The organism is Collinsella sp. AF19-1LB (assembly GCF_003459655.1).
In the GTDB taxonomy this organism is placed as follows: Bacteria; Actinomycetota; Coriobacteriia; order Coriobacteriales; family Coriobacteriaceae; genus Collinsella.
In genome coordinates, this window is the sequence record NZ_QRWO01000002.1 from 1 (window position 1) to 57,671 (window position 57,671).

The 57,671-nt window shown below is 60.2% G+C and carries 41 protein-coding genes and 1 pseudogene (1 of these 42 running past the window's edge); 7 read left to right on the forward strand and 35 right to left on the reverse strand.

Annotated elements, in window-relative coordinates; all coding sequences use genetic code 11:
• The 15 genes and pseudogenes from DWX39_RS00965 to DWX39_RS01045 form a co-directional block, all read right to left on the reverse strand.
• A pseudogene (locus tag DWX39_RS00965) lies at nt 1–205 on the reverse strand (Asp-tRNA(Asn)/Glu-tRNA(Gln) amidotransferase GatCAB subunit A); the annotation flags it as partial.
• Entirely contained in the window at nt 205–516 is a 312-nt protein-coding gene (gatC, locus tag DWX39_RS00970) for an Asp-tRNA(Asn)/Glu-tRNA(Gln) amidotransferase subunit GatC (RefSeq protein ID WP_055250987.1), read from the reverse strand. The pseudogene DWX39_RS00965 and the gene gatC, both read right to left, overlap by 1 nt.
• A 326-nt stretch (nt 517–842) precedes the next feature.
• Entirely contained in the window at nt 843–1,760 is a 918-nt protein-coding gene (locus DWX39_RS00975; RefSeq protein WP_158561596.1) for a class C sortase, read from the reverse strand.
• Nucleotides 1,761–1,892: 132 nt separating this feature from the next.
• A complete protein-coding gene (locus DWX39_RS00980) occupies nt 1,893–2,666 on the reverse strand; it encodes a hypothetical protein (protein ID WP_117758187.1) in 774 nt (257 codons plus the stop codon).
• The gene (locus tag DWX39_RS10885) at nt 2,648–3,616 is read right to left on the reverse strand and encodes a MarR family transcriptional regulator (RefSeq protein WP_147336361.1); all 969 of its coding nucleotides are present in this window, start codon (nt 3,614–3,616) and stop codon (nt 2,648–2,650) included. Before DWX39_RS10885 ends, DWX39_RS00980 begins: the two co-directional genes overlap by 19 nt.
• Before the next feature lie 512 nt (nt 3,617–4,128).
• Nucleotides 4,129–5,940: an isopeptide-forming domain-containing fimbrial protein gene (locus DWX39_RS01000; RefSeq protein WP_117758190.1), complete on the reverse strand. Its 1,812-nt coding sequence runs from the start codon at nt 5,938–5,940 to the stop codon at nt 4,129–4,131.
• Nucleotides 5,941–6,061: 121 nt separating this feature from the next.
• The gene (locus DWX39_RS01005) at nt 6,062–7,720 is read right to left on the reverse strand and encodes an isopeptide-forming domain-containing fimbrial protein (protein WP_117758191.1); all 1,659 of its coding nucleotides are present in this window, start codon (nt 7,718–7,720) and stop codon (nt 6,062–6,064) included.
• The gene (locus tag DWX39_RS01010; RefSeq protein ID WP_117758192.1) at nt 7,713–11,204 is read right to left on the reverse strand and encodes a Spy0128 family protein; all 3,492 of its coding nucleotides are present in this window, start codon (nt 11,202–11,204) and stop codon (nt 7,713–7,715) included. Before DWX39_RS01010 ends, DWX39_RS01005 begins: the two co-directional genes overlap by 8 nt.
• Before the next feature lie 505 nt (nt 11,205–11,709).
• Nucleotides 11,710–12,531: an HAD family hydrolase gene (locus DWX39_RS01015; protein WP_117758193.1), complete on the reverse strand. Its 822-nt coding sequence runs from the start codon at nt 12,529–12,531 to the stop codon at nt 11,710–11,712.
• A 211-nt stretch (nt 12,532–12,742) separates the two neighbouring features.
• Entirely contained in the window at nt 12,743–14,029 is a 1,287-nt protein-coding gene (locus DWX39_RS01020) for an MFS transporter (protein ID WP_158561597.1), read from the reverse strand.
• 265 nt (nt 14,030–14,294) lie between these two features.
• Nucleotides 14,295–15,599, reverse strand: a complete 1,305-nt coding sequence (gene mobB, locus DWX39_RS11310; RefSeq protein WP_117758195.1) for a molybdopterin-guanine dinucleotide biosynthesis protein B — start codon at nt 15,597–15,599, stop codon at nt 14,295–14,297.
• Between the two features lie 4 nt (nt 15,600–15,603).
• Nucleotides 15,604–16,659, reverse strand: coding sequence for a GTP 3',8-cyclase MoaA (moaA, locus tag DWX39_RS01030; RefSeq protein ID WP_233508830.1), 1,056 nt, complete (start codon nt 16,657–16,659; stop codon nt 15,604–15,606).
• 235 nt (nt 16,660–16,894) lie between these two features.
• Nucleotides 16,895–17,932, reverse strand: a complete 1,038-nt coding sequence (locus DWX39_RS01035) for a hypothetical protein (protein ID WP_117758196.1) — start codon at nt 17,930–17,932, stop codon at nt 16,895–16,897.
• A 216-nt stretch (nt 17,933–18,148) separates the two neighbouring features.
• A complete protein-coding gene (locus DWX39_RS01040; RefSeq protein WP_117758197.1) occupies nt 18,149–20,047 on the reverse strand; it encodes an ABC transporter ATP-binding protein in 1,899 nt (632 codons plus the stop codon).
• Complete coding sequence (locus tag DWX39_RS01045; protein ID WP_117758198.1) at nt 20,040–21,869, reverse strand: ABC transporter ATP-binding protein; 1,830 nt, start codon at nt 21,867–21,869, stop codon at nt 20,040–20,042. The genes DWX39_RS01040 and DWX39_RS01045 overlap by 8 nt, the downstream gene beginning before the upstream one ends.
• A gap of 260 nt (nt 21,870–22,129) precedes the next feature.
• Here DWX39_RS01045 and DWX39_RS01050 point away from each other — a divergent pair, with 260 nt between their 5' ends.
• Together DWX39_RS01050 and DWX39_RS01055 are read left to right on the forward strand one after the other, a co-directional pair.
• Complete coding sequence (locus DWX39_RS01050; RefSeq protein ID WP_117758199.1) at nt 22,130–23,476, forward strand: MATE family efflux transporter; 1,347 nt, start codon at nt 22,130–22,132, stop codon at nt 23,474–23,476.
• A 54-nt stretch (nt 23,477–23,530) separates the two neighbouring features.
• Nucleotides 23,531–24,379, forward strand: a complete 849-nt coding sequence (locus DWX39_RS01055) for a MerR family transcriptional regulator (protein WP_117758200.1) — start codon at nt 23,531–23,533, stop codon at nt 24,377–24,379.
• A gap of 57 nt (nt 24,380–24,436) precedes the next feature.
• Here the strand turns inward: DWX39_RS01055 and ligA are convergent, their stop codons facing one another.
• From ligA to DWX39_RS01080, 5 genes are all read right to left on the reverse strand, one after another.
• The gene (ligA, locus tag DWX39_RS01060) at nt 24,437–26,665 is read right to left on the reverse strand and encodes an NAD-dependent DNA ligase LigA (protein ID WP_117758201.1); all 2,229 of its coding nucleotides are present in this window, start codon (nt 26,663–26,665) and stop codon (nt 24,437–24,439) included.
• A 250-nt stretch (nt 26,666–26,915) separates the two neighbouring features.
• Complete coding sequence (locus tag DWX39_RS01065) at nt 26,916–28,376, reverse strand: S1C family serine protease (RefSeq protein ID WP_117758202.1); 1,461 nt, start codon at nt 28,374–28,376, stop codon at nt 26,916–26,918.
• A 208-nt stretch (nt 28,377–28,584) separates the two neighbouring features.
• Nucleotides 28,585–29,247, reverse strand: coding sequence for a response regulator transcription factor (locus DWX39_RS01070; protein ID WP_006234733.1), 663 nt, complete (start codon nt 29,245–29,247; stop codon nt 28,585–28,587).
• 50 nt (nt 29,248–29,297) lie between these two features.
• Nucleotides 29,298–30,635, reverse strand: a complete 1,338-nt coding sequence (locus DWX39_RS01075) for a glutamine synthetase family protein (protein WP_117758203.1) — start codon at nt 30,633–30,635, stop codon at nt 29,298–29,300.
• A 134-nt stretch (nt 30,636–30,769) separates the two neighbouring features.
• The gene (locus DWX39_RS01080) at nt 30,770–31,792 is read right to left on the reverse strand and encodes a LacI family DNA-binding transcriptional regulator (protein WP_158561598.1); all 1,023 of its coding nucleotides are present in this window, start codon (nt 31,790–31,792) and stop codon (nt 30,770–30,772) included.
• A 235-nt stretch (nt 31,793–32,027) separates the two neighbouring features.
• On the opposite strand from DWX39_RS01080, the gene DWX39_RS01085 reads away from it, so the two are divergent.
• Both DWX39_RS01085 and eda read left to right on the forward strand, forming a co-directional pair.
• Entirely contained in the window at nt 32,028–33,062 is a 1,035-nt protein-coding gene (locus DWX39_RS01085) for a sugar kinase (RefSeq protein WP_117758205.1), read from the forward strand.
• Between the two features lie 255 nt (nt 33,063–33,317).
• Entirely contained in the window at nt 33,318–33,959 is a 642-nt protein-coding gene (eda, locus tag DWX39_RS01090) for a bifunctional 4-hydroxy-2-oxoglutarate aldolase/2-dehydro-3-deoxy-phosphogluconate aldolase (protein ID WP_117758206.1), read from the forward strand.
• Between the two features lie 379 nt (nt 33,960–34,338).
• Here eda and DWX39_RS01095 read toward each other — a convergent pair whose 3' ends face one another.
• A complete protein-coding gene (locus DWX39_RS01095; protein ID WP_117758207.1) occupies nt 34,339–35,031 on the reverse strand; it encodes a GntR family transcriptional regulator in 693 nt (230 codons plus the stop codon).
• 463 nt (nt 35,032–35,494) lie between these two features.
• Here DWX39_RS01095 and DWX39_RS01100 point away from each other — a divergent pair, with 463 nt between their 5' ends.
• On the forward strand, nt 35,495–36,178 hold the full coding sequence (locus DWX39_RS01100) for a YitT family protein (protein ID WP_117758208.1): 684 nt from the start codon (nt 35,495–35,497) through the stop codon (nt 36,176–36,178).
• Nucleotides 36,179–36,401: 223 nt separating this feature from the next.
• Here DWX39_RS01100 and DWX39_RS01105 read toward each other — a convergent pair whose 3' ends face one another.
• Nucleotides 36,402–37,655 (reverse strand): ATP-binding protein, encoded by a 1,254-nt coding sequence (locus DWX39_RS01105; protein ID WP_158548901.1) that lies wholly within the window; start codon nt 37,653–37,655, stop codon nt 36,402–36,404.
• A 447-nt stretch (nt 37,656–38,102) separates the two neighbouring features.
• Here DWX39_RS01105 and DWX39_RS01110 point away from each other — a divergent pair, with 447 nt between their 5' ends.
• Nucleotides 38,103–38,912 (forward strand): gluconate 5-dehydrogenase, encoded by an 810-nt coding sequence (locus tag DWX39_RS01110; protein ID WP_117758209.1) that lies wholly within the window; start codon nt 38,103–38,105, stop codon nt 38,910–38,912.
• Nucleotides 38,913–39,178: 266 nt separating this feature from the next.
• On the forward strand, nt 39,179–39,820 hold the full coding sequence (locus DWX39_RS01115; protein WP_055309683.1) for an RpiB/LacA/LacB family sugar-phosphate isomerase: 642 nt from the start codon (nt 39,179–39,181) through the stop codon (nt 39,818–39,820).
• Nucleotides 39,821–39,957: 137 nt separating this feature from the next.
• On the opposite strand, the gene DWX39_RS01120 is transcribed toward DWX39_RS01115, so the two are convergent.
• The 13 genes from DWX39_RS01120 to DWX39_RS01180 all read right to left on the reverse strand — a co-directional run.
• Nucleotides 39,958–41,907: an NAD(P)/FAD-dependent oxidoreductase gene (locus DWX39_RS01120; protein ID WP_117758210.1), complete on the reverse strand. Its 1,950-nt coding sequence runs from the start codon at nt 41,905–41,907 to the stop codon at nt 39,958–39,960.
• A 198-nt stretch (nt 41,908–42,105) separates the two neighbouring features.
• The gene (locus tag DWX39_RS01125; RefSeq protein WP_117758211.1) at nt 42,106–43,323 is read right to left on the reverse strand and encodes an FAD-dependent oxidoreductase; all 1,218 of its coding nucleotides are present in this window, start codon (nt 43,321–43,323) and stop codon (nt 42,106–42,108) included.
• Nucleotides 43,324–43,426: 103 nt separating this feature from the next.
• Nucleotides 43,427–44,332, reverse strand: coding sequence for a sugar phosphate isomerase/epimerase (locus tag DWX39_RS01130; protein ID WP_117758212.1), 906 nt, complete (start codon nt 44,330–44,332; stop codon nt 43,427–43,429).
• 1 nt (nt 44,333) lies between these two features.
• Nucleotides 44,334–45,572, reverse strand: coding sequence for a glycoside hydrolase family 105 protein (locus tag DWX39_RS01135; RefSeq protein ID WP_117758213.1), 1,239 nt, complete (start codon nt 45,570–45,572; stop codon nt 44,334–44,336).
• Between the two features lie 107 nt (nt 45,573–45,679).
• Nucleotides 45,680–46,348 (reverse strand): SGNH/GDSL hydrolase family protein, encoded by a 669-nt coding sequence (locus tag DWX39_RS01140; protein ID WP_117758214.1) that lies wholly within the window; start codon nt 46,346–46,348, stop codon nt 45,680–45,682.
• A 49-nt stretch (nt 46,349–46,397) separates the two neighbouring features.
• Complete coding sequence (locus DWX39_RS01145) at nt 46,398–48,581, reverse strand: pectinesterase family protein (protein WP_117758215.1); 2,184 nt, start codon at nt 48,579–48,581, stop codon at nt 46,398–46,400.
• A gap of 131 nt (nt 48,582–48,712) precedes the next feature.
• Nucleotides 48,713–50,308 carry a glycoside hydrolase family 28 protein gene (locus DWX39_RS01150; RefSeq protein ID WP_117758216.1) on the reverse strand — a complete coding sequence of 532 codons (1,596 nt, stop codon included), beginning with the start codon at nt 50,306–50,308 and terminating at the stop codon, nt 48,713–48,715.
• Nucleotides 50,309–50,422: 114 nt separating this feature from the next.
• Nucleotides 50,423–51,085 carry an MFS transporter gene (locus DWX39_RS01155; protein ID WP_117758217.1) on the reverse strand — a complete coding sequence of 221 codons (663 nt, stop codon included), beginning with the start codon at nt 51,083–51,085 and terminating at the stop codon, nt 50,423–50,425.
• Complete coding sequence (locus tag DWX39_RS01160; RefSeq protein ID WP_158561599.1) at nt 50,982–51,980, reverse strand: MFS transporter; 999 nt, start codon at nt 51,978–51,980, stop codon at nt 50,982–50,984. Before DWX39_RS01160 ends, DWX39_RS01155 begins: the two co-directional genes overlap by 104 nt.
• A gap of 379 nt (nt 51,981–52,359) precedes the next feature.
• On the reverse strand, nt 52,360–53,844 hold the full coding sequence (locus tag DWX39_RS01165; RefSeq protein ID WP_117758219.1) for a UxaA family hydrolase: 1,485 nt from the start codon (nt 53,842–53,844) through the stop codon (nt 52,360–52,362).
• A 78-nt stretch (nt 53,845–53,922) separates the two neighbouring features.
• Nucleotides 53,923–55,437: a tagaturonate reductase gene (locus DWX39_RS01170; protein ID WP_117758220.1), complete on the reverse strand. Its 1,515-nt coding sequence runs from the start codon at nt 55,435–55,437 to the stop codon at nt 53,923–53,925.
• A gap of 96 nt (nt 55,438–55,533) precedes the next feature.
• On the reverse strand, nt 55,534–56,961 hold the full coding sequence (gene uxaC, locus DWX39_RS01175) for a glucuronate isomerase (protein WP_117758221.1): 1,428 nt from the start codon (nt 56,959–56,961) through the stop codon (nt 55,534–55,536).
• A gap of 461 nt (nt 56,962–57,422) precedes the next feature.
• A protein-coding gene (locus DWX39_RS01180; RefSeq protein WP_117563666.1) for a LacI family DNA-binding transcriptional regulator crosses the window boundary here: on the reverse strand, nt 57,423–57,671 show its end. The gene runs 831 nt beyond the window's last position; the window shows 249 of its 1,080 coding nt (coding positions 832–1,080); the start codon falls outside the window, past its right edge; it ends in the stop codon at nt 57,423–57,425.

Here is a 57,671-nt window from a genome sequence, read left to right on the forward strand (position 1 = left end):
GCTTGCCTGCGGCGCGGTCGGCATCCACGCGCGCGGCGGCCTCGAGCGCAAGCTCGGGCGCCACCTGCAGGAATGCCTGGACCCCGCCCTCGCGCGCCTCGATGGCAGCAAGGGAGGCCTGGGCCACCTCGGTAGCGGTAAAGTCGCCGGCGGCAACGCCCGCGGCGATCTGGGCGGCGGTAAGGGAATCGAAGCTCTGCGCCATTACTCGCTCTCCCCCTCTCCCAAAATGGACGGCACGCGGAAGTAGCGGTCGCGCGCGCTGCCGGCGTTTTCGAGCGCAACGTCGAGCGGCAGGTCGCGCTCGGGCTCGCGCAGGTCATCGCCCATCACGTTGGACAGGCTTCCGATAGGATGGAACGTGGGCTCCACGTCGGGTAAGTCATATTGCAAGACGGGCTCGAGCATCTGGACGGCGTCGTTCATGTAGGACGTCATCTGGGTGAGCTCGTCATCGGTCAGTGCGATCTTTGCGTACTCGGCAATGCCGCGCACGTCTTTCTCGCTGAGTGCCATAGGCGCTCCCTTCCGCATAACAGATAAACCGCTCTAGTATACAGGGCAGCGCCGGCTTGGAGCAGGCGCTTTACCCAAATGCAGCGAAAACGTAACGAGGGCGGCGGGCTGGCAGGCGGCGGGCCAACGGTTCCGCAGCGAAACCGCACCGTCCGTAGCGAAAACTGTCCCTCCCACAATGGAAACCGTCCCGCCCACAACGATAACCATCACAACATTCGACGCTTTTCGTCAAAATCGCGATTTTCATCGAATGTTGTGATGGTTTGGAAGCCCCGACCACCGCAAAGGTGCCTGTCCCCATTGTGGTGGTTCTGAACAATGTCTTATGCCGAGGCCTTGGCCTTGCGGCGCTTGCGGACCGCGTGAATCACGATGTCCAGCAGCAACAGCACAATGGCCACGACCACAATGAGCACGGCGAACTCGCGCTTGCCCCAGTGGCGGCCGGCCAGCGACTTTTGCTTGTCGACGTCCTTCTTGTTGTACTTAGTGCGCACGCAATGCACCAGCAGACGGTGGTCGTTCACGCCGTAGGGCGTGCAGGTGACGAGCGTCACCTTGTCGGCGCCGGACTCGATAGCCAGCGACTCCATCTCCTCGGGCAACACGACCTCGGAGTCCACCATCTTGTAGGCGAGCGTCTTGTTCATAGTGTGCATCAGCACCAGGTCGCCGGGCTCCAGCGAATGGATGTAGTCGAACATGCTCAGGTTGCGCATGCCCGAGTGCGCGGTGAGCACGCAATGCGTCGAGGTGCCGCCCACCGGCAGGCTCGTGCCCTCCAGGTGGCCGACGCCCGCCATAAGGACTTCTTCGCTCGTGCCGTGGTAGATGGGCATACTCACGTCGATGGAGGGGATCTCGACCCAGCTCATCATGGGGTCGCGGTCAAAGATGAGCTGCTGAGCATAGGGCTCGATCTGGTCGGCGGGGAGCTCGGTGGCCTCGCCCGCCAGCTGCTCGTTAAAGGAGCGTGCCTGGAGCAGGATGCGCTCGCGCTCCTCGGCAGACAGCGCGTCCACGGTGCTGGACACGGTGCTGATCTGGTTGAACACGCCCGAGGCCTCGAGCCGGTCCAAGATCCACGGCCAGGTCATAAGGCCCACGCCAATAAGGATGATGACGATGGTGATGAGCCGGTCGGCCCAGCGCGGCAGCCGCTTGCGGCGACGCTTGGGCTTTGGTTGAGGTTTGGGCTGAGGGCTTGAGCCGCCGTTGGCCGCGACGTTATTGCTCTTCATATGTTTGGCGCCCTGCACCATCGCCGGTCACTCCTCTATAGCTCAAGTTGTCTAAACAAATAATAGCCGAATTGCGAGCTTCCGCGCCGGGTAACGCAGTTAGACTGCACCGTCCGGGCCACGTAACCCCACTCAACCAATCAAGCCATATGTTGCTTTCATCGTCTCGAGCAACTGCACCATCGTTGCGCCCACAACCCCGATCTGTTTCAGATTGACGTCGCCCACCTCACAATCTTTAACAAACGCAAGCATATCGTCCTTCAGTTCTCCGCACAGGTCGACACCTTCCGACTCGCCAAGCAGCTGAGCAAGCCTCAGCGCATCGCGTTTATGCTTTTTTACCTTCTTCGAATCAACGTTCTCCCCCGCTTCCCTTCTAGCTTTTAGGTCGAGATACGCCTTCGCTTTGAACGGGACAATGTATTCCGTACCCAGGACCGAAACGCCGCCTACGGTCCGAATTCCCCGAAGGAACAAGCTGTAGTAAGCATCGTCCAACAAAATTGCCGAAAGACTGCTTATGTTTTCATCAACGTGAATTGGTGCCACATCAATCCCCTCACGACCCTTTAGAAAGTCGGGGCACTTCGCAAAGAGCTCGATCATATGGGGGTAACCCGGCCTCTTAGGCTCTGTAAACCGATAAAAACATGAGCCTTTGCCTTCGCCCCAGCCGCAGCGGTAACCGCCATCACGCACCAAAGTCCATATAGCTTCTGCCGTCTGAGGCAACCGGTCATCGGCGACAATTACCACATCAAAATCGTGAGTCATCCTAAACGGAAGTCCCGCCTCCGCGAGCAAAATGTCGCATGCCGTGCCGCCGATAAGGGCATACGATCCTGCAGCTTCTTGCATATGCTGCTGAAATTCTTGGAGACCTTCTACAGCGCTTCTTGCCATGGATATTCCTTTCCAAACATGCGATCGACTTCGAGCTGAATTCGCTCATCGTCGATTGCCGCCAAAGATAGCGCAAGCGAAATGTCATCGACGCGGGAGGAGTCGGCAAACACGGGCGCATAGCGCCACACTTGGATCATCGCCGTGTCGTTATCCGGCAACTCCCCGTCTGCGACTTCGAGGTCGCTCAGTTGACGCCATGCACTCCTTAAGACGGCCTTTTGTTCCATGCCCGGCGCAGCGAGCATCGAACGCGCAGCGAGCGCCGTCTCCCCGGCGTCAACAAGATAGTCGATCTGCGGCGTCTTCCTTGCAAAAAAGACCTTCGAGACAGGCGAGGAGAGCTCTGCCATGTGTTCGCTAAGCAGAAGATCAACGGCAACAGGGAGCACGACGACACGTCGCTCGCAACGCTCGCGCCTCGCGAGTCCCCTGTCGACAAGCTCGGTTATGGCCTCACTCGCACGGCTTGCCGAGATCCCAAGCGCACGACAAAGGTCATAGGGACGATATGGCTCCTGGGCTGCTCCCCAGATTGCGGCAGCCTGTGCGTTGGGTGACATCTTGGACGCGTGATTGCGAGGCCGGGCACCGCCCCTCTCCGTGCAGGCTGTGCCCATAAATGGAAGAAAAGCCTGTCTGCCTGGGCAGACAAAGGGAATCCCTTGTGCGATCAATGCTTTGCGCTGACGTGCATCGGCATCAGGAAACGAAACGACAACAGGAGTCTCCGCGCGCAAGGCTAGCTGACTATAGACTCTCTTAGCCTCGGGAAGCCCGACGCCAGTAGGCAAACTTGCAAGCAAAAACGAAAAACCGTTTGCGTCAACAGCGCGGACCTCAATCGTCCGCAGATGCAGCGGCAAGTGTGCGGATCCAGGCCAAGTTTTGGTCTTGGCGGAAAGGCCTAGTGCTTCTTGTAAGTAGATTAGCGCTTCGTTCATTTCCATTGTTTTCGTTCGATTCCAGTTTGTATTGGAATTATACATAATTTTCGGAATTAATGAGATACCGTTCGTGCATAAGCCAGCATTTGCGTTTTCAAAATGTCCCGAATCGGCGAAGCGATTCGGGATACAATGTCAACAGAAAACGACGCACCCCGCGTAAGTACTTAGGAGCGCGGGCGGCCTAGTTTTCAGCTTTTGTTAAATGCCCGGGATCCGACCCCCGGGCATTCTTATTTGCGCTTGTTGCGGCGCAAATGCCTTCTACCGTCCGCACCGCGCGTGCGCCTACGGACCTTAAACCGAACCTCATACGAGTCAAGAAACGCGATGACGAACGAGCCCGCATCGGACGGTGGAGGCTGGCTGCGTTGTCCCAAAAAACAGGGCAGACTCCAGTGCGGAGTCTGCCCCGAAAAGAGAATGGCAAAGCAAGAACGTGGATGGACGAGAAAAGTGTCCGCAAGTCTCATGGCCATCACATCCCACCTGCCAAAGGGATGGGTGAGCGAGCGTTACTCCTGCTCGGACTCCTCAGCCTGCTTACGGCTGCGGATAAGGTGCGCCACGCCGATGCACAGCACCGCGCCACCAGCGATCCAAGTGAACGTCACGCCGTTGAGACCGGTGAGCGGGAGGCCAACCTGTTTGGTATCGCCAACGGTGATATTGAAGTAGCCATCGGTGACCTTCTCCGAGCCGTCCTGCGCCGTTAGCTTGTTATCACCGGCATTCTTATCGGTAAGGCCAGCGATGACCTTGTCACTCTGGTTCTTGCTATCAAGCGTGCCAGAGAGCGCAGTAAGACCAGTGTCCGGATCATTGGCGCTCATGGTCGGCTTGATCTCGAAGGTGAAGGGTTCGACCTTAGTGTAACCATCGGGAGCAGAAGTTTCCGTGACCGTATAGACGCCAGCATCGAGACCGGTAAGCTTAATGACACCATCGGCGCCCGTCGAAAGTTCGACCATGTCGTCGCTCAGAGCACCGTCTTTCGTGACATATTTAACTTCTGTGCTTTTCTCGTCACCGTTAGTTGTAATGGTGAACTTAGCATCTTTCAATGCCTTCTCGGTACCCAGGTCGACCTTGTTGATCTTGAGGCCGTAGGTGTAGTCCTTGACGGTGTCGGGCGCCGAGGTGCCAGTGCCTGCGACCATGGGGTTGTTAGAATACTCGAGCGTAACAGTATTGGGGTTGCCCTCCAGCTTGTTGTTGTCCCCTGCAATAACCGCCTTTGCGTTGAGCTTTGCCTCGTAGAAGACAACAATCTTGGTGTTGGCATCGATCGTAAGCGGTCCGACATTTTTCGCGGTGGCCGACTTCAGACCCTTTTCGCCCTTACTAAAATCGACTACCAGGTCACGACTGGAATCAGTGGGTTTAGTCACAGCGTAGCTAGCCGGAGCAATCTCGGTATATGCATCACCGTTCAGTGCATAAACGCTAAGCGAGTCATCGACGAAGTCAAGACCCTTCTCCAGCGTATCCTTAAACTTATAGGAATAAGAGTCATAGCTGGCGTAGTTATCTGCAATCGTACCGGTTAGCTTATAGTTCACTTTTTGACCAATCTGGGAGTCGGCAGCGTCCTTCCAATTGGCCTCTGCCACCCCAGTAATGGCACCGCCCGTCACCTTAGAATCATCAAGAATCTTTTTCTCAACCGTGGGGACGCTGGTCTTCTCATAAACGGTCACAACGCTACCACCCACGACCGCAAAGATCGGGGACGTGCCGGTGTTCTTTTTGGTAGCACCCAGGCTATCCCCGTTGGTCACAAACAGGTAGTAGCCGTTGCCATTCGCCGGATCAGGAGTCCAAGAAACACCAGTAGCGATGTTAGTCGAGGCAGGATTCTCACTCTTAACGGCATTCGCAACTGCGTAGAGAACATTGTTGGTAGCGATTCGCGTTCCATCAGTCGATGTTGATCCTGCAGTAGTGGAACCCGCATGTGCCATGAGGAAGTCGGCTACTTCCTGGGCCGTAGGACTGTCAGACAGCTGGTCCTTAGCCTCCAAGCTGTCATAACCCTTCCAGTCTTTCGTAATGGCATCAATCACCTTCTCGCCAACCGTATCGCTTGCCCACGTGATGTTCTGAGCGGTCTTGCCGCCGTTTTCAGCGTCGGTCACCGTAGCCTTAAAGATCTGGTATGCCTTGAACTTGGTGCTCTCGTTACCCTCGACCTGGCTGATTATGATGCTATTGCCGCCCTCCGCAGCAAACGCCATCGTGACCGGGGCCATGACGCCGCCGAAGCTCAGCGCTGCGGTGAGGCCGGCGGTTACTGCCAGGCGTGCGATGTTCTTGGATGTTTTCATGTTGGGACCTCTTTCTTGGAGGTTGCTTTAATTCACGTCATCATCAAAAGCCAGCAGGCGTATTTCCCTGCGCGCCACTCGCTACGGAGGCAGTACGCCATTGAGCAGGGGGGGGGGACAATTATTTATCATGGCGACCTCCTCCCCGCTTGATGACGAGCGCGACGACAATAGCCACTACTCCGATGACGGCCAAAGCCGTTACCAACACCAACGTTCTATCTCCCGTCGAGGGCATAAAGCCTCGACTCACTTCGTTACTTGGGGTGTTAAGCACCGACAACTCGACTAAACCCTTCCCGGCATCGGCGGCATCAACTCGCAGAGGGCTTTCGGCCGATACGGTCACCTTAGGCTTGGCGGCGGCCACCTGGTCGACGTCCAGGCCCTCGGCCTTGACCGTCACGGAGCGCGTGCCCTCAAAGGCGGTGTAGCCCTTGGGCGCCTTGAGCTCGCGGACCTCCAGCTTGCCCGAGTCCACGCCCGAGACGGTCACGCGGCCGTCCTCGCCCGTGGTGACGGTGGCCTTGCCTTGCGCATCCCACGTGCCGTCGGCCGCAAGCGTGCGACCGCGGTCGTCGGCGATGCTCAGGACCGCCCCGGGCAGTGGCTTGTCGCCGTCGCTGCCGCGCTTGGTGAGTGCGAGATCCCAGGTGTAGGCGCACGCGTCGTCGCTCGGCGTGCGAGTGAAGCCGGCGTCGCCGGACTGGTCGGCAAGAGGAGAGCGCGGGTAGCGCAGGTAAACCTCGTTGGGGTTGCCCTTCGCGATGCCGTGGTTGCACGCGCTGTTGAGCGGCGCGTTGTACACGGCGATCACGCGGGCGCCCGCGGTAAAGGCGTCGGCCCCGCCGAGCGCGGCGACCAGGTCGCCGGTGCGCACGGTGAAGGTCTTGCCGTCGGCCGCTACCTTGGTGGCGCACTGGGCCGTGATGTCGGTCCAGCCCTTCGCGGGCTCGGTGCCGACGCGGCCGTCCTTACCGGTCGAGACGGCGTCGAAGCCGCCGTCCGCGCCCGCCGCCACGTATACGCGCATGCTCGCGGCCACCTTGGAGGGGTCGAGCCCCGCGCTCATGGTGTCGACGAACTGCACCGCGTAGGTGTCGTAGGCGGCAAGACCCGCGGGAATCGTGGCCGAGAGGCGCCAGTACAGGTCGTCGCCGACCGTGGCGTCGGCGGCCTTGCCCCAGGCGGCGGTGCTGTCCTCCAGCACATGCTTGGCCACCTTGGGAGTGGCGGCCTTGGGCTTGACGGTGACGGCGCTGCCGCCGACCAGAACCATGACCGGCGCGGTGCCGGCCTCGTTCTGGGAGATGGCGTCGTCGTCGGCGACGATGAGCCAGTAGCCACAGGGCAGCTCGGCCGCCGTGCCCGCGTTGAGGGCCACGGACACGGCGCCAGAGCTCCGGAGGGAACGAGCGAGCTGTGCGCTCAGCGCGCTCGTAAGGTGGGAATCGGTGTTGAGCCGCTCGGCAGCTTCCTGCGCGGTGGTCTGGGAATTGGGCATACCAGCGCTATGCAGCACAGGCAGCACGGCGTCGCGCACGGCGTCGCTTGCCCAGACAAGGTCGGTGGCGATTTTGGCATCGTTGTCGTCATCGATGACGTTGGCGCTAAAGATCTGGTAGGCGTTGTAGCTGCGCGCCACGGTACCGCCCACCGTGATGGATCCGGTCGTACTCGGCGCGGCCTGCGCGGATGCGGGGAACACAACCGCGCAGATGCCGATCAGGAGGGCAAGCAGCGCAAACAAGATCGGGAAGGAGCAAACTTTCTTATTCACGACGCTCACCTCCCTTCGCGCTCGCCTTGCGACGAACGTGCATCCAGGCCGCAGCGACGCAAAGCATCGCCGCGCCGGCAAGGTACGTCAGAGTGACGCCCGACATACCAGAAAGGGGCAAAGAGGTGGAGTAGGTGTTGATGAAGGTGGGGATGGAGGTCGGCTTAGAAGTATCGGATCCGTCGTTGTATTTCACCGGAGTTTGAACGGCTTCGTCGATGGGGTTGCCGTCAGCGTCCTTGGTCTGGGTGTAGGTCACATTCGTGGCAGCGATCGTGCCATCTTTCTGATCCGTCATCGTTACGTCAAGCTTATAGACCGACTGATCGAACTTGTAATGCGAGAAAATCGAACTTTCATTCTTCTCGCACACGTAGTACGTAAAGGTCTTGGAAGCGCCACGGCCCGTAGGATCACCGGCAGTGAAGGGATTCTTCGTGATATCAGAGAGCGAGTACTTAATCCCCTCACCAGACGCATTTAAGAACGAAAGCGTCTGGGACTTGTCGCCATCGACCCAAGTCTTAACCGTCTGAGCGTTGTTGAAGTCCGGGTTATTCGCAAACTCGAGCGTAAACTCCTTCATCTCGCCACCCTTAACGACCTTAGTCGCCTTAGGAGTCCAGGAGCCGCTGGAGGTGTACGGAGTGTACTTGTTGGTGAAGGTCTTTTCCGCGTTGGAGTCGATAATCGAATAATAGCCTTCGCCGTCTCTTTCCATAATGCCCAGCGCTTTTGTTGAACCTCCGGAGCGCCTGGTCGCACTCACGCTTGTAATCGTATAGTTATGGACGTAAAGCGGAACGTTCTGACTTGAATCATCCTTCTTCGGCACATTCATGAGCAAAGTTTCGTTGTCCGTGAGCTGCACCTCGATCTCGTACACAGTGTGGTCGTACTCAATGTCAGAGTCTCCACCGGTCTGTTCGACCAAGTAGTATGTAATCTTGTTAGCCACAACAGTCTTATCTACGAACTGTTCACCAAGGTCAAACGTGATGTTACCTTCAGCGTCATTCTTGGCAGACCCGACTAAGGTGCAGTCACCATCGCTGAAAGAGTCATTTTTCCAAGAAGGCGCCGTCGCAGTATCCGAATCCTTGCGATAAACCGCGAAAGAAAACTGATCTTTTGTGAGCATTTCTTCTTTTTCGGTTTGCTTATTTTTCAGCGCCTTTGACGCCTTTAGCTTAAGGCTTGGGTAGACGTACGTATCCGCAGGCACGCCTAGGTACAGGTCGCCGTTCGACATGATGCCGCCGCCATGGTCCCAGGAATAGTTGCCCGTGATGAAGGTTGTAGCAGCCGCCTGTGCATTATTTGCTTCAGCGTCGCCAACATGAACATCCGAAGTCAATCCGATACTCCGATAAATCTGCACGCCGCCATCGGCAGGAATTTTTATAGCTTCTTTGAGCTCTTTGCTTCCCGAATACTTGGCGTCTCCGCCGCCGAGCATCTTGCCGATTATTGCCGCAAGCGGTTCCTTATGGCCATCCTTTGCCGCAAGGAAGAAATCGGCATGGCCGTTCTCGCGGAACTTCTCCGAGTTGTATGCATCTTGATCTTGATTCTTTTCGCTACCGCCACTTGAAAGATGGGGCTTGCCTTCATTACCACTGTTAGTTGCCGGATCGTAACCGTTGGCATTGTGCTCATCGCCAGCAGCATTGTGCTCAACGCCAGCAGATATATTGCCAAAGATTGCAGTGCCGTCAGTGTTCGTCACCAGCGTCTTGCCCGTCGGGCAGACTGCAACGCCACCACCATAGCCACCGGCGGTATTGCTGCTAATGTACGAGTTGTATACAAATAATCTACCAGCAGTATATTCCTTACCCGCATTCGAGTTTCCCTGGACAAAGATGCCGCCGCCGCCCCAGTCAAAGCGAGACATGCAATGGTTATTCGTAATGTAGACCTTGCTGCTCGTAGTTCCGTTAATCATCGCGTCAACCATCTGGCCCACACGAATGCCGGCACCCTCGGATCGGTTGCTCACATTAGAGGCAATAATTCCTCCCGTGATATTCAGCCACGCCATTCCAGAACGAGAAGACTCCTCATTTCGATCCACATCGGTAACGTAAACGCCGCCACCGGCTTCCTCGGAATAGTTGCCAGTAATCTGGCCGCCGGAAATGGTGACATGGGCGCCGTTATTGGCAGCAAGCCCAGCACCGCCATGGTCACCCCAGCCATCGTGGCCGCAGAACTTAGCCATTCTATTATTCGTGATATAGCCATCAGAAACGGTCACGATGCCGCCCTCGGCCATAATGCCGCCACCGAGTCCCGCGCCGAGTGTGCTATTACCGGAGATTATGCCATTAGTTATGGCAACCTCGGAATAACGGGCATACACACCACCGCCCCTATTAGCGCTGTTGCCGGCAATGACGCCGCCAGTCAGTTTAAGGGTCGAGACGTCGCCTTTCTCGTTGGATACCATAATGCCCGCGCCGTCACCCGAGCCGGAAGCGCCGCAAACGTATCCGCCGCTCATATTGACGGCAGAGCCGTTCTCGGCATAGATGAGGTTGCCGACGTTGCAGTCCTTTTTCTGCGTAATAGCGCCACTTTCGAGGTTAAACGTGCCATGTTGGTAAACGTTAATGAGCCTCATCTTGGAGTTCTTGGTGACTCCAACAATTGCACCCTTAATAGTCGCCTTGTACTCTTTGATCTTCTCAGTGGTACCTACACCACTTGCAGCCGATTCGGTTACGTAATAGGTAAGATCTTCCGGAACTTCATTACCGTCATAAGACATTATTGCCGTCTTGCCATAATTTTCAGGTGTCAGGTGCTCGTCCTTATCTTGCAGCTGCTGGCCGTCGGCAACTTTCTCCGGTACTTTCCCGGAATCCATGACCGTAAGCGTCGCATAATCTGCAACATCGAACAACGGACTGGCACTACTATCGTGCTTAATCTTGAAGCCATTTAAGTCCAAGGTGATCTTGGTGTTTGCCCCTTCAAGCCGAATCTCATCGTCGCACTCAATATCGGCAGTTAGCTTAAAAGTAGCAGCACCGTTTCCATCGCGTAGATCCTTGTTAAGGAGCTTTGACTTCAGATCTGTCCCGCTGCTAATTTCATGAGTCGGTTCATTCTCTGCAGCAAGTGAGATTGCGCCCTCGCCGTTAGCACCGTCATCCGCACCCTTGGCTTCCGCACCATCAGCAGCCGAGTCTGCGTCGACGGTATCCTCGCTCGCGTCATCCTCGGCATCATCACTATTCTGGTTTTCGGCATCCCCGTTAGTAGTGTTTTCTACATCAGTAGACTCACTTGAAGAACCCCCCCCCATCACAGTTTCCTCGGTAGGAGCTGCCTGGGCATCGTTGGCAATGGCCTGCGAGATCGGGGGCATGACGAGCGACAGTACCAGGCTCAAAACGGAGGCTCCGCACAAAACGCCTGCCAGTACACGGCGCGTCGCTTTTTTACTCTGCTTAGATTTGTCTGAATTCGCTTTCATCGATGTCTCCTCCCCAAGAGACCGCGATCTTGCTCTTTCCCTATCAAACGTATCTGCGCAATCTGTAATTGCGCTCGCTAAGTGATGCAATTATAACGATTGTTTAAACATCTGAGCAGCAAAACCGACATTTTTGTGCAAGTTCTTAATTCTCTTGACATTTACTCAGATTTACCTTCGTTTATTCGCTATCTATTTTTTGTTTCTACCGGTAATTAAGTTAGTTATCAGTTTTTTAATAGCATTTTATTTATTTGCACAACCTTTTGCTCAAGAGCAAACATCCTGTGAACGGTCGAAAATCGACCGTGAGCGGTAGGTCATTAACCGGAAGGAATATCCTACCAAACTGATGAGAATATCTTTAACCCACCGATGGTTAGAAGCATGATGTTCAGACAACTATATTTGAATTTTCGTGCAGATTCTAGGTAGCAATTCGCCCAAATCGCCTGAGGCCACCACAAAGATGCCTGCCACCTATTGTGGTGGTTCTTCCCCGGTGCTACAGCAGGTGCTCCTGGATAAAGATCGCGATGCCGTCTTCGTCGTTGCTCGCGGTTACAAAATCGGCGGCGGAGCGAGTGGCATCGCTGCCATTTGCCATGGCCACACCCACGCCGGCGTCAGCCACCATGCAGGTGTCGTTATCGGCATCGCCAAACACGCAGATGTTCTGGAGCTCCATGCCGTTGAGCTCTGCCACGCGCACCAGGCCGCGCGTCTTGGACACGCGCGGATCCATGAACTCGTAGAGCCGCTGCGTGGTCTGCAGAGCCGCCGCCTTAACGGTGTTATCGGCAAACGTCGACGCCCGCTCAATCACCCGCGGCATTACCTCAGGCGCCATGGTAAACATCACCTTGGGCTGTGGCTCGCGCAAAAACTCGGCAAAATCGACCACCTGGTAGGGCACGCCGTCGACGCGCGACAGGTGCTCGACGCACGCGTTGCTCTCGGGCACGTAGAACACGCCGTCTCGGGGGCAGACGGGCGTTGCCGGAAGGTCCGCCATGTGCTTGCAGATGCGCGCGATGGTCTCGCCCGACAGCGGATAGCTCAGCTCGTTGATGTCGTGCGCGCGGTCGATGACCTCGGCACCACCGCAGCCCACGAGCACGTCCACCAAGCCTTCGATGCCCCAGAGCTCGTACATGGCCTCGGTCGCGTGGGCGTCGCGCCCGGTGCACAGGCCAAAGAGCACGCCGCACTCGCGCAGGGCGCGGATCGCCGCCACGGTGCGCGGGGACACCGTGTGCCGGCTCGTGAGCAGCGTACCGTCGATATCGCAGAACACGGCTTTGATGTGGCTGAAGGTGGCGTCCATGGGGGCCTTTCTGAGTTGTGCGGCGGTGTGGGGTGTATTCGCAAACGGCGTACATGGTATACCAAGGCACAGGCGCGGCCCGTCAAAGCAAAAACCACCACAAAGGTGCCTGGCCCCCTTTGTGGGGGAAGTGGCGTTTGTGGGCCAAACCATCACAACATTCGATGTTTTTCGGCAAAATCGCGATTTTCATCGAATGTTGTGATGGTCTTTACTGCCTTGCGGCACGATCAAAATGCCGGCGCCCAAACAGCAGCAACGCCGCGGGGACTGCCGTCACGACCATGCCTGCTCCGATGAGCGTCTGCTGCACGCCAAACGTCGCCGCCAGCCACGGAGCAATCGCCAGCGGGGCCACGCCAGCGAACATATTGCCAAAGCCCATGACCGAATTGACGCGACCAAGCTGCTCGAGCGGCGCCGTCGTTTGCACGATGGTGTTGTGGAACGGGTTGACGACACCCCAAGCTATGCCCAGGGCGACCTGACCGACAAGGGCCACACCCACGTACGGCGTCCCCACATAGAGCAGGCTTCCCAGGCCCACGGACATAAGTGCCACGAGCAGCGTTTTTAGGTTGACCAAGTGCGGCGGCAAGCGGAGCGCGGCCACGGCGCCCAGCACCGCGCCCACACCGCTGGCCGACGAGAGCCAGCCCATCCATTCGACACCGACGTGCAGGACACCGCGGTAGAAGAACGACTCCAGCGGGTCGAAGGCACCGTAGCCAAAGTTTGAAAGGAAAATAATGCAGAACAGCAGGGCAAGGACGCTGTTGGTAAAGACTGTCTTGATGCTGGTCGCGAAGGTGACGCGGGAAGATGTGTTGGGGTCGGGGCTTTGGCTGGCAGTGATTGCCGTTGTACTGCTGTCCGCGGGAGTACTTTCACGCGCGGCGACGCGAACTGCTTGCGGTCTAAAGCCCCAGCCGGCAATAAACGCCAGCACGGTAAAGAGCATCATGAGAACAAACACCGCGCGCGACGACGCAGCAGCCGCGACAAAGCCACCCAGCGTGGGGCCAACGATGATACTCACGTTTGAAAACATGGCGATGGCGGAGTTGATGTCTTTGAGCTCGACAGGATCGTCGGTGAGGTAGGCCGGATAGGACGTGGCGATGGGCTGGGCGAATCCCATCACAAAGCCCAGAAACACCGCGCCGAGCAGGACGACGCCGGTCGCGCTACCAAAGGCGATGATTGCCGTGCCAGTTGCAAGAGCACCGACGATGCTCAGCAAGAAATGGCGGCGCGGACCCCATGCATCGAGCGCAGCACCGCCCGCAAAGGATCCCAGGATCACGAAAACGTTCATGAACAGGACGGCCAGCGATGTCGCGACGACCGAAGCGCCGTCCGCATAGGTGAGCGTTCCGATGACGCCGATAAAGTAGCTGGTCTGAAAACCGGTGTAGATGAGAAAGCGCATCGCCACCAGGCGCTTGGCCTGCGCGGACAGCGATGATTGAGGCTTTGAGAAAAGGGAGGCGAGCATGGAGACTCCTTGTTTCATACGAATGCGGACGGCGGGCATTCGCCACCGTCTGTCAAATCAATCAATCCGCATGAAACATTAAGGACGCATCAAGCCCCTTTTCTCCGTTTTTCGCCCGTCATGAACTACTTGGTAGATTGTAAGGCATGTCCCACACATCTACCAAAGCAAAAACCACCACAAAGGTGCCTGGCCCCTTTGTGGTGGAAGTGACGTCTGCCCAGATAAAACCTGCCAAAACAAACCTGTCCCTTTTTGGCAGGTTTTAGGCCAGATGATCTTGGATGAGGTCGCAGATGGCTCGGGCGTCGTTGATGTTGATGGCTCGGGTCGCAAAGCCGGCGTCGAAGGCCTGACGCGCCAGGGCCTCGTTGCAGGCAAGGGCCAGCGTGTGACCGTCGACCAGATCGAGCGAGCTCTTGCCGCGCAGACGGTCGACACCGGAGCGCGCCACCACGATGTTGTCGAAGCCCTCGGTCTTGTAGCCCTCGATGATCACCACGTCAACATCGTTGTAGCGCGACAGCAGCTCGCGCGCGAGCATCTCGTCCTCCTCGCGCGTATCGGCGTACTCCGCCCAGCGCGTGGCGCAGATGAGTCCCACGTGCTTGGATCCGGCCTGGTGATGGCGCCACGTATCCTTAGCGGGCACATCGATATCAAAGCCATGATGCCCATGATGCTTGAGCGAACCTACGCGCAGGCCGCGGCGTGTGAGCTCGGCGATGACCTTCTCGACGAGTGTGGTCTTGCCCGAGTTTTGGTAGCCGATAAACGCGATCGCGGGAACGGCCGGTGCCGGAGCTGCGGGCGCAACGGCGACGGGTGTGCCCGCGGGTGCATTGCCCGCGGCTCCCACGGCCTCAACAGTAGCGGCCTGGCGTTCGGCACGATCCCACACGCCCGAGCGACCGCCCTCCTTGTGCAGCAGGCGCACGTCGACGATCTCCATGCCGCGATCGACGGCCTTGCACATGTCATAGATGGTCAGACACGCGGCACTCGCGCCGGTCAGGGCCTCCATCTCGATGCCGGTCTTGCCCGTCACACCAGCTGTAACCAGTACGTGAAAGCCAACCTGCCCGTCCACGCGCGCCGGCGCCCAGCCCTCGGGCACGTCCTCGGCCGGCGTCCCCGCCGGAGCGATGGGCGCAATGTCGCACTTGCTCTTGGTAATGAGCAGCGGATGGCACATGGGGATGATGTCGCTCGTGCGCTTGATGGCCATGATGCCCGCCACGCGCGCACAAGCAAGCACATCGCCCTTTTTAGCGCGGTCCTGCAGCACCATGGCCTGCGTCTCGGGGTGCATGAGGATGGTGCCCTCGGCGATGGCAATGCGATGGGTCTCGGCCTTGTCGGACACGTCCACCATACGCACCTCGCCCTTGGCGTCCACGTGCGTGAGCTCGTCGCGACGGGCGTCACGGGCGGGCTCGGTGGCAGCACCGGCAGTCGGCTGCGCGGACGCGTCGGCGTTGCCAGCATTCGCCGCAGCCGTGACTTTGTGGGCAGACATCGCGGCCCTGCGAGCGGCCTTGGTGGCATCGGCGTACCTGCTCTTGGCCATATGATCATCCTCCGATTTGGGACATAAATCGTTGCGTGCCCTCAATTATCGCGTGTTCCTGCGGTTTGTGGGCCACAGCATCGCGCCAAATCGAAAGTACCTGCATATCATCACCACGGCGCAGCGCCTCACGCACCGAATACTCGGCATCGCTGAACAGGCACGGACGCACGTTGCCATCGGCCGTCAGGCGCAGACGGTTGCAGTTCGCACAAAAATGATTGGACATGGCGCTGATGAAGCCGACCGTTCCCGCCGCACCCGGAAAGCGCCAGTAGCGCGCAGGGCCCGCGCCGGCAGGAGCGTCGTTGATGTCGAGCGGCTCGAGGTCGCCCAGTCCCACCGCGGCGGCCCCGGCATTGATGCGCGCCCGCAGCTCGTCGCTCGGCACGGTATCGCTCGCGTCCCACAGCTCGGGATTGAGCGCGGGCGCATGCGGGTCCACAGCGCAATGCGAGCTCGTGCGCTCGTCGCCAATGGGCATGTATTCGATAAAGCGCAGGTGGATGGGGCGGTCGAGCGTGAGCCGCGCAAGGGCCGCCACATCCTGGTTGAGTCGGCGCACCACAACGCAGTTGACCTTAACGGGCTCAAAGCCCCAAGCCAGCGCCGCGTCGATGCCGGCCATGGTCTGCTCGAGCCGACCCAGGCGCGTGATCTTTCCAAACAGCAAGGGGTCGAGCGTGTCGAGCGAGATGTTGACGCGGTTAAGCCCCGCGTCTTTGAGCTGCGGCGCCAGCTTGGGCAGCAAGGCGCCGTTGGTGGTAAGCGAGATGTCCTCGATCTGCGGAATCGCGCGGATGTCGCGAATAAGCGGAATGATACGGCGGCTGACCAGCGGCTCGCCGCCCGTCAGGCGCACGCGGCGAATGCCCTCCCCCGCTACCAAGCGCACAAAGCGGGCGATTTCCTCGGCGCTGAGCAGCTCGTCGTGCGCGCGGGGCGCCACGCCATCGGCCGGCATGCAGTAAATGCAGCGGAAATTGCACTTGTCGGTAACGGCAATACGCAGGTAGTTGATATCGCGGCCAAAGCCGTCATGTTGCACGTGTCCGTCCACGCAGGCCTCCCCTCACGCGGCGTTTTATTCTTCGGAAAACATAATACCCCACGGGAGAATCACGCCGACACCCGTACGACAGGACAGGTCGCTTCGAGCAAAACGAACTTCCCAAGCCCATCCTCAGCACACAAACCATCACAACATTCGATGCTTTTCCCGATTTTGGCAAAAAACGTCGAATGTTGTGATGGTTTGCCTGCCCACGGCACCCCGTAGAAGGACCAAAACGCCCCTAGAGGCCGCCGTCCCAGTGCCGAATCACGAATTCTCGCAGGTCGTTCTGACGTTTCTGGAACGCTTCGCTTCGGTCGCACTTAAGGCCTATCGCAAGCGCGATGGCGTTCATCGCCCGGTGCAATTGCAGCTGATGGGCAAACTGAGTCCCGGTGAGGACGATCATCCTAAAGCCCAGCGCGCTCAGCACGGTCATGCGCTCCGCATCCGACGCGCTGCGCTGTTTATCAAGATGGTCCGAGCCGTTATATTCAATCCCCGTACCGCTCGCAGGTGCATATACGTCGATCTCGAAATACCCGGCCTTTGCGAGATACTTGAACTCGCTGGGAACATCAACCCGATGGTTGAGCTCGATCTTGGCGTATCCCAGCCCTCCCTGGGAACGTTTTGCTACGACCATGATTGCGGTGGCCGTCTCCATGGGCGATCGCGCGCCATCGTGCACGCGCCTGAGCACGGCGGCCGCGCGTATAGCCCCCTGACGAGATCGGTTCTCATTGCAATAGGCAATCAAGTCGGCAACGGTATACCTCTGCCCCATCTCGACATAATCGTCCGTCGACAGATGATTCAAATGGTATCGGGCGCAGATTTCGTAGCCATATTCCAGCTGCTCGGGCTCGCTCATCCACGAACCCGCTTGAACAAAGCACATGGCCTCATCAACCACTAGAAGGCCCTCTGCCACCTCGATAAGATGGCCTGGAGGTACCGGCGCCCCAAACACGTGGCACCTAAATCCAGCCGGCGTCGAGCGCTCAAAATCGAAGTTGACGAGCGTGTCGATATGATCGAGCTCTTCTCGTGGAATACCAAGCGAAACCAGATAGTCGGTAACGATCCCAACTGCCGTTGAAGCCCTCAGTCCCTTGGCATCGAGTCCCAATTTGGGCAGGCTCGCAGTCGGCTCCGCCTCGCTAGCAAGCGAGTCCTCATCGTATAGGCTGCTTGCTCGCGAGAGCGGCTCGGACGGGCGCGCCACGTTGTGGTACAGCCAGGCAGTCTTATGGGACAAGACGATCGGCAGGTCCATGAGCCCTCCAATGGAGTCGGATAACCAACCTTATTCCCCTGCCCACGGGTCCGCACACCTTCGTGCACAAGAAAGCGATTCCACCCGGCCGAGTGGCAGAAAAACCATCACAACATTCGATGCTTTTCTCGATTTTGGCGAAAAACGTCGAATGTTGTGATGGTTTGAGGCTAGGTGAGGGGGCACGGAGGGCTCAAAGCATCGTGCTCGAACGGGTTAATCCAGCTCTTTTAAGCCATGCGCGAGCTGCCAGTATTCGCCGTGCTGAGCGAGCAGCTCTTCGTGCGTGCCGCGCTCGATGATGCGGCCGTGTTCAAGGACCATGATGGCATCGGCGTCGCGGACGGTGGACAGGCGGTGCGCGATCATAAACGTGGTGCGTCCGCGCATGATGCGGTCCATACCGCGCTCGATGAGCTTTTCGGTACGCGTGTCGATGGAGCTCGTGGCCTCGTCCAAGATGAGCACCGGCGGGTCGGCAACGGCCACGCGCGCGATGGCGAGCAGTTGGCGCTGGCCCTGCGACAGGTTGGCGCCGTCGGCCGTGACCGGCGTGTCGTACCCTCTAGGCAGGCGGCGGATAAACGAATCCGCGCAGGCTGCCTCGGCAGCGGCGCGCACTTCCTCGTCGGTCGCGTCGAGCTTGCCAAAGCGGATGTTCTGCGCAATGGTGCCGCTAAACAGGTGCGTGTCCTGCAGCACAATGCCGAGCGACCCACGCAGACTGGCCTTGGCAATGTGCTTGACATCGATGCCGTCGTACGTGATCTCGCCGTCATCGACCTCGTAAAAGCGGTTGATGAGGTTGGTGATGGTCGTCTTTCCGGCGCCCGTCGAGCCCACAAACGCGATTTTTTGCCCCGGCTTGGCAAACAGGTTGAGGTCCGTGAGCACACGGGTGCCCGACACGTAGGAAAAGTCCACGGCATGGAAGCGCACGTCGCCGGCAAGCGGGACCAAGCCGCACGTGAGCTCGGTACCGTCGGCAGCCACCGCACGGCCCGACTCATCAACGGCAGCCACATCATGCAAGTGCCCGTACGCGCCCACGCCCTGGCCCTCGGGAATCTTCCACGCCCACGAGGCGTCGCCCGTCTGCACCAGCTCCACGCAGCCCTCGTCCACCTCAGGCTTAAGGTCCATAGCCGCAAACAGGCGCTCGGCACCGGCCAGCGCATTGAGCAAGAAGTTGCCCAGCTGCGTAAACTGGTTGATGGGCATGGCGGCCTGGCGTACGAAGACCAGATAGCTCGCAAGCGCACCTACGTCGGCGAGTCCCTTGATGCAGAGCATGCCGCCCGCCACGGCGACGACGGCGTAGTTGGCATAGCCGATCACCACGGTCATGGGCACCATCGAGTTGGCGTAGGCTTGCGCGGCGCCACCGGTGCGGCGCAGTTCTTGGTTGCGCACGTCAAAACCAGCCACGTTGGCCTGTTCGTGATTAAAGACCTTGATGACCTTTTGGCCCGAGACCATCTCTTCGATATATCCGTCCAAATCGCCCAGCGACGCCTGCTGAGCGGCAAAAAAGCGCTTGGAACGCATGCCCGAGTAGCGCGCGTACAGCACAATGGCCGCGTCGCACACGAGCGTGATAATCGTGAGCTGCCAGTTGAGGATGATGAGCATAGCCGTGGTGCCGACCATTTGGATGCTCGCCTGAATCACGTTGGCAAAGCTGTTGTTGAGCGCCTCGGAGACGGTGTCGACGTCGTTGGTAAAGAAGCTCATGATGTCGCCCGAGCGCGTGCTGTCAAAATAACTGAGCGGCAGCGTCTGGATGTGCGCGAACAGGTCGCGGCGGATATCGGATACCACGCGCTGGGCCGCACGCACCATAATTTGCGAGTAGCCCAGAGCGGAGAGTACGCCCACGGCGTAGATGATCGCCGTCAGGATGACCTGCTTGGCGAGCAGTTCCTCCCCGCCCGTGGCCAAACCGTTAACGATGGGGCGCACCATGTAGGTGCCGGCGAGGCTCGCGATGGCGGCGACGGAGGCGAGCACGCCCACCGCGAGCAACGAGAACTTGGCATGCCCCATGTAGGAGAGCAAGCGACGCACAGTGCGCTTGAGGTCGGCAGGGCGTGCTTGGGCTGCGGTCTTAGGCATGGCGCTCACCCCCTTCCAAGGGCGATTCGCTGGGGACGGAGGAAAACTGATCGTTCGCGCAGCGATCGTCGCAGCCGTCGCCGGTGTCTGCGTTCCCAGCGAACTCCATCTGCGAGGCATAAATCTCCTGGTAGATGTTGTCGCCCGCCAGCAGCTCCTCATGCGTGCCCACGCCGTGGACACGGCCGTCGTCCAACACAATAATGCGGGCGGCATCCATGACGCTCGCAATGCGCTGCGCAATGACAATCACCGTCGTGTTGGGAATCTGAGCGATATGCTCGCGGATCTTGGCGTCGGTCGCCATATCGACCGCGCTGGTCGAATCGTCAAAGATGAGCACACGCGGATGCTTGAGCAATGTACGCGCGATGCACAGGCGCTGCTTCTGCCCGCCCGAGACACCGGCACCGCCCGGGCCCAGATAGCCGTCAAGGCCGCCGATGCGATCCAGGAACTCGTCCACGCATGCCGCCCGGCAGGCACGCAGGAGCTCCTCGTCGGTGGCATCGGGCGCGCCCCACTGCAGGTTCTCGCGCACGGTACCCGTAAACAGCACGTTCTTTTGCAGCACAATGCCCACCGCGTCGCGCAGGGCAACCAGGTCGTAATCGCGCACATCGCGCCCGCCCACGAGTACGGCGCCTTCGGTGGCGTCGTACAGGCGCGCGATCAGCTGCACAAGCGAACTCTTGCCCGAGCCCGTGCCGCCGAGCACGCCCACCGTGGAGCCTGCCTCAATGCAAAGGTCAATATGCTCGAGCACATCCTCGGCAGCATCCGCGCGGTACTTAAACGACACGTCGCGAAACTCGATGCTTCCGTCGGCCACCCCGTGCACGGCAGCGGCAGCGTCGGGCGCTTGGATAAGCGAACGCTCGTCGAGCACCCGTGAGATGCGCTCCACGCTGGCAAGTGCGCGGGTGAGCAGCAAAAACACGTTGGAAATCATCATGAGCGAGTTCATGATCAGCAGCACATAGCTCATAAAGCCCGTGAGCGAGCCCACGCCGAGCTCGCCGGCAAGAATCATGCGCCCGCCGATCCACAGAATGGAAAGCGCTGCCACGTACATCGACAGCTGAAACACCGGCAGGTTGAGCACGGCGTTGCCAAAGGTCTTCGTCGCGGTGCGCGCAAGCTCGGTATTGACGGCATCGAACTTGGCCTCCTCGTGCTCGGCACGCACGTACGCCTTGACGGCGCGCACGGCGGTGAGGTCCTCCTGCACCACACCGTTGAGATGGTCCATCGAGGTCTGCAGCTGGCGGTAGAGCGGGCTCACGCGCACGGTAATGATACCGAGCACGATGGCGAGCATCGGCAGAATGACGGCAAAGACCGCCGCGAGCTCGCGCGAGAGCGCGAAAGCGTAGACGAGGCCCATGACCAGATTTACCGGCCCGCGCACCATGGGGCGGAAACCGTTACCTACGGCGTTTTGAATCACGGTGATGTCGGTGGTCATGCGAGTGACAAGCGAGCTGGCGTCGTAGTTGTCCAGATTGCCAAAAGCGAGCGTCTGGATCTTGCGATACTCGGCCTCGCGCAGGTTAGCGCCCAGCCCCGAGGCGACGCGAGCAGACGTGCGTGCATAGCCCAAGCCAAGTACCAGCGAACATGCGGCGCATACCAGCATATACGCGCCCTGCAACAGCATGTAGTTGATGTCGCCCGCGGGCACGCCCACGTCGATGATATTTGCCATGATGACCGGGATAAACAGCTCGAGCGCCGTCTCGGCCGTCACAAAGAACACGCCGAGAATGGCATCGCGGCGGTATGCCCCCAGATAGGAAAACAGAATCTTGAGATTGCGCACGCAGGTTCATCCCCCATCAAACGTTGTTCGCAAACCCACGTATTATGGCGCGCCATGCGGCGGTGTCAAGTGTTCCGAAATCGATTTCTGCAAGGCTAGTGCAGGCGCTAAGCTCGCAAGGTGCATCTCTGTATTCAATTGGAAATGAACGCGAGCGCGACTTTTTTCGCCCCGCTGCCAACATAAACCTTGACTCTACAATCGTTGCAGGGTTTTCACTACACTGGTAGCAAAACGAACCCAGCCAGAAAGCCCCGCCCATGGAACACGACCTCACACGCGGCAACGTCCTCAAGACCATCGCGGTCTTTGCCCTGCCTTATATGCTCTCGTACTTTTTGCAGATGCTCTACGGCATGGCCGACCTGTACATGATGGGGCAGTTTAGCGGCGCCGCCGGCATCACCGCCGTGGGCAATGGCGCGCAGACGCTCTATATCATCACTGTGACGCTCGTGGGTCTGGCCATGGGAACGACGGTCATCGTCGGCCACGCCGTGGGCTCGCGCCGCTTCGACCGCGCCGAGGCCGCCATCGGCAACACCATCACGCTCTTTATGGGTGTCTCGGTGGTGCTGGCCGCTGTCTTGCTCGCACTGTGCCCGCAGATCGTGGCGCTCATTGGCACGCCGGCCGAGGCGGTCGAAGGCACCGCCGCCTACCTGCGCATTTGCTTTATCGGCATTCCCTTTATCGCCGCGTACAACATCCTCTCGGCCATCTTTCGCGGGCTGGGCGATTCGCGCTCGCCCATGTACGTGATCGGCGTGGCGTGCATCATCAACATCGCGCTTGATTTTCTGTTTATCGGCCACATGGGGCTCGGCCCCGTGGGCGCCGCACTCGGCACGGTCATCGCACAGACGGCCAGCGTTGCCCTCGCGCTCGTGTGGCTCAAAAGCCGTCGCACGAACATCCACGTTAAGCGCAGCGACCTGCGCCCCCAGCCCGAGGTGCTCGGTAGCATTCTTAAGATCGGCGTGCCCGTGGCCGTGCAGGACGGCTGCATCCAGGTGGCGTTTATGTTCATCACCGTCATCGCCAACCACCGCGGCCTGGTCGACGCCGCCGCCGTGGGCCTAGTCGAGAAGATGATCAGCTTTTTGTTCATTGTGCCGAGTTCCATGGGCGCTACCGTCAGCGCGCTCACGGCGCAAAACGCCGGTGCGGGCAAGGGCGACCGCGCGCGTCAGGTGCTCAAGGATGCCATGACCATCTCGGTGGTGTACGGCTGCCTGGTCACGGTGCTCATGTGGCTGGTGGCACCAGCGTTTATCGGCTTTTTTGCCAAAGACGCCGCGGTGGTCGCCGCCGGTACTGGCTATATGCACAGTTATATTCTCGACGCGATTTTTGCCGGCATCCACATTTGCTTTAGCGGCTTTTTCGCTGCATACGGCAAGAGCTACATCGGCTTTGCGCACAACGTGCTGGCCGTGGCGCTCATTCGCGTGCCCGGTGCATGGCTGCTGTCGAACGCCTATTCCGACACGCTGTTCCCCATGGGTATCGCCTCGCCGTGCGGGTCGATTCTGTCGGCGGCCATCTGCGTGATTGCATTTACCGTGCTCAACCGCCGCGGAACTTTTGACAAGCTGATGGCGTAGCGGGGCAACGCGAGCCTGGCGCCCCTCCCCGGCTCTATTGAAAGGAGCGTTCCTATGGCCGACTCGCCAACTGAACATACCGAGGGCCTGCTCCGCATTGGCGAGGTGGCGCGCCTGCTCAATTTGAGCGTGGGCACACTGCGTCATTACGAGCAGATGGGGCTGTTGGAGCCGGCATATGTCGATCCGGCAAGTGGGTACCGCTACTACGGATCGCGGCAGCTCTCCACCCTCAACACCATCGGCAACCTGCGCGTTCTCGACTTGCCGCTGGCGCAGATTCGCGAGTTTGTCACTACGCGCGATATGGATTTGATACAACGGCAACTGACCAAGCAACAGGAGTTAATTGAGCACAGGCGGCGTGAGTTGGAGCGCATGTCGCGCAAGATTGACCAGCGGCTTGCCTTGCTTCATGGCGCTTTGAATGCTGATCTCGACACCATTAGCGAAATCGAGGAACCCGAACTTCGCTGCGCCACGCTGCACGAGCGCGTCAATCCCACCGACGCCTATTCGCTGGGATGGCATATCCGCCAGCTTCAGCAGGGGCAGCACGAAACCTTTGCCTATCTGGGCAATCTGGGTGTGGGCATCGCGCCCGAACGCCTCGCCGCCGGCGACTTTGATGGCTACGACGAGGTCTTCCTGCTGCTCGATGACACCGATGATTACTTGGGCGACGTTGAGACGCGACCTGCCGCGCGCTGCCTGACCATAAGCTTCCGCGGCACGCACGGGCAAGCAGCCCCGCGCTATAAGCAGCTGCTCGGCTATATGCGCGAGCACAACCTGGCGCCCACCGGGCCTTCGCGCGAGATCGCCCTTATCGATGACATCATCAGCGACGACCCGGCAACCTACGTAACGCAGATCACGGTGCCGGTTGCCCCAGCAAAGTAAGAACCGCTCGGAAGGCATCGTGCTTCCGGGCGGTTCTTCAATTTGGCTATCGATGCCTTACGCCTCAGGCACCTCGCCAGTAGCCAAAATCTGCTCGAGTGCGTCCTCATCCAATACAGGCACGCCCAGCTGCTCGGCTTTGGTGAGCTTGGAGCCCGCTTTGGGGCCGGCGACCAGATAGCTCGTCTTCTTCGACACGCTGCCCGAAACCTTGGCGCCGAGCACCTTGAGCGCCGCGCCTGCCTCGTCGCGCGTGCGGTTGACGAGCGTGCCGGTGAGCACGAAGGTCAGACCCGCAAGCGGCTGTGCGTCGGCGAGCTCGCCCGCCACGCCAGCTTCGGCCGCGGCTTGCGCATGAGCGGCGCCCAAGTCGACCTCGAGCGAAAGGCTCGCTTGGCGCAGACGTTCCAGCACGGCGAGGTTCTCGGGCACGGCCAGGAACTGCTTGACGCTCGCCGCAATCTTGGGACCGATGCCCTCGCACTCGGCGATATCCTCTTCGCTCGCCAAGATGAGCTTGTCGATCGACAGGAATCGCTCGGCGATGACCTCGCCCACGCTCTTGCCCACGTGGCGGATGCCCAGGGCAAACAGCACGCGACCGAGCGGCTGGCTCTTGGACTTGTTGAGCTCGGCGATGATTTTCTCGGCCGTCTTAAGGCCTACCGGAATGGGATCGCCCTTCTTAACGCCCTTTTTGCTGTTGGAGCTGGCGTACACGCGCCCCGTGTCCAGGCCGGCGATGTCGTCGACCGTGAGCTGGTAGAAGTCCGCAACATCGTGGATCAGGCCAGCGGCGATCATCTTGTCGACGATCTCGTCGCCCAGGCCGTCGACGTCCATGCAGCCGCGGCTCACCCAGTGGAGCAGGCGCTCCTTGAGCTGTGCGGGGCAGTCGATGGACACGCAGCGGTAGGCCACCTCGCCATCCTCGTGAACCACGGGGCTGCCGCACACGGGGCAGACCTCGGGCATGTGCCAGTCGACCGAATCGGCCGGGCGCTTGTCGAGCACCGGGCCCACGACCTCGGGGATTACGTCGCCCGCCTTGTGCACGATGATAGTGTCGCCCTCGCGCACGTTCTTGCGGCGGATCTCGTCGATGTTGTGCAGCGTGGCGCGCGCGATGGTGGAGCCGGCGACCGTCACCGGGTCGAACTCGGCGACCGGCGTGAGCACGCCGGTGCGACCCACCTGGATGCGAATCTCGCGCAGGACGGTCTGCTTTTCCTCGGGCGGGAACTTAAAGGCGATGGCCCAACGCGGCGCGCGGGCGGTAAAGCCCAGGTCGAGCTGCTGTTGGAAGCTGTCGACCTTTACGACTACGCCGTCGATGTCGTAGTCCAGGTCACCGCGGTGCTCGAGGGCCTGGGCGCAGAACTCGTGGACCTCGGCCGGCGTGGCGCAGCGGGCCACGTTGGGGTTGACGCTGAAGCCGGCGCTGCGCAGCCAGTCGAGAAATTCGCGCTGGCTGTGGACGTGCAGCGGATCGGTATCGGCAATGGCGTAGATAAAGGTGGCCAGGTCGCGGCGCGCCGTGACCTTGGGGTCCTTTTGGCGCAGGGATCCTGCAGCAGCGTTGCGCGGGTTGGCAAAGGGGTCGCGGCCCTCGGCATCGGCCTCTTCGTTTAGACGGACAAAGCTGCCCTTGGGCATGTAGACCTCACCACGCACTTCGATGGTACGCTCGCGATCGGCGCCCATGTGGGCGAGCGCCGGCTCGGACAGGTGCATGGGCACATCCTTGATGGTACGCACGTTAAGCGACACGTCCTCGCCCGTGGTGCCGTCGCCGCGCGTGGCGGCGCGTACGAAGGTGCCGTTTTGGTAGGTAAGCGCGACGCCCAAGCCGTCGATCTTAAGCTCGCAGGTATAGGTGACGCTGCCGGCACCGAGCGCATCCTCGGCGCGCTGGAGCCACGCGTCAAGTTCGTCCAGATCCATAGCATCGTCCATGGAATACATGCGCGCCATATGTGTGACCGGTGTAAACTGCTCGCTCACGTAGCCGCCCACGCGCTGGGTATAGCTGTCGGGCGTCACCAGGTCGGGGTAGGTCGCCTCGATCTGCTGCAGCTCAACGAGCATTTTGTCGAAGGCGGCGTCCGTGATCTCGGGCGCATCGAGCATGTAGTAGCGGTACGCGTGGTAATCGAGCTCGTGGCGCAGCTCGGCCGCGCGCGCGGCGGCCTGGGCATGGGCGTCGGCCGGCGCAGCGGCATCCGCGCCCGCGGGCGTTTCGGTATCGATGTCCACGCCGTCACCAAACAGGCTCGATTGCTCCATAGCGGCACTCCTTCGCTCGATTTCAAACGGATACTAGAGTACCACCGGTCACCATGGCGCCGAATAGCGGTCTCAAACCGCACCGAATCGGCAGCCGCCGAACCGGGATGGATCGCGCGATCAAACCATGCCCTTGCCATTTCCAAATGATTCGTTTTCCTCTGTCCCAACGGATCAATAGGAAAAGAGGGGGCTGTCCCGCGTTGGCGGAACAGCCCCCCCTCTGGCTCGATATGTGCGAAACGGCTCGTTAGAAACCCTGACCGTTGCCCTGACCCTGGCCCTGCTGGCCAAGCAGCTCCTCCAGATACTGGCGCAGCTGCTCGTCGGTAATACCGCCGTTGCCGGTATCGGTCGCGCTGTCGTTCTGCTGCTGGTTCTGCAGCTCCTCGTCGGAGCCCAGCTCGACCGTGACCTTCTTCTCTTCCTTGCCGCGCATGAGCGTGATCTCGACCTTCTCGCCCACCTCGTGGCTGCGCAGCGCGATGATCAGACCATCGGCGCTCGAAATCTCATCGTCGCCCAGCTTGGTGATGACGTCGCCCTCCTGGATGCCGGCCTTGGCGGCGGGACCGTCCTCGACGACGCTCGCCACGTACGCGCCGCTATCGGTGCTCAACTTGTTGGTGCGGGCGTTGAGCGCGTTGACGCTCGAAAGCGTAGCTCCCAGGTACGGGTGCACCGGCGTCTTACCGTCGATAATCTGGTCGGCAATGTTCTTGGCGTAGTTAACGGGAATAGCAAAGCCCACGCCCGAGCTGGAGCCCGAATAGCTCTCGATGAGCGAGTTGATACCCACAAGCTCGCCGTTATCGTTAACGAGCGCGCCGCCGGAGTTGCCCGGGTTGATGGCGGCATCGGTCTGGATCATGTTGGCATAGATGGTGTTACCGTTGGTAGAGCTCATGGCCGTGGAGCGATACAGCGCCGACACAATGCCCGTGGAGACAGACTGCTCGTTGCCGAACGGCGAGCCGATCGCCATGACCCACTCGCCCACGTTGAGCTTGGAGGAGTCACCGATCTCGATCGGCGTGAGCTTGGAGGCGTCGGCGTCCTTGAGCTTGATGACGGCCAGGTCGCTCGAGGCATCGTTGCCCACGAACTCGGCCTCGTAGGTGGTGCCGTCATCCATGGTAACCACGTACTGGTCATAGCCATCGACCACGTGGTTGTTGGTGAGGATATGGCCCTCGGTATCGAGCACCACGCCCGAACCGACGCTGCCCGAGTTGTCCGACTCGTCGGCAGACTGCGAAAGCGAGCCATTCTGGCTGCCGCTCGAAGTGGCGGTGATGGAAACCACGGAGGGCAGGGCCTTGGCAGAAACGGCCTCGGCCAGCGTGGTGTCCTCGGAATCAATCGTAATCTTTTGCGTCGATGAACCCGAAGCACCCGCCGTCACGGCATTCTTGCCGCCACCGATATTGAGCGTGCCACTCATAATGAGCGCGATGACCAGCAGGGCTCCGCAGGCGCAGCCGGCGAGCGCCGTAATAAAGATCGGCAGCTTTTTGGTCTTAGTCTTGACCACTGTGTGCTTGTTTACAACCTGTTGGCCGCCCAGCGGCTTGCCGGTCTGCGTGTCGTATGCCTGCACGTAGGGAATGTTGCTGTCGGCAGGCGTCGACTCCACCTGCACACGCGGCTGCTGCTGGGTCTCGCCGGCGTTGCCCGCATCCTGGGGACGCTGGGAATCGTTCTCGCTCATGGCTGCGATCCTTTCGTCAAATAACCAAAGGCCCGCCAAACACGTGGCGGGCCATCGTTGTTCACGTTGAGTTGTACCCCAATATGCGGGCGCAAGTGTATGAGAACGCAATCTTTTAGGAAGGCTTAAGTTCTGTTGCAGATTCGAGAGGAACCCGCATCTGCGTCAAAACCATCACAAAGGTGCCTGTCCCCTTTGTGGTGGAAATCTAGTCCTTAAACAGATAGCCCACGCCGCGGACGGTGGTGATGTGCGCCGCGATCTGCGGGCCCACCTTGGAGCGGATGCGTCGAATGTGCACGTCGACGGTGCGCGTGCCGCCGCAGTACTCAAAGCCCCACACGCGGTGCAGCAGCACCTCGCGGCTGTAGGCGCGGTTGGGGTGCGTCGCCAAAAAGCTCAGCAGTGAGTACTCCATCAGCGTCAGGTCGATGGGCTCGTTATCGAGCGTCACCTGGTAGGTAGCCAGGTTAATCTCGAGGTTATCGATATTGAGCACATCGTCGGCGGTAACGGTCTCCTCCTCGCCCATCAGGCGCTGCGCGCGAGCCTTGAGCTCGTTGGGCGTCGCCGTGGGGCATACAAAGTCGGCATGCGCGTGATTGGGCAGGCGCAAGGTACCGAGTGCCTCGTCGTCGACGATCACCAGCATGGGGACGCCGCCGCGATCGTCAAGCCACTTGGCAATCTGATCGATGCGGTCGCTGCGGATGCCATCTGAATCGAGAATCAGCAGGTCAAAGTCGTGCGCCGCAGTTGGCGAATCGGGAGTTGCCAGGCTCACCTCGACACCCAGGGTAGTCGTCAAGCTGCGGGCAAACTCGTGGAAGCGCGTCGTGCGCGCCATGAATAGGGCACTCTTTTCGGACATATCGGCCTCCAAAGAAATGAGCTCAATCGTACTGGAACAAGCCAGCGCGATTAGGAGTTCGCCAGGTAGTGCTTGATCTCCCACTCGGTGATCGTAGACTCAAACTTATGCCACTCGTCGCGCTTCTTTTTGAGGAAGAAGCTGTGAATGTGCTCGCCGAGGGCATCCTTCATAAACTGCGAGTCCTCAAACACGTCAAGCGCCTCTTTGAGCGAGCGCGGCAGCGGCGCGTAGCCGGCCTCGACCATCTGACGGTCGGTAAGCTTGAGCGTCTCGGCCGTTGCCTCGGGCGGGAGCTCCAGCTTGCGCTCGATGCCGTCCAGACCAGCCGCCAGCGTGACGGCGTTGACCAGGTACGGATTGGCCATGGGGTCGGGGCTGCGAAGCTCGATGCGCGTGGACAGCTGCTTGCCGGGCTTGTAAACCGGAATGCGGACCATACTCGCGCGGTTGCGCAGGCCCCACGTGGCGTACTGCGGCACGGAGTCGCCACCCGTGGTGATGCGCTTATACGAGTTGACCGTGGGATTGGTGATGGCGCTGATCTCGCGCGCGTGCGCCAAGATACCGGCCATATAGTGCTTGGCGACGTCGGAGAGATGGTACTTCTCGTCATCCTCGCCCCAAAAGACGTTGTTGCCGTCGTGGTCGAACAGCGACTGGCACAAGAACATAGCGCTGCCGTCCTCGCCCGCCAGCGGCTTGGGCATAAAGGAGGCGTGGCAACCGCTCTCGTAGGCCTGCTGCTTAATGATGAGTTTGGCCGTGGTGATGGCGTCGGACATGCTCAGGGCCTCGGCGTGGCGCAGGCTCATACCGCGCTGCGAGCGGCCGGCGGCGTGGAAGGTGTACTCCACGGGCACGGACATCTTCTCGAGCGTGAGGACCGTGTTGCGACGCAGGTCGCGGGCGGCATCGCTCACCGAAAGATCGAAGTAGCCCACGTTGTCGAGCGGCTCGGGGGTGTGCTCGTCGGGGAAGTAGTAATACTCCAGCTCGGCACCCACGTTGAGCAGATAGCCAGCCTTCTCGGCCTTGCGGAACATGCGGCGCAAGGCATCACGCGGGTCGCCGGCAAACGGCTTGCGATCGGGAGTACACACGTCGCAGAACACGCGCGCGACGCCGTTGTGGCTCGGACGCCACGGCAAAATCTGGAAGGTCGAAGCATCGGGGAACGCCAGCATGTCGGCTTCCTCGGGCGTGGCAAAGCCCTCGATGGCGGAGCCGTCAAAGCCAATACCCTCCTCAAAAGCGACCTCGAGGTCCTCGGGGCTAATGGCAAAGTTCTTGAGGCGGCCGAGAATGTCGACAAACCACAGACGCACAAAGCGGATATCACGCTGCTCTACGGAGCGGAGTACGTAATCGATGTTCTGCTGGTTCATGTCGCTCCCCTTTCTTTCGGGCGGGTTTCGACTGGTCTATATCGCAGATACTATCGCAGAAAAATGTTTCCGCAGGGTTAAAGCGTATCAAGCGCCCAAAAAACGTGCGCGAACAGGCAGTTGCGAACGAGTAGTTAGCGCGAGGTCGAGGCGCGGTGTTCGATGTGGCCGGGGACCTCGATGCGCTTGGGGGCGAGCTTTGCGGCATCGCCCACCGTAGTGGTAACGATGTCGATGCGCTCGGAGAGACGCTCGACTACGCGCTCGGCAATGGTAAGGGTATCTTGCGCGGCCGTGGTCACACCGCCAAAGAGCACGTGGTTCCAGGGGTAATCGTCAAACGTCGCGATCTTGAGACCCGCCGGCAGCGAGGGGCCCAGCTGCGCCAACGCCTCGGTCAGGCGCAGAAAGACCAAACCGTTGACGGCAATGAGGCCGAGCTTTTTACCCGCATAGTCACGGATAGCTCCGTCCAGGCGGCCGACACCCGCGACGCCACCATCGGCCAGGGTGACGACCTCACCCGCAAGGCCGCGGCGCGAAAGCTCGTCGACAAAGGCCTCGGCACGCTCGCGACGCACAGGGCTGTCGTCGCTTGCCTCGGTGAGCAGGCACAGGCGCTCGCTGCCCGCGACAGCCAAGGCATCTACCAGGCCGGCGACCAGCTCACGGTTGTTGGAGGTCACCAGATCGACACCGCCGGCGGCAATATCGCGGTCGAGCAGCACGACGGGCAAGCGTCCCGCTGCCGCGGCGATTGCCTCGTCATTGCCGCCACAGGTGTTGACGACCAGGCCGTCCACGCCGGCATCGATAAGTCTGGTGAGCGACTCTGCCTCCTTGGCGGGGTCGTTGCCACTAATGGCCGTCATGAGCGAGCAGCCGCGCGCGGCGGCACTGGCGGAAAGCCCTTCGAGCATGGCGCTCGAGAACGGGTTGGCGATGTCGGCCAAAATCACGCCGATGAGGTTGGTACGCGAGCTGCGCAGATTGCGCGCGGCGGCACGTGGACGATAGCCGGTGCGCTCGATAACTGCCGCGATGCGAGCGCGGGTTTCCTCGGTCATCTGCCCGGGGCGGTTGTTGAGATAGCGCGAGACCGTGGCCGGGCTCACGCCCGCCTCGGCAGCAATGTCCTTAATCCTCATCTGCGCCATAGCGCACCCCGTTTCCCAATTGTCGGCAGTCTGAGCCATTTTAGGCATTTTTTTAAAAATCCCGCTTGCAAAACGTTGTAGATGAGTATACTACAACTCGAAACGAAACCGATTTCGTAAACCGATTTCGGCAAGCGTTGGCACAGAGGTGCAAAGATGCACCCTACCGTCTTGGCACCTCCGTGCCAACGCCATATCAAAGGTGAACGCACGAGCAAGAAGGAGCTGCGCGACCATGGGTAAAACGGTTCTTACCTTCGGCGAGATCATGATGAGGCTCTCGCCCAAAGATCACCTGCGCATTGAGCAGGCCACCGAGTTTGATGTCCGCTACGGCGGCGCCGAGGCCAACACCGCCCTTTCCCTGGCCTACCAGGGTGACAAGGCCGCTTACGTCTCCGTTGTCCCGGCCAACCGTCTGGGCGAGTGCGCCCTGCGTTCGCTGAAGGTCTACGACGTCGATACCTCGCGCGTCGTGCGCCAGGGCGACCGTCTTGGCTCCTATGTGTTTGAGGTCGGCGCCTCGCAGCGCGGCAACGGCTGCGTCTACGACCGCAAGTACTCTGCCATCAACATGGCCAAGCGCGACGTCTTTGACTGGGACGAGATCCTCAAGGGCATCGACGTCTTCTACTTCTCCGGCGTGACGCCCGCCGTCTCCGACGAGATGGCCGCCGCCAGCAAGGATGCCCTCACCGCCTGCCGCGCCAAAGGCATCACCACCGTGTGCGACGTGAACTATCGCGGCAAGATGTGGTCGCCCGAGAAGTCGCAGGCCACCATGAAGGAACTCCTGCCGCTCGTTGACATCTGCATTGCCAACGACGAGGACGCTCCTGCCGGTCTCGGTATGACCTGCGTCTCCGGCTCCCTTGCCCACGGCATCGAGGAGCGCGACACCTACGTCGAGATGGCCCGTCAGATCTGCGCCGAGTACGGTTGCAAGAAGGTTGCCTCGGTCGTCCGCAACATCTCCTGCGTCGAGCGCTCCATCTGGATGGGCATGCTCTTTGACGCCGAGAGCGGCGAGCACTGGTTCTCCCCTGCTCACGATGTGCACGTGCTCGAGGGCGTTGCCGCCGGCGACGCTTTTAACGCCGGCCTCGTCCATGCCCTCATCAACGACTTCGACCCGCAGGACGCCGTCAACTACGCGATTGCGGCCTCGATCCTCAAGCTCACCATCAAGGGCGATTCCAACCTGGTGACCGCAGACGAGATCGCAGCCGTGGCATCCGCCGCCGACGGTGGCACTCGCGTCGCGCGCTAAGCCGTCCCCATTCCGCGGGCCGCAGCTTTCCATACCCATACCTCTGCGGCCCGCTCCCCGATTCCTCCGGTCGGGCAAAACCACCAGTCCCATTCCGGTTTTGCCTGGCATTTCCTACACGACTGGTCGCGCAGCCGGTTTTGGAATTGCTTGTGACCCCAAGCAGTGCCTCCGATAACCAATCCGGAACCGGCTCATGGCCAATCTTCTTTGGCAATCACGCGCCCGTGCGCGACTCACATCGAAAGGAACACTATGTTCGATCAGTTCTACACCACGCTTGAATCCCTGGGCATCGTGCCGGTCGTCGTGCTCGACAAGGTCGAAGACGCCGCACCGCTCGCCCATGCCCTTATGGCAGCCGGCATGAAGTCCGCCGAGGTCACCTTCCGCACTGCCTGCGCCGCCGAGTGCATCGCCGCCATGGCCGAGGCCGAGCCCGAGATGTGCGTCGGCGCCGGCACTGTCCTGACCGTCGAGCAGGTTGAGCAGGCCCGCACCGCCGGTGCCAAGTTCATCGTCTCGCCGGGTTACAACGAGGACGTCGTGAAGCACTGCATCGACATCGACCTGCCCGTCCTTCCCGGCACCGTGACCCCCTCCGAGGTCACTGCTGCCGAGAATCTGGGCCTCAAGGTCACCAAATTCTTCCCCGCGGCTCAGTATGGCGGCCTCAACACCATCAAGGCCCTCGCTGCTCCGTTTGTCGGTCATCGCTTTATGCCCACCGGCGGCGTGAACACTGCCAACGTCGAGGAGTACCTGAGCTCCTCCGCCATCATCGCCTGCGGTGGCACCTGGATGGTCAAGCCCGCCCTGTTCGCCGACGGCGACCTCTCCAAGGTCGAGCAGATTGCCCGCGAGGCCATGGACGTCGTCAAGAAGGTCCGCGGCTAGGTTTAGCTCTCTATCGTGAAAGGGGGCGTGCCCTAGACCTCGCCCCCTTTCTCTTAAAGCGGCTCGGAAGCGCGCCGTTTCCGTCACGAACAAGAACCAAAACCGTCTTGTATGCTGATAGAACGTGACGGAAGCGACACGCCCCCGAGCCGCTTTGCTTTCCCGGCCAATCAGCCGGCTCAACATAATCCAGTCCACCAAAACAGCTGCGGCACCGTCTGGAGGAATGGACCCTTGCTTCCGGTCTTTTCCTCCAAGCGGCGCCGCAGCCTTTTCATGCCCCGATTGCACCCCCGCACTTGCGGTGAAATACGGACTGCTTACGCCGCCAAAGCCGCAAAACAGTCCCTATTTCACCGCAACTAATAAAGAGGACGAATTAGATTGCCGAGTCTTTGGACAGCTCGAAATAGTCGGGATGCAAGGCGATAACCGGGCCCTGCTCCTCGGGCATTAGATGCAGGTGCGTCTCTGCCAGGTAGCTCGCCGTGTCGGTATCGCCCTTTTTAATGGCCTCGAGAATCCGGCGATGCTGCCGACGAATCGGCTCCCAATCCAGATCCTGCGACACCATACGCAACCAGTTGTATCGCTCAAAATGCGTGTTGACGCTCTTCATCCAATCCCACAACATGTGGCGGCCGGCAATCTCAAAACATGTCTCATGGAACAGGTTGTCCAGATCGAAAAAGCGACGCGTTTCACGATGATCGAGTGACTCGGACTCGGCAAGAATCTGCTCGAGCCGATGCTTTTGCTCGGGCGTGGCGGCAGAGCAGCATTTAATGAGCACGCTTCTCTCGAGTTTCTCGCGCAAGAAACAGGCGTTCTCGGCGCGTTCCATGCTGATCTTAGAGACGTAGGTGCCGCTTTTGGGACGCGTTTCCACCAGCTCCTGCTCACGCAGGCGCACAAAGGACTCGCGAATGGGCGTGCGCCCGATTCCCGTCTCCTTTTCCAGACCAATCGCCGAAAGACGTGTGCCGGGTTTGAGCTCGGCATAGATGATCTTGGAGCGCAACGCGTTGTATGCCTGATCTTGCAGGCTCTGATAAAGCTGATGTTGTTCCATAAAGCCCTCGGATGAAGCTCACGGTTTGTCGAATAACTCCACGTAATACTATCGCATCCCCCATCCCACGGCGATGTTTGAGGGGTAGGGCCGGGATTCGGCTTTTGACCGATAAGTTGTTGCAATTAGGTGAACGTTCACCTAATTTCTTCTATTTCGCTTTGCAAATGGATTCCCATGCGTATACTTAATCTCAACGAAACCGATTTCGTCAAGCCTGGGCAATAGGATGCTAAGACGCACCCTACCATCTTGGCATCCTATTGCCCATGCCATGCCATTTGCTTTCTTCCCGTCTCGTTGAGCCCTTCAGTCCCATTCTGGCACAACGAGACATTCCTAGACGACTGACCATGGGGCCGGCTTTTCTGCCGTTGAGGCAGTGCCTCCGATAACCCTCTTTTTGCCGGCCCAGGTCAGACATTTCTCTTTAAATATCCTTCAATCGAAAGGATGCAGCAGCATGCGACCGCTCATCATCATGCATGGCGAGAAGATCGACTGGCGTCATACCGTCATAAGAATGCTGATGTATCTGGCGGGCGTTGCCGTGCTGGCACTCGGTATGAGCCTCCAGACGGCATCTGGCCTGGGCGTCGCCGCGCTCACGTGCTTTGCCACGACCCTATCCATGCTCACGGGCAAGACGCTCGGCTTTTGGATTACAACTACCTATGTCGCTTACATCGCGGCGCAGCTCGCCATCTTGCGACGCGAATTTCAACCGCGCATTTTGCTCGAGCTTTGCTTTTCAACGCTAATGGGCGGCTTCACCGATCTGTTCATGGCGTTCAACCCGCTGCATCCCACGGCGCTCCCCGCGCAGGTTGCGACCATGCTGCTCTCCCTCGCTATCACCGCATTTGGCGTCAGTCTCGTCGTCAACATGGGCGTTGTCCCCAACGCACCCGACGGCTTGGTGCAGGTCATTGCGGAAAAGCTCAAGCGCCGTTTTGGAGACGTAAAGGTCATGTTCGATTGCTCGCATGTCGCCGCCTCGCTCACGCTGTCGCTGGTATGCATGCACAACTTAGGCGGCTTTGGCGTAACCACCGCCATCTCGGCACTGTTCTTGGGCCACATCATCAACTTCGCCAACAAGCTGTTTGCCCAGCGATTCGTCCGCATGGCGTTTGGCGCCAAATAGCGAACAGCCGCGGAGCAAACGAGGCTCGAGTGCCCGGCATATCGATGTCGCAAATAACGACGCACGCGCTATACGGACGATGAGGAATAGCCCGTCGCAAACCCCGCAAGCGGAGCTATATGTTGCTATAACTTGACATAAATTGGTCCATTGCCAGCCGGCATGCAAAAGGCCCCAAGCCATTCGCGGCTTGGGGCCTGCCTGGTAACACAGGTCTTTCGGACTACGCTCGCTCGTATTTCGTGGCGCGGCCTGTCCCCTGTTTCATGATCGCGTTTCGGCTGAGCAGAGATTCGAGTGCGGACAATGTTCGCGCACGGCTCAGCCCCGTCTGTTTCTCAATCTCACTTCGCGACATAATTCGTCCGCCCGACAAGGCCTTAAGAACCTGAGCCTCTTCTCCAGACCCTTCAAAGGCATCGGTAACGGGCAACGCGACAGCTACCACGCCGCCACGAATATCAAAGACCGGCTGATTAATCGAATCGCGATAGGCACGCCTAATGCGCGCAATTCCCGTTCCAAACTTCTCGATATAGTCCAACTTTAAGAAGACCTCGGCAACGATGGGATTTCTGAGCACGGATATCTGTCCATACAGGTATTGCTCCGTCGTCAAGCCAGCGGGCAACGACCCGGGTGAAGTCACAACGACGCGATCATCATACAGAGCAACCTGAACATTCGCTTGCACGTCCCACGTCCGATGCACTAGAGCGTTTGCAACTGCCTCGCGGAATGCCTCGAGGGGAATCCGGTCGGTCTGAACACGCTCGACACCTTCGATGCGCTCATAACGATAGTAGCGCGCGAACATGGCAACTGCTCTATCAACCTGCTCAATTGCAGACAGGCCCGTCGTCGTCTCACGATCTAAAAGCACGTCCTCGGTGTCGCCAAAACGAACGCAGTCGATGCCCGGAAATTCGTTGTTATCCGCCAATATCGCCGCGGCATTGGTATAGCCATCCTTGCCGAGCAGGCGAAGCGTTCGCATGATATCCGACGTGAGCTCAGAAATGCCTAGATGCTCGATGCACTTGTGTTCGAGCGTATGAAAACTCAGGTCCTGGCGAGCCGAGGTGAGCGCATCGAACGTCAGATTGCTGCCTTCGAGCGTCAGCCTGCCGTACTCAAAACGGTCGACCTCTACCGTCGCCGAATCATTTCGCCTGTAGGCCTTCCCCTTGCTTCGATAGGGCTTGTCCTGCCCCTCGTAAACCGTAAGCGTTACAGTTCCGCGGTTCTCGTCGAGCTCGAGCGTGTAACGAGGCGCAGGATCCAGACTGTCATTAATCATGTTCTCGATGCGCAGACACTCCGCAACCGGGTCAGAAAGACCGACTGCAACACCACCGTCGTCAACGCCAAACTCTATCTTGCCCGTCCCGTAGTTTGCATAGGCGCTCACCGTTTTAAGAAACGTCGGCGTTACGCTTTCCTTGTATTCGACGGTAGGACTCTCTCTGACAACCATACGTACGGTCCTTCTCCTTTTCATGCTCATCTGAACCGTATTATAAGACGAAAAACATTTGCGTACGGCTTAGAATCAGACGCAAACTGTTTTCGTCTTATTTGCGTACGGAAACTAGATACAAATTTCACGTTCATACGACTATTTACCAAACGCATAGTGTTTTCGTCCGGCAATGCGTCCGTAATCCAAACAAAAAGGCCCCGAGCTCGTGTTGAACTCGGGACCTCTTGCGCCGCGCATCTATGAGAGGAGAAATGCGATGCGCACGGGCGCTACTCCATGTAGCAGATATCGCGACGAGCGGCTGCAACCGTTCACCTTTTAAAAGTGAACGTTCACCTGATTCTAGGAAAACCTGACTTTTAATTCCTCCGCTTCTCCTATACTGAACTTGTAATAGAAGCAAGACTTATATAGATGAACGTTTCTTTTGGAAGGATTGTAATGTCTAACCTTATGGACAGCTTCCGCCTAGACGGCAAGGTCGCGCTCGTGACCGGCGCCACTTATGGCATCGGCATGGCCATGGCCGAGGCACTCGGCGAAGCCGGCGCCAGAATCGCCTTTAACGCCCGTCACGCCGACAAAGTCGCCGAGGCCGAGAAGCACTACCGCGAGCTGGGCTTTGATGCTCACGGCTATGTTGCCGACGTCACCGACGAGGCCGTCGTCGCCGAGCTCATCGCCAAGATCGAGGCCGATTTTGGCACCACGCCCGACATCCTGGTCAACAACGCCGGCGTCATCCAGCGCACGCCGATGCTCGACATGAGTGCCGAGGACTTCCGTCGCGTCGTCGATATCGACCTCAACGCCCCGTTTATCGTGTCCAAGGCCTGTCTGCCGGGCATGATCGCCAAGGGTCACGGCAAGATCATCAACATCTGCTCCATGATGAGCGAGCTCGGCCGCGAGACCATCGCCGGCTATGCCGCCGCCAAGGGCGGACTCAAGATGCTCACCAAAAACATCTGCTCCGAGTTTGGCGAGGCCAATATCCAGTGCAACGGCATTGGGCCGGGCTACATCGCCACGCCGCAGACCGCACCGCTGCGCGAGACGCAGCCCGACGGCAGCCGCCACCCGTTTGACCAGTTCATCATTGCCAAGACACCGGCAGCCCGTTGGGGCACGCCCGAGGACCTGAAGGGGCCCGCCGTGTTCCTGGCTTCCGATGCATCGAACTTCGTCAACGGGCACATTCTGTACGTGGACGGCGGCATCCTCGCCTACATCGGCAAACAGCCGCAATAGGCTGCGGCCGCGCGGAGCACGGCACCTTGGCGCTCAAACCGTCGCTCGCGTACCGAAGTACGCTTCGCTCCTCTTTCACGCCAATCTGCCGCACTCCGCGCGCCCTCGCCACCGTCACGCACCAGCCAACACAGGCGCTTCGGTTTGTGCGGAACTCGCGACAGACTTAACTGCCGACCGCCCGTATAGCTCATCGCGGGTTGGCTTTGCCGCCGCCCGCGCACAGAAACAAAAAACTGGAAGATTTAGTTGAAAGGTTAACTCAAATGAAGATCGCTCTAATCAACGAGAATTCTCAGAACTCCAAGAACCCTATGATCGAGGCTGCCCTTAAGAAGGTTGTCGAGCCCATGGGGCACACCGTCTTTAACTATGGCATGTATGCCGACGCCGACTCCAAGCCCCTCACCTACGTGCAGAACGGCATCCTTGCCGCCGTGCTGCTCAACTCCGGCGCCGCCGACTACGTCGTGACCGGCTGCGGCACCGGCGAGGGCGCTATGCTCGCCTGCAACTCCTTCCCCGGCGTGCTGTGCGGCCATGTTGCCGACCCGCTCGACGCCTACACCTTTGCCCAGGTCAACGATGGCAACGCCGTCGCCATGCCCTTCGCCCTCAAGAACGGCTGGGGCCAGGAGCTCAACCTCGAGTACACCTTCGAGAAGCTCTTTGGCTTTGGCTCGGGCAACGGCTACCCCGCCGAGCGCGTTGAGCCCGAGCAGCGCAACAAGAAGATCCTCGACGGCGTGCGCGCTGTGACCATGCGTCCGCTCGTCGACGTCCTGGGCGAGATCGATCAGGATCTGGTGAAGGGCGCCCTCGCTGGTGAGCACTTCCAGGAGTACTTCTTTGCCAACGCCACCGACGAGGCCATCATCGCCAAGGTCAAGGAGATCTTGGGCCTGTAATAAGGCCCACGGGGCGCACCGACCCCCAACAAACCGCCAAGCAAAAGGCGCCGCGACAATCCATGTGTCGCGGCGCCTTTTTTGATTGCTATCGCTTGAGCCACCGCAAGGCGGCCGCTCCCCTATTTGCCAAGAGCCTACAGCTCGCAGGCGACCTTGTAGCCGTCGCCGATGGCGTCGCGGATGTTACCGCACTTTTGGGCATCGCCCAGCACGTGGGTGGCAACGCCGGCAGCGGCAAGGTCATCGGCAAGCTTGGTGTTGGGGCGATAGCCCATGGCAAGCACCAGCGTGTCGGCATCGGCGATAGTGTGGACCTCGCCGTCCTTTTCGTAACTGATGGTGTCCTCGGTGATCTCGGTCACCTTGGCCTCGGTCAGCACGTGAACGCCCTTGGAGAGCATGCGCGTGATGAGCACCGCGCGACCGGCACCGCCCTCGTTGGCGGCGAGCGTCTTGGTCATCTCGATAACGGTGACATCGCGGTTGGCCGGCGACAGGTCGTTGACCAACGGGGCCAGGTAATCGGCCGTCTCGCAGCCAACGGTACCGCCGCCCACGATGACGATCTTCTTGCCCGGGAAAGCCTTGCCGCCCAGCAGGTCGTCGGCCGTCATAACCTGCTTAAAGCCCTGCATGAAGGCCGGAGCGATGGGTTCGGCGCCGTAGGCCAGGACAACCTCGTAGCCCGCGTAGTCGCGCTGAATGTCCTCGGCCGAAAGCTCGGTACCAAAGACGCACGTGACGCCTGCCTCGGCCAAGCGACGGTACTGATACTTGATCACGCGGGTGAGTTCCTGCTTTGCCGGCGGAACGGCCGCGATGCGCATCTCGCCGCCCGGTTCGTCCTGCTTATCCACGAGCACCACGTTGTGGCCGCGCTTGGCGGCAATGTAGGCTGCCTCCATGCCCGCGGGACCGGCGCCCACAACGAGCACGTTCTTGGCCTCGGCGGCAGGCTCATAGCCGGCCTCATCGCGCTCCACGTCCGGGTTGACGGTGCAGGAGATGCGCTTGCCGAACATAATGCCGTTCAGGCAGCGCAGGCAGCCAATGCAGGGGCGGATGTCGTCGGCGTTGCCGGCGGCTGCCTTGTTGCAGAACTCGGCATCGCACAGATTGGCGCGGCCCATCATGCAGATGTCGGCGGCGCCGTCCTCGATCAGCTCCTCGGCGATCCAGGCCTCGTTGATGCGGCCGACGGTGGCGACAGGAATGTTCACGTGCTTTTTGATCTCGCGCGAGCATGCGGCATGCGAGGCCTGCTGGGTACCGGCGGCGGGAATCGCAGAGCCGCGCTTGATAGTGGTGCCGCCCGACACGTGGATCATGTCGACACCAGCCTTCTCCAGGCGACGCGAGACATAGATCATGTCGTTGAGGGTCAGGCCGCCATCGGTGTACTCATCGCCCGAGATACGGACGTCGATGATAAAGTCCTTGCCGCAGCGCTCGCGAATCTCGGCGACGACCTCGAGCAAGAAGCGCATGCGGGCGTCGAGCGAGCCGCCGTACTCGTCGGTACGCTTGTTGTAGAGCGGGGTCAAAAAGCCGCCGAGCATGCCGTGGGCGTGCGCCGCATGGACCTCAACGCCGTCGACGCCGGCCTTCTGCATACGCACGGCTGCGTCGCCGAACTGATGCGTGAGCTCGTGGATCTCATCAACCGTGATGGGGCGCGGCGCCTCGCGGGCATAGGACGGGCCCACAAAGGACGGGGCGATGAGGCGCGGCGTGCCCGGAATGTTAAAGGCCATGTAGGCGGGGTGGAAGAGCTGCGGCATGATCTTGCAGCCGTACTCGTGGACGGCGGCGGCGAGCTTTTCCCAGCCGGGGATAAACGTGTCGTCGTAGCAGCACATGTCACCCGGCAGATAGGTATAGGTGGGCTCGACCGTCACGACCTCGGTGATGATCAGGCCCACGCCGCCCTTGGCACGGGCGCGGTAATGATCGACCAAATCGTCGGTCACATAGCCGTGATCGGCCAGGTTGGTGGACACCGGCGGCATAAAGACGCGGTTCTTGACCTCGGTCGTACCGACCTTGATCGGGCTAAAGAGCATCGGGTAGGAGGAGGACTCCATGCAGGCTTCCTTTCGTTTGAGCCGCTCGGCGGCAGTTGCTGACCTACCTATCGTAGCAGTAACCGCGCAATGCCCGACCGTGAGCGCTCCCCCGGCTTTTACTCGACCCACAAAAAAGTTGCGGTGGAATACGGAGTAGATGAGGCTTCTGACAGCCAAAACAGTCCGTATTTCACCGCAACTGATGGGTGGGATGAGTTAGAGGCCCAGGTAGCTGGTCATGCCTTCGACGGCAAGCTTGGCGCCGGCCACGGCATGGACCACGGTGAGCGGACCGTTGACCACGTCCCCGGCGGCAAAGACACCCGGCACGGTGGTCATACCGCACTCATCGACCGAAAGAAGACCGCGATGGTCGGTCTCCAGACCACCCGTTGTAAGCACGAGCTTGTCTTTGGGCACCTGCGAAGCCGCAATCACAACCGTGTCGGCGGGCACATGGTCAAGCTCTTCCTCGTAGCCCACCACGTTGTTGTCCTCGTCAAAGATAGCGGTCTCGAACACCGGACCGTTATCGTCGATGGCGCAGATTGCCTTGCCGCACACGATCTCGGCACCGTCGAGCTCGGTCAGCTCGACCTCGTCATCGATAGCCGAGATATGGCGCGAACGAGCATACACGGTAACCTTGCGAGCGCCCGAGCGCAGGGCCGTGCGGGCGACATCCATGGCCACGTTGCCGGCGCCGATGACTGCCACGTTCTGCCCGATCGCCACACTCGTGGGATCGACCAGGTAATCGATACCAAACAGCACGTTGCCACGCGACTCGCCGGGAATACCCAGCTTGCGGGCGCGCCAGGTACCGGTACCCACAAAGACCGCATCGTAGCCGTCGCGCAGCAGATCGTCGATATGCAGCGCGCCGCCGATGGTGGTCGAGGGGCGAACGCGCACGCCGAGCGAGCACATCACGTGACGGTACTTTTGCACCAGCGAACGCGGCAGGCGGAATTCGGGGATACCGTACTCCAGCACACCGCCGATCTCGGGGCGCTGCTCAAACACCGTAACGGCACAGCCCAGCTGGGCCATCTTAATGGCTACGGTAATGCCGGCAGGACCGGAGCCGACCACGGCAATCTGCTTGCCGCACGACGGCGCGGGCTTCCACTCCTTGCGGTCCAAATACGCGGTCGAGATATAGTTCTCGATGCTCGAGAAATGCACCGGCGTGCCCTTGCGGCCCTGGATGCACGAGCCCTCGCACTGGCCCGAATGGTTGCAGACCATGGAGCAGACCGCGCTCATGGGATTGTTCTGGAACAGCAGCTCGCCCGCCTCTTCCAGACGACGCTGCTTAAACAGGTCGATAACCTGCGGAATAGGCGTCTGAACCGGGCAGCCCTTAATCTGGCAGAACGCCCTTTTGCAACCTAGGCAACGATTTGCCTCTTCGACAATGTGGATAGCCACGCAACTCCCCTTTTTGATGTAATCCGATAGGGCGACGATAAAGACCCTTCATCGTCGCCCCCAGTCAGGCAAACTCAATTGGCCGCCATGGCAAAAGCCAATGCTATATCTCGCGATGTGAAGCCCCGCAACAAGCAGACATGCGCTCGAGTGTCGTCAGGCAGCCGGCCGCTGTCGCCGGCACGCTGTTCTCGACCACGCAGGGAATCCCCGGGCAAGCGGCAGCGGCCCAGGCCACCACGGGCTCAAAGTCATATCGTCCCGTCTCGCCCACACCGCGACACACCAGGCGCGAACCCGTACCGTCGCACCAACCGGCCTCGTCCTCGTTGTCAACGACCTCAAAATCCTTGGCGTGCAGCACGCGGATCTTGCTGCCGCATAAGTAGAGCATACGCGCTGTGATTTCGGACGCCTCGCCAACAACACTGGGGTGCAGCAACGACACCGGGTCGTAGATTACACCGAGCGCCGGGCTCGAGACGCGCTCCAGCACCTCACGGCAGCGATCTGGCGTGTTGACCGTCTCGTTCCAGCCGGGCTCAATCAGAATTTGCCCACCCACGGCCTCGGCACGCTCACAGACGTGCGCGAGTCCGTCCATGAAAGCATCGAGTGCCTCGTCGGTCATGCGATCGTCTGCGACGCGGTTCTGCGCGTTGGGACGGCCGGTCTCGGTGCCAACAGGGCATCCGCCGAGCATCTGGGCAAAGTTCAAGCACGCCTCGTACTCGGCAAAGTTATCCATGAGCTGTTGGCGGTCGGGCGTCGCCAGGTTCTTGTAGCAGCCAAGCACCGCCACCGTAATGCCCGCTTCGTCGAGCACCGCACGCAAGTGATCGGCAAGCTCGCGAGTCAGGCCGCCCCGATCGATGCCCATCGATGCGTAGAGCACCTTGCTCGGCAGCTGAATGCACGAAAAGCCCAGCTCTCCTGCCATGCGAATGCGCTCCTCGACGGTTCCCTGCGGAAGGTCGTGCAAACGTACGCCCGGAGTAATGGCCCCCACGCTATTCACATCCCTTACGAGCGTTGATGCCCGGGGTGTATCCGCCAAACGGGTCTTCGATGGAGCACACACCCGAGGGGGCGAGCGGGTCGCGCTTGCCGGCCAGCTTGTCGTGGTGCATGGTCTCGATATAGGCGAGCACCAGCGGGGCCACGCCCTTCGCGTCGTTTTTGACGACGGGCTCGCTCATGTAGTAGCCAAACGTGCCCTCGCGGTGTGCGGTGTTGCCAAGACCCGCAACCAGGCAGATGTTGTCGAGCGCGAGCTGCCCGTCATGCTCGGACAGGCATGTGTCGCAGATGCCGTCGAAGGCGCGGCGGCCGTACTGGTAGTAGCGCTCGCCCAGCACGCCCAGGCGCACGCCCTTCATGATGGCGTTGGCAAAGATGGCGCTGCCCGACTCCTCCAGATAGTTGGGGGCGATATTGGGCAGGTTGATGACCTGGTGCCACATGCCGGTCTTCTCGTCCTGATACGGCAGCATGGCGTCGATCAGGTCGTGGAACATCTTGCGGATCTCGTCCTTCTCGGCCGACATCGAGGGCGGCATGAGCTCCCAGGTATCGATGAGCGCCATGGCGAACCAGCCCTCGGCGCGCAGCCAGAAGTTGGCCGAAAGGCCGGTGACGGGATCGCACCAGAACTGCTTGCGGCTCGCGTCGTAGGCGTGATAGTACAGGCCGTTGAGGGGGTTGCGCATCAAATCGTGCACCACTTGGAACATATGGAAGCTATCCGAGCAGGCACGGCGGTTGTGGAAGCTCAGCTCGTACTGCATGTAGAACGGCTGCGCCATGTACATGCCGTCGAGCCAGATCTGGTTGGGGTAGACGGCCTTGTGCCAAAACACACCCTCTTTGGTACGCGGCTGGGTTTCGAGCTGACGATAGATGGTATCCATGGCGGCACGGTACTTGGGCTTGCCCACCAGGTCATAGAGTTTGTAGAGGGTTTTGCCCGCGTTGACGTTGTCGAGGTTGTACTCCTGGGGATCGTAATGCTTGATGGTGCCGTCATCCTGGACAAAGAAGTCGATATAGTCGTCGGCGAAGGTCAGGTAACGCTGCTCGCCGGTGATCTCGTACAGCTCGATGAGTGCCTTGATCATGCAGCCGTCAATGTAATTCCAGGTGTTCTCCTTGCCGGCGCGAAGCTTTTCGATATTCCAGGCCGGCGCCTGAGGCGTAGAGGTCTCGATCAACTGCTCGATATAACGGTCCAGAATCTGATTGCAACCCATTGCTGTCCCCTCTGACGTTATTGATGGGTGAACGTTTCCCCTAGTGTAACGCGAACGGGGATTATAGGGTGAACGTTAACCCTATAATCCCCGTGAACGGCAAACTTTTAACGGCAAACGGCGGTGAGGCCCGCAGCGATGCGATGCGCCAGGCGCTCATAGCCGGCAGGGCTGTAATGCAGACCGTCCGGCATGTAGAGCTCGCGGTGCTCCGGCAAAAACGGGCTGATACCGCTTTGCGCATAGAGGTCGATCACCGGCACCGAGTAGCGGTCGCAAACCTCCAGCATCGCCTGCACATAGGCGTCTTGCGTCAGGCCCAGATGGTTGGCCTCGTTGCTTGCCGGAATATCCTTCTCGTGCTTGCCGCTCGTCTTGCACGGCGTCATAAACACGAGCCTTGACCGGGGCGAGCGCTCCGTGATGGTACGGATCAGGTAATCGAGCGCGCCGTAGAACTCATGCACGTCGGTGCTACCCGGCTCTCCCAGCGGCACGTTGCGGCTAAAGTCGTTGACGCCGCCAAAGACAACGTAGATATCGGCCGCATCGTCGATGCCGTCCAGACGCTCGACAAACGAGTCGTTACGGTCGGCCTTAACGGCGATGCGCGAGCCCTTGATGCCGTAGTTCTCGACGATGGCACCGCCCAGTAGCGCGCCCAGATGCGCAGTCCACGAGATTTCGTTGCCTCCCCCACCGCAGCCGTTATCGCCCCAGGTGGTCGAGTCGCCAAAAGCGCAGATGGTGGATTCGTTCAGACGTTTGATGTCCATGTTGTTCTCCCTAGACGCTGCCGCGGCAGCGTTGTTGTCGGTCTGTTGTCTATGCGCAAGTCCCGTCTCCTGCACCCCCGTCAACAAGAACGTGCGCATCGAGCCACGCAATGTCATCTGCAAGGTGCGTGACGCCCAGATGGTGTCCGCCCGGGCAAACCTCGTGCGAGAGGTTGTCGGCCTTACCCAGCAGCGCGTAGGCGTCGCGGACGATATCGAGCTGCTCGTCTACGTTCGCAAGTCCGCGGGCGCCGTTGAGATGGTCTTTCTCGCAGCTTTGAACCAAGAGCGGACGCGGCGCGATCAACGAGGCGATGTCCCCCATATCGAGCAGGCGCCAAAGCCCCGGCACATAATTGCAGCTGCAGTTTCCGTTGAGATGCAGCAGTGAGTCGTCGACGCCATACAGATAGCCCGAGACAAACGCCTTGCGCACGCGTGGGTCGAGCGCAGCCAGATAGAGCGTCATGTACCCGCCGCCCGAGAAGCCAAAGCAGCCCAAGTCGTTCATGGCGATGTCGCCGCGTGTCTCGAGATAGTCGATCAGGCGCATGTTGTCCCAAGCGTTTAGGCCGGCAACCGTCAGGCCCAGCGGCTCGGCCATACGCGCCTGGTTAAGGCAGGTGCCGCGCAGGTAGCTCGTCTCATCGTCACCCTGGCCCTTCCAATCGCGGCGATGCCCCCAACCGCGGGCATCGGGGCAGACGGTCACATAGCCCATCTGCGCCAGGCGCAGGCCGTAGTCATAGTTGAACTTGCGCACGGCGTCATCGACCGCCGGCACGCCCATAACGCCCGCGACGCTCGCCGCGCCCGCGCCCTGATGGCCGTGCGGGCAGATATAGCACCGCTTGCGCCCGTTTTCGTTGCACTTGGGCCCGGCGGGCTCCAGCAGGTACAGCGGCATCCAAACATCGGTCTCAACGCGCAAGAGCATATGGGTGCGCACGATATCCCCAGCCACACGCACCCGCTCGAGCTCGCGCACGTCGGGCGCCACGCGCTCCATGAGCGAAAGGCCTAAGACATCGTGGAGGCGTGTGCGGGTCGTGCGCTCCCACGCCTTAAAGTCGGCAGATGTCGCGCCCGCAAACGCGGCAGAACGGCCCTCTTTCTTGAGCCGCTCGCGCAACGCGGGCTCGTCCTCGTAGTAGTGCTCGATATGCACCGTTCGGCCACCGTCCGCAAGCCGGGCGGTTTCGACGGCATCGTCTGACCCACCCTGAGGGTCCCATCCGTCCTCGCCACCCAACACGAGCGCGCGGCTATAGCGCGCGGCACCGGAAGGATCGAGTTTGTGGGCCCAAGCAGCCCAGCCATCGGCGCTGCCGGCGGGTCCATGCAGCCGAGCGCCGGCATACAGCGCCCGGTCGTGCGCGGCCGGTTTATCCCAGTCCCACCAGCCCTCGGTCTTGATATGTGAGCCCAGCCAGCAGTCGATCATCACGGTCTGGGCCCACTCGCGCCAAGGACGGCCCAGATAAACCGAGCCGGACGCCACATCGTCCGACGCCGTGAAGGAGCAACCGTGAAACACAAAGCCATAGGGCTCGCCCTGGGGCGTCGAGGCCGCTGTAACGTAGCCATTCACATCCAGGGAGCGGTTGAGCGAACGGATCTCGCAGCCCTCAAAATAGGCTCGCGCACCACCAAAGATAACGTCGACGTCGCCGGCAATGAGGCAGCGGCGGTAGTACTGCCGCCCCACGCGGCGCGGGGCGAACTGCTTGGGGCCTATAAAGCCGCCCGGCTTGGCCTCGCGCGGCGGCAGCGGCCCCAAAAAGAGCGTGTCCTGGTGTCCCTTAATGCAGCAGACATCGACAACCAGGCGGTCACCATCGGCATACAGGGCAATCGCCTGGCCGACCTCGCGCCCATCACCGGCGTTGTTTTCGATTGTTAGACCCGCAAGCGTCACGTCGTCGGCATCGACCAGCACCGTGTACGTACGGAAGGTGCCGAGTCTTCCATCCTGGCAGCTACCATCTTCCGAAGGCATCTTGGCACCCAGGCCTCCCACGATACGCACGCTGTCGGCCGTCTCGCCCTCGAGCGTCACATGCGGACGACGAATTTCGACCCGTTCGCGGTACTCACCCGGCGCCACCAGCACGCGCACCGGCACGGTCGCATCGGGCACACACCGCTCCGCCGCCTCGAGCGCCGCCGAAATGCTGCGATACGCGCCTTCGCGTTCGAGCGATACCTCAAAGAGCTGTTCTTTACCACTCATCTGTCATTACGCTTTCTGTCACAGAACACCCACCGTGCAATACCGGCACCTATAGATTGCGTGCGACAGCCGGGCAGACCCGACCGTCGCACGCCTCAACATGCCGTATTCACTTGTGCAGGAGCACTACCCTACGCGCGGATAACCTTGTCGACGTTTTGCAGCTGCAGCTCGTCGCCATCCTGACCCTCGATGCGCACGTTCTGCAGGTCGAGGACTTTCACGTTCTGCGCGATGATGCCCTGGCGCACCATGGGCTCCACGCCGCAGGCCATGGCCGGCACAAAGGGCTCGGCATCGGCGGCAAAGGTCACATGGACATCCTGGAACGTCAGGCGCGTCACCTTGCTCTCGGGAAGGCCCGTGATATAGGCCGCGGCCGCATGGCAGTTGGTGGCCTCGATATCGCAAAACGTCGTGGCGCCAAAGCCGGGCGTACGGTCGTCGACGGGCAGCGCCTCGCGAGACTGAACGTAGTCGGTCTTACCGTCCTTGTCGCAGAAGTAGAACGAGTTGACCACGAAGGGCGTGAGCACCTTATCCATGCGAATGTGCTCGAAGGTGATGCCCTCGTTGACGGCGTCCTTGCCGCGTCCGCGGCGTGTCTTGACGCGCAGGCCGCGGTCGGTGCGCTCAAAGAGGCACTTGCTCACGGTGAGGTCCTTGATGCCGCCGGCGGCCTCGGATCCCAGCACCACGGCGCCGTGGCCGTCGTGCATGTAGCAGTGCGAGATCAGCACGTCGTGCGTGGCGGGACGGAGCTCGGGTTCAATGCCCAGTTTGCCGCTCTTGATGGCGATGCAGTCGTCGCCCACCGAGAACTGACATCCAAGGATGCGGACAAAACCGCAGCTCTCGGGATCGAAACCGTCGGTGTTGTGGGAGTTCTTGGGACCCTCGATGGACAGGCACAGGGCATCGACGTGCTCGCACAGAATGGGATGGATATTCCACGCCGGGCTGTTGCGCACGGTAAAGCCGGCAAGACTCACGTTTTCGCACTCGGACAGGAAGATCATGCGCGGGCGGGCGACCTCGCGGCCCTCCTCGGGACGGAAGATGTTCTTAAAGTCCTTGTTCCACCAGTTGTCCTCGGCAAAATCGGTCTGGCCGTCGATGGCGCCGCGGCCATAGATGCACACGTCGTGCACGCTCAGGCCCGTAAAGGTCGAACAGTAGGTCGAAAAGCTCTCGCCTTCCCAGCGGCCCAGGGGCAGCATGTCGGTGCCGGCATACCCGGCGCCCTCGTCGCCCGTGACCGTGCCCGGAATGTAGGCAAGCGCCGCGCGGTCGTGACGGGCCAGCAGCACCGCGCCCTCGGCAAGCTCGATGTTGATATTGCTCTTAAGGAAGAGGGACTTGATGCGGTAGTTGCCGGCGGGGATCAGCACGCGCCCGCCCTTGGGGCAGGCCATGATGGCAGCCTGAATGTTGGTGGTGTCATCGTGCTCGGCATCGCCCTTGGCTCCGCAGTCGCGAACGTTGATGGTAAAGGGCTCCGCCGGCGTGGTGACGCCTACGCTCAACTCGCGCTCGCCGCAGACAAAGCGGATCAGGTTGCGCTTGCCGGGGGTCAGGCCATCGACATAGGTCTCGACCGTATTCGTGGTACCGGCGGGCTCATCGTTGACAAAGATCTCCCACGTATCGGCACAGGTAAAGTAGCCGCCATCGTCGAGCTCGATAACAGCCGCGCGGGCATTGCGCCAGATAACGTTCGTCTCCATGGGTCTCTCCCTCAAATGTAATCAGAAGTTCATACTACTCGTTTTTAAAAAAGGGCCGTACCCGCCGGTGGATCTCCGGTGGCACGGCCCTGTGGTTTGGACGATGCGCCTGCCCTACTCGGCGGGAATTACGCTGCCGTCCTGGAAGCCAACATTGTTGTGGGCGAAGCAGTCCTCGTACTTAAAGCCGGAGAGCTCCTCGCAAAGCGCCTTGACCTCGGGCTTGACGTCGGCCATCTTGCCACCCTCCTTGACACGGTGGATCTCGTCGCAAAGGATGTCGCACTGCTCCTTGTCAATCTTGATGCCGCGGGCAAGGACGGCCGCGAGCAGGAAGAAGCCGGCGCAGCCGATGAGCATGTAGCCGCAGATGTACAGAGGCACGGTGGCGGGCTGGGTCACGGCGTCGCTGTTGCCGGCGGTCTGAATGAAGCCGGAGGCAGCAAGGACGATAGCCCATACGTTGACGGCAACAGCCTGGGCGATCTGCTGGCAGAGCTGCTGTGCGGAGCTGTAGATGCCCTCGCGACGACGCAGGGTGATGAGCTCATCGACATCGGGGATGTAGTTGAGCAGAACATCGGGCAGATACTGGAAGCCAACGTAGAAGAACTTCCAGATGGCGAAGATGATGGGGTAGGCGATCATGGCGATGGCGACCGTGGAGGTGCCGTTAATCTGACCAAAGGCGAAGTAGTTGTAGGCGATGATGCACGCCGCAACCGACGTTTGCCAGGTACCAAGACTTGTGGAAGCCCTTCTTGGCCATGAGGGCAACCCAGATGGCGGTGCAGACGATAGCGACAACCTTGCCGGGCATCTCCATCACGGACTCGTAGGACTTAGGAATCTGCAGACAGTAGACGATGAAGAAGGACAGGCACGCAGACCAGCAGGCAGCGGCGAGCTTCGTGGAGACCTGCGCATACAGGACCTTGCGGAAGGACTTGTTGCGGAAGGTAGAGATAACGTCGATGAAAAACTTCTTGATACCCTCGCCGACGCTCTCGATCTTCTCCTGAGCGACCTCCTCGGGGGTGTGCTCCCACGTGGACAGGTACACGCACAGCAGCGAGATTGCCATGACCGAAGCGTTAATCGTAGCAATAATGAAGTAGCTGAACGGGTTGGTCTCGCCGAAGGTGCCAAAGCCAAAGCCGACGAGTGCTGCCATCAGGAAGCCGGCGGCGTTACCAAAGAGGTGCTTGTAGCCGGTGAGGTACGTACGCTCCTTGAAGTCATCGGTCATCTCGATGGTAAGCGGCGACAGGTTGGCGGTGCAGAACGTGTACGCGACGTTGTAGATCAGGTACAACACAAAGTAGTACGGGAAACCAAACGGCGTAGCCACAAAGATGAGCGGCTCGGCGACCATCATCGGGATAGCCAGCAAAATCCAGAAACGGCGGCGGCCAAAGATGCGGCCGATCTTGGTAGCGTAGAAGTTATCGGCCACAAAGCCCATGAGCGGGCACAGAATGGCGTTGAGATAGATGGCGAACGAGCTGATCAGCGCAGCCTCGCCTGCGGACAGACCGCACTCCGTGGACAGGAACAGCACCATGTAGCTGTGCGTAAAGCTCAGGGCACCGGAGTTGAGCATGCCGCCCATACCAAAGCCCAAGCGCGTCCAGAATGTGATCTTGCGCTTTTTACCGATCTTGTTAGTCATCGAGCTCCCTCTCTTTTCTCGATTGTCTTGTAACAAGACATTGGAGTCCATACCGATGTCTGTCTGCATATCGCCCACTCGTAGGGTGAACGTTTAGCTAGATTATGCGCGATTGCGTATGATAGGTGAACGTTCACTTGTATATTATCCTTGAACGGTCGTTTTTTGCCGTTAAACGGACATCTGACTTGAAAAAAATCACGATTACATGGGTATTGAGTGGGTTTAAATTTGAGGTCGATTAGGTGAACGTTTATTGTTTTCGCCGCTCCCGTACCCTCAGGAAGACACGCCCGAACAGACAGAACAAACATGGCCCCGCCGGGAACACTCCCGACGGGGCCATGGTCAATAGCGCCCTATGCGAACCCATTTACCGCTACAGGCAGACGCCGTCCTTCCAGATGCTGATCTCGTGACAGCCGCGGCGCTCGGCACTCGTAAGCTTGCCGCTCGCCGTCTCTAGCACCAGCTGGTACAGGTCGTGGGCAGCCTCGTCGAGCGTACGCTCGCCCGTGGCGACCACGCCGGCGTTAAAGTCCATCCAGTTGGCCTTGTGGTCGCACAGACGCTGGTTGGTGAACACCTTGAGTGTAGGCGCCGGTGCGCCAAACGGCGTGCCGCGGCCGGTCGAGAACAGGATTACGTGGCAGCCGGCAGCCGTCAGGGCCGTGGTGGATACCATGTCGTTACCCGGGCCGCACAGCATGTTCAGGCCATGCTTGGTAGCCTGACCGGCATACGGCAGCACGTCGACGATGGGGGCAGATCCGCCCTTTTGCACGCAGCCGCAGCTCTTGTCCTCGAGCGTGGTAATGCCGCCATCCTTGTTGCCGGGGCTCGGGTTCTCATAGACGACCTCGCCGTGGCTGATAAAGTAGTCCTTAAAGCCGTTGAGCATGTCGGCAGCTGCGTTAAAGACGTCCTGGCTCTCACAGCGATCGAGCAGAATGCTCTCCGCGCCAAACATCTCGGGAACCTCGGTGAGCACCGACGTGCCGCCGCGGGCGACAACCATATCGCTCACGCGACCGATCGTGGGGTTGGCGGTAATGCCCGAAAGACCGTCAGAGCCGCCGCACTTAAGGCCAATGACCAGCTCGGAGGCAGGAATGGGCTCACGCTTGGCCTGCTTGGCCAGGTCGGCAAGCTCGGACAGGATCTTGTGACCCTCGACCTGCTCGTCGGCTACATCCTGGCAGGCGAGGAATCGAACGCGCTCGCGATCGAAGTCACCGAGCTCGTCGAGTACCTGCTGGTGCGTGCAGTTTTCGCAACCGAGGGACAGGAACAGCACACCCGCAGCGTTTGCGTGACGCGAGAGCGCCACCAGCAGACGGCGCGTCTGGGCATGGTCGGCACCGGTCTGCGAGCAGCCAAAGGGATGCGGGAAGTAGTAAACGCCCTCCAGCGAGCCCTCGACCAGATCCTGAGCCTGCTCGCACATGGCACGTGCGACCTCGTTGACGCAGCCGACCGTGGGAATGATCAACAGCTCGTTGCGCGTGGCGGCGCGGCCGTCAGCGCGGCGGAAGCCCATAAAGGTCTCGGGCTCAACCAGTTCAACGACCGGATGCGTCGGGTTGTAAGCGTACTCGACCTCGCCCGAAAGGTTGGTCTTGACGTTATGCGTATGAAGCCACTGACCGGGCTGGATGTCGCCCGTCACGTGACCGATAGGAAGACCGTACTTGACGACGTCTTCCCCCGCCGCAATGGCACGCACGGCCATCTTGTGGCCCTGCGGAATATCCTCCGCGGCAACGACCTCGCCCACCCCGGGAACCGCGACGGCGGTGCCCTTGGCAAGCGGCGACAGCGCGACGATCACGTTATCGGCCGGATTGATCTGGATAGTGTTCATTACAAATGGTCCTAACCCTACAGGTTGAGCAGAAGTCAGCGGGCGCCCGCCAGTTGCCCGGCGCGCGCACAGAAGGATTTAGGCCTGGGCGATGGCGAAGGCCTGCTTGGCGCCCTCGGCGCGCACAACGGCAAGCGCGTTGACGACAAACTCCTCAAGGCCGGCGATCTGCGTAAGGTCCTCGCCCCACATCTGCTCGTTGCTGAGCACGTCGTGCACCAGCTCGGCATCGTCTGCACCGGCGTGGGCGGCGTAGAAGTCGAGCACGAAGGCATCGTCCTGAGCGGTGTACTCGGTGCCGTCGGCGCGGCGCAGGTGCAGGCCGTCACCCTCGCGAGCAACGAGCTCCTGCGTATAGAAGGCAATGAGCGTAGCGAGGCTCGTCGCCAGGCACTTGGGCAGGTTGCCGGTCTCGGCAACATAGTCCTTGAGCGTGGGCAGGTCGCGAGCACGCCATTTGGCGGTTGAGTTGAGGCAAATGGAGAGCAGCGCGTGGTCGATAAACGGGTTGTCGAAGCGGTTCTCGACGGCGGCAGCAAAGGCCTTGCAGTCCTCGACGTCCAGGTCGGCGGCAAGCGTCGGGATGACCTCGTCGTAGAGCATGGTGTTCATGAAGCCACGGACGGTCTCGTCGTGCATGCAATCGCGCACGATGTCAAAGCCGGCAACCCAGGAGCCCGGAACAAAGGCGGTGTGGGCGCCGTTGAGGATGCGGACCTTGCGCTTCTTGTACGGGGTGACATCGGGGGTCACAAAGACACCCGGCAGGCCGGCCTTCACGAAGGGAAGCTTCTCGGCAAGCGACTCGTCGCCCTGGATGCCCCACATCTGGAAGGGCTCGCGCACGGCCAGGAAGGGATCCTCGTAGCCCAGGCGTTCGGCCACGGCAGCGACCTCCTTGGGGTCGCGGATGCGGCCGGGGACGATAGTGTCGACGAGCGTGGTGCAGACGGTGCAGTCGTTGGCCATCCACTGCGCAAACTCGTCCTCCCAGCCCCAGTCGCTCACGTACTGGTTCATGATGCGCAGCAGCTCCTCGCCATTATGGTCGATGAGCTCGCAGGCGAGCACGATGACGCCCGGCTTGCCGGCGGCCCAGCGGGTGTGGAGCACCTGGGCAAGCTTGGCGGGGAAGCTCGCGGGCGGCATGTCGTCGGCCTTGCAAGACGGATCGTAGGCAATGCCGGCCTCGGTGGTGTTGGAGACGATAATCTCCAAATCGTCGGAGACGGCGACCTCCATCATGGCGCGGTAGTCGTCCTCGCGATACGGATTGAGGCAGCGGCTGCAGGCGCTGATCACACGAGACTCGTCGACCGTGTTGCCGTTCTCCTTGCCGCGCACCAGCACGGTGTACAGGTCGTCCTGGGCATTGATGCCATCGGCAAAGCCAAAGGCGCCACTGATGGGCTGCACCATGACAACCTTGCCGTTCCAGCCGCTTGCCTCGTTGCCCATGTCAAAGAAGCGGTCGACAAAGGCGCGCAGGAAATTGCCCTCGCCAAACTGCAAAACCTTCTCGGGCGCGTCCTTGGGCAGCAGGTAGCCCTTGTAGCCGATCTTCTCGAGCGTCTCGTAGCTGATGTTCTCCATCTATGTCTCTCCTTAGATAGCCGTTAGCGTGCAGGCAAAACGGGGGCGCCGCGTGTGGCAACGGCGCTCCCGAGTTCGGTGTGATTCGATGCGGGTTTAGGCCTCGACGGTATCCAGGTCAAAGCCAAAGTAGCGGACCGCGTTGTTGTAGCTGATGTCGCGCACGATGGCTCCCAGCAGCTCCATGTCGGCCGGATACTTGCCCTGCTCGACCCACTCGCCGATCACGCCGCACAGCACGCGACGGAAGTACTCGTGACGCGGGTAGGACAGGAAGGAGCGGGAATCGGTAAGCATGCCCACAAAGTTGCCCAGCACGCCCTCGTTAGCCAGAGCCGTGAGCTGCTCGCGCATACCGATCTCGTTGTCGTTGAACCACCAGGCAGAGCCGTTCTGGATCTTACCGGCGGTCGGAGCCTCCTGGAAGCAGCCCATCACGGTATCGATCATGGTGTTGTCGATGGGGTTCAGGCTGTACAGAATGGTCTTGGGCAGACCCGTGGCCTCCTGGATGGAGTTGAGGAAATCGGCCAGCTGGTCGGACGGCGTGTAGTTGGAGATGCAGTCGTAGCCGGTATCGGGACCGAGCTTGGCGAACATAGCGCGGTTGTTGTCACGCTTGCAGCCAAAGTGCAGCTGCATGGCCCAGCCAAGGCGGACATACTCGCCGGCGACGAACTGCATAAAGGCCGTCTTGTACTTGAGGACCTCGTCCTCGGTAAGCGGCTCGGCGGCAAGGCCCTTGGCAAAGATGGCCTCGATCTCGTCGGCGGTAGCCGGAGCGTACATAACGTAGTCGAGCGCGTGGTCGGAAGCGCGGCAGCCCAGCTCATGGGCGACGTCGTAGCGCTTGGAGATGGCGGCCTTCATGCCCTCGAAGTCGCTGATCTCAATGCCGGCAACCTCGGAGAGATGCTTGCAGTAGTCGGCGAACTCCTGGCCACGCTCGATGCGCAGGGCGGCATCGGGGCGCATGGCGGGAACGACCTGAACGTCAAAACTGTCGTCGGCGGCAATCTTCTTGTGCCACTCAAAGCTGTCGGCGGGGTCGTCGGTAGTGCAAATCATGCGGACGTTGGACTGCTTGATGAGGTTGCGGCAGGTAAAGCTGGCCTCGGCGAGCTTGGCGTTGGCAAGGTCCCAGACCTCCTGAGCGGTTTTGCCGTTCAGGACGCCCTCGTAGCCAAAGTAACGCTTAAGCTCCAGGTGGCTCCACTCAAAGACGGGGTTGCCCACGCAACGGCCCAGGGTCTCGGCCCACTTCTGAAACTTCTCGCGAGCAGGGGCATCGCCGGTAATGAAGCGCTCGTCGACGCCGTTGGCACGCATCAGGCGCCACTTGTAGTGGTCACCGCCCAGCCAAACCTCGGTGATGTTCTCAAAACGCTTGTCGTCCCAGATCTCCTTGGGAGAAATGTGGCAGTGGTAGTCGACGATGGGCATGCCCTCGGCAAAGTTGTGGAACAGCTCCTCGCCGGTCTTGGTGCTCAGCAGGAAATCCTGATCGTCCATGAAGTTTTTCATCAAACAACCCCTTTGTTGGCGGAGCGGGCGCACGATGCGCTCGTTATCCTCTAGGTGAACGTTCACTATACTAATTCATTGCGACTTAAAAGGTGAACGTTCACCTAACCACCATGGGGTGAACGGTCGATTTTGTCCGTTCAACGGTTGTTGGAGCCGTGACACGCATGCATTGCGGATGGACTAACGTCCCCGAACACCGAACCTGGGCGTTTTTGCTCAGGTGGGTCATGTCTCGGCGTACATTTTTGGGAATATTCAGCATCGGGGCGTACTGCGCACCGTCCTCGACGCCCTATTTGATGCGCATATCGCGCCCGATCGGCATAAAAAAGTGCCTCCGATGGCGATTTACGCCATCGGAGGCACTTAAAACAGTCGTTCTGAGCCTCTTTCGGAACACGCCATTGCTGAATACTCCAAAAAATGCACGTCGCAAGAGGGGGTACCTGACCAAACGGCTAAATTCCCGCAAGCTCGCAGTAGCGGTCGACGTTGCTGGCAAACACCATCTCCACAGCACCCTTCTGCACGGGCTCCGCCGGAGTTTTACCCCACAGCAAATACTCGCCCAAGGTCTTGGCACCACGGTAGGCCAAGCTCACCGGGTCCTTATAGACGATATTGGTAAAAATGCCACGGCGTAAGGCCAGGGCGCTCTCGGGGAACAGGTCGTTGCCGATCACCATGACCTTGCCGGCCTTGCCGCT

Excerpts from the sequence above, each read along its gene's own strand:
- gatC (WP_055250987.1), bottom strand. The coding sequence starts at position 516 with ATGGCACTCAGCGAGAAAGACGTGCGCGGCATTGCCGAGTACGCAAAG.
- DWX39_RS00975 (WP_158561596.1), bottom strand. The coding sequence starts at position 1,760 with ATGAAGAGCAATAACGTCGCGGCCAACGGCGGCTCAAGCCCTCAGCCC.
- DWX39_RS00980 (WP_117758187.1), bottom strand. The coding sequence starts at position 2,666 with ATGGCAAGAAGCGCTGTAGAAGGTCTCCAAGAATTTCAGCAGCATATG.
- DWX39_RS10885 (WP_147336361.1), bottom strand. The coding sequence starts at position 3,616 with ATGGAAATGAACGAAGCGCTAATCTACTTACAAGAAGCACTAGGCCTT.
- DWX39_RS01000 (WP_117758190.1), bottom strand. The coding sequence starts at position 5,940 with ATGAAAACATCCAAGAACATCGCACGCCTGGCAGTAACCGCCGGCCTC.
- DWX39_RS01010 (WP_117758192.1), bottom strand. The coding sequence starts at position 11,204 with ATGAAAGCGAATTCAGACAAATCTAAGCAGAGTAAAAAAGCGACGCGC.
- DWX39_RS01015 (WP_117758193.1), bottom strand. The coding sequence starts at position 12,531 with ATGGACGCCACCTTCAGCCACATCAAAGCCGTGTTCTGCGATATCGAC.
- DWX39_RS01020 (WP_158561597.1), bottom strand. The coding sequence starts at position 14,029 with ATGCTCGCCTCCCTTTTCTCAAAGCCTCAATCATCGCTGTCCGCGCAG.
- mobB (WP_117758195.1), bottom strand. The coding sequence starts at position 15,599 with ATGGCCAAGAGCAGGTACGCCGATGCCACCAAGGCCGCTCGCAGGGCC.
- DWX39_RS01035 (WP_117758196.1), bottom strand. The coding sequence starts at position 17,932 with ATGGACCTGCCGATCGTCTTGTCCCATAAGACTGCCTGGCTGTACCAC.
- DWX39_RS01040 (WP_117758197.1), bottom strand. The coding sequence starts at position 20,047 with ATGCCTAAGACCGCAGCCCAAGCACGCCCTGCCGACCTCAAGCGCACT.
- DWX39_RS01050 (WP_117758199.1), top strand. The coding sequence starts at position 22,130 with ATGGAACACGACCTCACACGCGGCAACGTCCTCAAGACCATCGCGGTC.
- DWX39_RS01055 (WP_117758200.1), top strand. The coding sequence starts at position 23,531 with ATGGCCGACTCGCCAACTGAACATACCGAGGGCCTGCTCCGCATTGGC.
- ligA (WP_117758201.1), bottom strand. The coding sequence starts at position 26,665 with ATGGAGCAATCGAGCCTGTTTGGTGACGGCGTGGACATCGATACCGAA.
- DWX39_RS01065 (WP_117758202.1), bottom strand. The coding sequence starts at position 28,376 with ATGAGCGAGAACGATTCCCAGCGTCCCCAGGATGCGGGCAACGCCGGC.
- DWX39_RS01070 (WP_006234733.1), bottom strand. The coding sequence starts at position 29,247 with ATGTCCGAAAAGAGTGCCCTATTCATGGCGCGCACGACGCGCTTCCAC.
- DWX39_RS01075 (WP_117758203.1), bottom strand. The coding sequence starts at position 30,635 with ATGAACCAGCAGAACATCGATTACGTACTCCGCTCCGTAGAGCAGCGT.
- DWX39_RS01080 (WP_158561598.1), bottom strand. The coding sequence starts at position 31,792 with ATGGCGCAGATGAGGATTAAGGACATTGCTGCCGAGGCGGGCGTGAGC.
- DWX39_RS01085 (WP_117758205.1), top strand. The coding sequence starts at position 32,028 with ATGGGTAAAACGGTTCTTACCTTCGGCGAGATCATGATGAGGCTCTCG.
- eda (WP_117758206.1), top strand. The coding sequence starts at position 33,318 with ATGTTCGATCAGTTCTACACCACGCTTGAATCCCTGGGCATCGTGCCG.
- DWX39_RS01095 (WP_117758207.1), bottom strand. The coding sequence starts at position 35,031 with ATGGAACAACATCAGCTTTATCAGAGCCTGCAAGATCAGGCATACAAC.
- DWX39_RS01100 (WP_117758208.1), top strand. The coding sequence starts at position 35,495 with ATGCGACCGCTCATCATCATGCATGGCGAGAAGATCGACTGGCGTCAT.
- DWX39_RS01105 (WP_158548901.1), bottom strand. The coding sequence starts at position 37,655 with ATGGTTGTCAGAGAGAGTCCTACCGTCGAATACAAGGAAAGCGTAACG.
- DWX39_RS01110 (WP_117758209.1), top strand. The coding sequence starts at position 38,103 with ATGTCTAACCTTATGGACAGCTTCCGCCTAGACGGCAAGGTCGCGCTC.
- DWX39_RS01115 (WP_055309683.1), top strand. The coding sequence starts at position 39,179 with ATGAAGATCGCTCTAATCAACGAGAATTCTCAGAACTCCAAGAACCCT.
- DWX39_RS01120 (WP_117758210.1), bottom strand. The coding sequence starts at position 41,907 with ATGGAGTCCTCCTCCTACCCGATGCTCTTTAGCCCGATCAAGGTCGGT.
- DWX39_RS01135 (WP_117758213.1), bottom strand. The coding sequence starts at position 45,572 with ATGGGTTGCAATCAGATTCTGGACCGTTATATCGAGCAGTTGATCGAG.
- DWX39_RS01140 (WP_117758214.1), bottom strand. The coding sequence starts at position 46,348 with ATGGACATCAAACGTCTGAACGAATCCACCATCTGCGCTTTTGGCGAC.
- DWX39_RS01145 (WP_117758215.1), bottom strand. The coding sequence starts at position 48,581 with ATGAGTGGTAAAGAACAGCTCTTTGAGGTATCGCTCGAACGCGAAGGC.
- DWX39_RS01150 (WP_117758216.1), bottom strand. The coding sequence starts at position 50,308 with ATGGAGACGAACGTTATCTGGCGCAATGCCCGCGCGGCTGTTATCGAG.
- DWX39_RS01160 (WP_158561599.1), bottom strand. The coding sequence starts at position 51,980 with ATGACTAACAAGATCGGTAAAAAGCGCAAGATCACATTCTGGACGCGC.
- DWX39_RS01165 (WP_117758219.1), bottom strand. The coding sequence starts at position 53,844 with ATGAACACTATCCAGATCAATCCGGCCGATAACGTGATCGTCGCGCTG.
- DWX39_RS01170 (WP_117758220.1), bottom strand. The coding sequence starts at position 55,437 with ATGGAGAACATCAGCTACGAGACGCTCGAGAAGATCGGCTACAAGGGC.
- uxaC (WP_117758221.1), bottom strand. The coding sequence starts at position 56,961 with ATGAAAAACTTCATGGACGATCAGGATTTCCTGCTGAGCACCAAGACC.